Origin of the sequence: Candidatus Limnocylindrus sp. (genome assembly GCF_040397215.1) — a bacterium.
Lineage (GTDB): Bacteria > Chloroflexota > Limnocylindria > Limnocylindrales > Limnocylindraceae > Limnocylindrus.
This window is the reverse complement of sequence record NZ_JBBAWK010000007.1, coordinates 1-47,773: the sequence shown is the minus strand read 5'-3', so window position 1 is coordinate 47,773 and position 47,773 is coordinate 1. Positions and strand designations below refer to the sequence as shown.

The window sequence follows — 47,773 nt, the reverse complement described above, 5'->3', positions numbered from 1 at the left end:
TCGTTCTCAAGGAAGGCGCGCAGGTCAGGGATGCCGTGTCGCAACATCGCGATGCGCTCAACGCCGAGGCCGAAGGCAAAACCCTGATGAGTTTCTGGATCGATGCCGCCATTCTCCAAGACAATGGGGTGCACCATGCCAGCGCCAAGAATTGTCATCCAACCGTCTTTGCTGCCTGGCCACGAGACGTCAACGGCGACAGATGGCTCGGTGAATGGGTAATACCCTGGTCGGAACCTTGTGCGAGCGGCAGAACCGAAGAGACCCTTCGCCAACTCATCAAGGATTCCCTTCAAGTCGGCGAGTGTCGCGCTGCGATCAACAAGGAGTCCCTCCACCTGATGGAACTCAAATCCATGGCTCGCATCGACCGCCTCGTAGCGGAAGCAGCGCCCCGGAAGAATGACGCGAATCGGCGGGCCACCAGCCTGCATCGTGCGGATCTGTCCCGGCGACGTATGTGTGCGCAGTAGTCGTCCTGGCTCCTGCAGGTAGAGGGTGTCCCAAAGATCGCGCGACGGGTGATCCTCTGGAATGTTCAGCAACTGGAAGTTCGTGACATCGTCCTCAATCTCTTGCCCTTCGGAAACGACAAAGCCGAACGAGGCCATGATCTCGGCGATCGCCGCGATCGTCTCAGGGATTGGATGCAGTGAGCCGATGCGCGGGGCTGGGCCAGGTGTCGTCGCATCGACGCGCTCCCGCTCAATACGCTCCAGAAGCTCACCAGCCGAGAGCGCAACGCGTCGGGCCGTGACAGATGCATCAATCGCGGCGCGCACCTCATTGGCAACGACGCCGATCTTTGGGCGATCGTCGGCCGGAAGGGCGCCGATGCCACGCAGGATCTCGGTGATCGCACCACGCTTCCCTAGGAGCGATGAGCCAAGCTCATCGAGATCAGCGGTCGAAGCGGCGGCGGCAATTCGCGTTTCGGCGTCAGCCTGCAGAGTGCGGAGTTGTTGATCGAGAGCTGCGAGGTCCACTACCGCGGACCGGACAGACTAGGCGCGCTTCGCTGCGACCGCGACCGCCGTGAATGCCGCGGCATCGCGAACAGCGAGGTCGGCCAACATCTTGCGGTCAATCGCAATGTTGTTGCGCTTGAGGCCGGCGATGAACTGCGAATAGGAGATGCCGTTGAGGCGTGCGGCCGCGTTGACGCGGTGGATCCACAACTCACGCATCTGGCGCTTGCGCTGCTGTCGGTCTCGGGTTGCGTAGGCAAGGGCGTGAAGCAGGGCCTCGCGCGCCGGACGAATGAGCTTGTGGCGTGACCCACGTCGCCCCTCGGCAGCCTGAAGGAGGCGCTTATGGCGCTTGTGACCGGCAACTCCGCGCTTAACTCGTGCCATCTTCTACTCCTCTCGTTGTCGCTCAGCCGCCGTACGGCAGCAGGCGGGAAATCTGATTCTTGTGGGTGGTGCCGAGGACGGCCTTCCCCGCGTAGCGGCGGATGCGTCGGGACGACTTGATTTCAAGGTGGTGGCCACGCCACGACTTCACGCGGATCGGCTTCCCTGAGCCCGTGAACCCGATGCGCTTCTGCGCGCCCTTGTGTGTCTTCATCTTTGGCATAGTTACTCCCCTTCAAGGGCTGGTACGGCCGGCTCATCGGTGCCGGGTGCCGGGGCCGTCTGACCCTTCTGTCGGGGTAATGCTACCAGTTGGATGGAGAGGAAGCGTCCCTCGAGGAGTGAGGGGCGCTCGAGCTGGGCCACATCGGCCAATCCCTTCACAACCCGGTCCAAAATGGCCCGCCCAATCTCAGGGTGGGTCATCTCACGGCCACGGAACTTGACCGAGAATTTCACCCGGTCGCCCCCCGAGAGGAACTTATGAGCCTGGCGGATCTTGGTCTGCAGGTCGGCATCCCCGATCTTGGGGGTGCAGCGAAGCTCCTTCAGGTCGGCAACCTTCTGACGCTTGCGGGCGTCCTGCTCCTTCTTCTGGGCCTCGTACTTGAACTTGCCGTAGTCGAGGTATTTGCAGACAGGGGGGGCCGAGGTTGGGGCGATCTCTACGAGGTCAAGGCCGCGCTCCTGTGCCTGTCGCAGGGCTTCGGGGGTAGCGAGAACGCCAAGCTGGTTCCCCTCTTCATCCAGAACGCGCACCTGCGGGACGCGAATCTGGGTATTGATGCGTAGATCCTTAATCGGTCAGACCCTCACGATCATCAGCCTTGGACCCGAGGACAGAGTCCTTGCGGGGGTAGCGAGCGTAGCACCCTCACGCGGTGCGAGCGGCCGCGCGCGCCGCGAGGGTGGCTGCGAGAGCCTCCCAGCTGGTTGCAGGCTCCTGGGTGCCATCACGCCAACGTGGCGCGGCCCCACCAGCCTCAATCTCCTTATCGCCCACGACGAGCATCAGCGGCACCTTCTGCTCCTGGGCCAAACGGATCTTGTTCTGCATGCGGTTCGACGAGTCATCGATGCTGACGCGAATGCCAGCGGCGCGCAGCACTGCGGCACCTGCCGCAACGAATTCAAGGTGACGGTCAGCAATCGGGATGATGACGACCTGCTCAGGAGCCAGCCAGAACGGGAAGGCGCCAGCGTAGTGTTCCACCAGGATGCCGATGAAGCGCTCTAGTGAGCCGTAGATCGCGCGGTGAATGGCGATCGGGCGGACGCGCTCCCCCGCCTCATCGGTATACGTAAGATCGAATCGCTCCGGGAGCATCACAAGGTCAACCTGCACGGTTGCCGTCTGCCACTCGCGTCCAAGCGCGTCGCGCACGATGATGTCGATCTTTGGCGCATAGAAGGCACCGTCACCAGGCTTGAGCTGCCATTTAGCGCCAGAGTCGCGCAGCGCCTTTTCGATCATCGACTCCGCCTTCTCCCAGAGCTTGGGGTCGCCAAGTGCCTTTGCAGGCTTGGTTGAGAAGACAAACTCCACTGGGAGATCGAACCAGGCATACACCTCACGAACCTCTTCTAACAGCGCTGCGACTTCAGATTCAATCTGGTCTGGGCGTACGTAGATGTGGCCATCATCTTGGATGAAGTGCCGCACCCGGGTGAGTCCGCTCAGTGTTCCCGACAGTTCGTTGCGATGCAGTCGACCGTATTCAGAGAGTCGCAATGGCAGATCACGGTAGCTGCGCGTGCGCGTGCGATAGATCACGGTGCTCTCGGGGCAGTTCATCGGCTTGAGGCTGAACTCTTCACCCTCGGATTCGATGATGAACATGTTCTCGCGATAGAGATCCCAGTGGCCCGACTGCTCCCAGAGGTGCTTGCTGACGACGATCGGCGTAGAGATCTCCTGATAGCCGCGGCGATCCTGCATCTCACGCATCGCACCTTCCAGCGTGCGCCAGAGTCGTTGCCCCTTCGGGTGCCAGAAGGCACTCCCGGGCGAGACGTCGTGGAACGAGAAGAGGTCGAGTGCTACGCCGAGCTTGCGATGGTCGCGCTTGCGGGCCTCGTCACGGCGCCACAGGTACTGGTCAATCTGCTCTTGCGTCTCCCACGCGGTGCCATAGATGCGCTGCAGCATCGGTCGATCACTCTTCCCGCGCCAATATGCTCCAGCAATCGAGAGCAACTTGAACGGACCGATCTTCCCCGTGCTCTCAACGTGCGGACCGCGGCAGAGGTCTTGGAATTCGCCGTGCTGATAGGTCGTGACGCTCGGGGCAGGCTTCCCCTCCGCTGCGGCGGCCTTCGCGAGGTCGTCCATGATCTCAATCTTGAAGGGTTGATCCCCGCGCACCAGTGCGGCACGCTCATCGTCGAAGGTGTGCTCGGCGAGCGTGAACCTATGGTTCGCGGCGATGCTCTTCGACATCTCGGCCTCAATGGCGGCCAGATCGTCGGGGTTGAGGGCGCGCTCTAGTAGGAAGTCGTAGTAGAAACCATCGGTGATCGCTGGGCCGATGCCGAGCTTTGCGCCGGGGAAGAGGCGCGCGACCGCTTCGGCCATGACGTGAGCGGCGGAGTGCCGCATGCGGCTGAGATTGTCGCTCGCGCCGGCATCGAGAAGCTCCTCGGCAGAGCCGCGCGCGGGGGCTTCAAGGATCTCGTCGATCTCGACGATCTCTGCTGCCGCTGCCTCGTCTGCCATCCCTTGGACCCCTCTCCACGCCATTACGTTCTGGTGGGCGGTACAGGACTCGAACCTGTGACCTCAGCCATGTCAAGGCTGCGCTCTAACCAACTGAGCTAACCGCCCAAGGAGCCAGAGAATAGCCGATACACTCCCCCGCATGATCGACCGAGCGAACCGAGCGACCCCAACCCCACTGATCGTCTGCGTGGGCGACCTGATCGACGAGATCGCCGTGCGGCTTGTCGCACCCTGGCGGCGCGGCTCCGACGCCGCCGCCCAGATCACGCGACGGCGTGGTGGGAGTGCCGCCAACGTCGCGGTGGCGGCGGTGGCCGCTGGGGGCTCAGCGCGCTTCATAGGCGCTGTCGGTGACGACGCCACCGCCGAGGCTCTTGAGACGGCCCTCCGGCGAACTGGGGTGGAGCCGCTCCTGCAGCGCGGTGGCCGTAGCGCCAGCATCGTGGTGGTGGTTGAACCAGATGGTGAGCGGACCATGCTCCCCGACCGCGCCGCCGCCCTCTCCCTACGTGACCCGGGCCCTGCGGCCCTGACCGGCGGATCGTGGCTCCACGCCCCCGCCTACTCGCTTCTCGGCGAGCCACTCGGCGAGACCACACGTCGACTCTTCGCCCACGCACGTGACGCGGGGATCCCCACATCGCTCGATGCCTCCTCGGTTGGTGCCCTGAGCGCCTGGGGTCCCGAGGAGAGTCGTCGTCGCTTTGCCGAACTGGCCCCCACCCTTTTGTTTGCCAACGAAGAGGAGTGTGCCTATCTCGATCTACTTAATCGCCCACTCCCAGGGTCCATCCTCATCGCGAAACATGGTGCAGGGATCGCTGAGGTGCGCTCACCAGAGGGTGAGCACGTTGCCGCACTCCCCGCGCATCCACTCCCGCCGGGGATCGACAGCACGGGTGCAGGTGACGCATTCGCCGGCGGCCTCCTCGTTGCGCGAGCACGCGGCGAATCATGGGAGGATGCGCTTGCCGCTGGACACACAGCTGCGGCGGGTCATCTGCAGCGACAGGCGACCGAGAGCGAGCAGAGGGAGGCTTCGTGAACATTCGCCAGTCTGCCGAAGTAGCCGCTGCACTCGCCTCTGGTATGCCCGTCGTCGCCCTCGAGTCCACCATCACATCAAAGATGGGCCTCCCCGCCCCCTACAACCGCGAGTGTTTTAATCGAGTCAATGCGGCGATTCGCGCGGCTGGTGCAATCCCCGCCGTCACCGCCGTGATCGATGGCGAACTCTGGGCGGGCATCGAGCCACACCATGAAGCGCTCGTCCTCGCCGCCGACGAGAAGCTCGCCGAGCGCGATCTACCTGTTGCAATCGCGGCGAAGCGCACTGGCGTCACCACGGTCTCCGCAACGGTCACGATCGCTGGGCTCGCCGGCATTCGTGTCTTTGCAACTGGTGGCATCGGCGGTGTACATCGCGGCGCCGAGCTGAGCTTTGATGTGTCGTCGGATCTCGGTGCGATGTCGCGACATCCAGTCATCGTGGTGAGTGCCGGCGCAAAGGCATTCCTCGATCTACCGAAGACACTTGAGGTGCTAGAGACGCTGAGTGTTCCCGTGATCGGCTACCAGACGAGCACCTTCCCCGCCTTCTGGAGTCGCAGCAGTGGCCTTGCACTCAGCCATCGTGTTGAGAGTGCCAGAGAGATTGCCGCGATTGCGAAGGCGAATGCCGCGCTCGGTTGGCGTGGCGGCATACTGGTAGCAAACCCGATCCCGCTCGAAGCAGAGATCCCCGCAGCAGAGATCGCCGATGCGATTGCCGCTGGGCTCGCTGAGGCTGAGCGAGCTGGAGCAACCGGCCCGAAGGCCACGCCAAAGATATTGGCGGCGATCGCCGCGGCTACAGATTCGCGATCAATCCCCGCCAACCTCGCACTGGCGGAGTCCAACGCCCGTCTCGCGGGAGAGATCGCCGAGGCCCTACTGCGCGGTTAGCGAGCGCCGAACGTTAGGCGCGTGCCGTTCGCTTTGGTCCACGCACGCTTGAGGCAACTGCGACGAGGGCAATGACGACACCAACGCCCAGCAGGGTATTGGTTGCCCCAACAGCATCGGCGATCGGACCCACAGCGATGATCGGCACAAAGCTACCGAGGCTGACGAGCATGTTCAAGACGCCGAATACTCGTCCGCGCACCTCCTCTGGCAGCTCCTCTTGGAGCGCAGTTTGTGACGGAATCGCCACGAGCCCATATGAGACGCCGGCGAAATAGGCAACAAAGATCACCATCGCCAGCGTCGAAGCACCTGCATCGAGCGGCAGATCGCCCAAGAGCTGCGCACCATCAGAAATCGCGAGGCTGATCGGCACCGCTAGGGCAAGGAGCGCGAGGCCCGAACCGACGCCAATGAGCCCACCCTCGATCAGGCGGCGGCGTGAAAGGTTGGCACCCCAACTGTTGAGCGCCAGGATACCGGTCACAACACCGAGGCCAATGGGCAAGACAATCAACCAGAAATCGCGCGCATCAAGGCCAAGGGCGTCATGCACGTAGTCGGGGCCAAGAACCCCCATCACCCCGACGACGCTAGCAGCGATTGAGAGGTAGGCCAACGACCAGAGCACTGAGCTGTGTCCCCAGATAAACCGCAGGCCCTCGACCAGTTCGCTCGTCGTAGTGCGGGTGGCACGCGTCGTGTTGGAGCGCAGGTTGCCCTCAATCTTCAATGGTGGTGAGGCTGGGAGCCCAAAGCAGAGAAGTCCCGCGAGGAGGAAGAGCGCCGCAACTAGAATGATCGCCGCCTCCGGACCCGCGATTCGCACAACCGCAGGCCCCAGCAGCGCAAATCCCAAGGCGAATGCTGCATTTAGGGTGAAGGTGAAAAGCCCATTCGCTGAGGTGAGCTGCTCGCGGCGAACGAGAAGCGGGATCATGGCGAGCTCAGCGGGTGCGAAGAGGGTCGTCATGATGCTCGCCAAAATGTTCAGTAAGAGAACGATGCCCAGTGTATCGACACTGCCAAGCATCAGGAAGAATGCGCCGGCACGGGTCAGGTTGGCGATGATGAGGACCAGCCGCTTATCGAGTCGGTCGACCCAAACGCCAGCAATGGGCGAGAGAAGTACGGCTGGAACAAGGAAGCTTAGAAAGAGTGCACTGAGCGTTGAGGTGGAGCCACTTCGCTCGGCAACGAGCACCGTAAGCCCGTAGAGCACGACGTTGCCACCAATCTGGGTGAAGAGCTGGGCGATCCAAAGACGCAAGAACGCGCCATTACGCAGCACCCCAACATCGGGCGGCTGCTGGAAGTCAGGGATCTCTTTCTGCATCCGTGACGCTTCGCCCATCGTGACCTCCTCGCCTGTTCCCCTGCTCGCCTCGTGGTGCCCCCGGCCGGAATCGAACCGACGACGCCCGCCTTAGGACGGCGGCGCTCTATCCACTGAGCTACAGGGGCCCCCTGTAGGGTATCTGAACGCGGCGTGGGAGAATACCCGCATGGAGCAGCCCCTGATCACGCTCTACGGTCGCCCAGAGTGCGAACTCTGCGAGAGAACAGAGGAGATCGTGCGCACACTCATCGCCGAGGGGAGCTCGCACCTCACGCTCAGCGTGGTGAACATCGAGGAGGACCCAGCGATGCATTCGCGGCTATTTGAGCAGATCCCTGCACTTGAGGTTGCGGGGAAGCTTTTGCCGCTCGCCGTCAGCCCGATGCAGATCTCCGCATTTGTCCGAAATGCCGTAGGCCAGGCCGATGGAAAGCGTTAACGCCCTCACCGCACTCCTCGCGGGCGCGCTGAGTTTCCTCTCGCCCTGTGTCCTCCCAATCGTCCCCGCCTATCTCGGTCGACTCGCCGCGCTGAGCCCCGGCACCTCACGCATGCGTCACGCCCTCCTCTTCGCCGCTGGCTTTAGCGCGATCTTCATTGCCCTCGGCATTAGCGCCGGCTACGTTGGTGGCGCTGCTGGGCGGCTCTTGCCGATCCTGCAAATTCCAGTCGGCGTTGCGGTGACGGTTGGTGGCCTTCACCTTGCTGGCATCTTGCGCATTCCACAGCTCGACCGCATGCGCGCGCCCACGCCGATTCTGCGTGGTGGTTACCTTGGCAGCCTCCTGCTCGGTGCCGCCTTCGCGATCGCCTGGACACCCTGCATCGGTGTCGTCCTTGGTGCGATCCTCGGCATCGCAGCCGCCGGAAGCAACCCTGCTGGCGCGGCGCTGCTGCTGGCGCTCTACAGCCTAGGCCTCGCACTCCCCTTCTTGGTTCTCGCAGCCGTTGCGGACCGCAGCCCTGCAACGCTGCAACGACTCATGAGCCGGCTCCGTGGCGGTACCCGCGCCGCTGGGATCGTTGGCGGACTTCTCGTCGCAAGCATTGGGGTGCTGATCGCGACTGGCGGCCTCACAATGCTTTCACGACTCCTCCCAGGGCTCCCTGGCCTATGATCGGGCCATTTTCGCGCCGAAGCATCGGCGGTATCGGAGCAGCGGCGGCGCTGCTCGCGCTCCTGCTCCTGTTGTCGCGAACGAATATCCCAACGGGAACTGCCACACCGAGCGACCTCTACATCGTCGATCCGAGCGCCACGGGGATTGAGGTTGGTGCAACGTTCACGATCCCTGCAGGGCAACCCCTTGCTGGTGGAGGTGTCTTTGCGGATGCGCAGGTGGCGCTTCCCGCCCCACGCCTGGTGATCGTTGACCTCTTTGCCACCTGGTGCCCGCCCTGCCAGCAGGAGACACCAGTGCTGCGCTCGCTCGCTGCCACATACCGCGACCGCGGCCTGCAGGTCATCGGCATCTCGGTCGGCGAGCTCTCGTCCACCGTTGCGGCGTATGCCGAGCGCTACCAGCTCGGCTACCTGCTGCTGGTCGACGTCAACAGTGAACTCTTTCGCGCCGCTGGCGCTGGTGGCATTCCAACGAAACTGATTCTCGACGCCGATGGGCGTGTCCTACGCGTGGTTACAGGTCCACTCACGCGCGAAGCGGCAGCCGCACTGGTCGAGGAGCTGCTCCCTACTCGCTGACGAAACGGAAGCGATCGCGGTCAGCCACGATCCGGCCAACTGGTGCCTGCACCTCGTGACTCATGACGACCAGCCACTCGCCCGCCGCCGCCTCAGCAAAGATGGAAGACTTCGCGTCGACGGAGACCCACGCCTCGTCGTCGTACGCCGTTACCCATCGCGGGTTCGCCTGCCAGGGGCGCATGAAAAGATCACCCAAAAAGAGGAGCGTGCGCTCACGACCGCGCACGATGGTGGCCTGGGAGCCTGGCGTGTGCCCGCCAAGCCGACGCAGGGTGATCGTTGGAGTCAACTCCAGCGTGCCGTCAAATGAGCGGGGTGCCGTAGCGCCAAAGAGGCGCGTGAGGCCGGGGACGTCATAGGCGGCGCGGGCACGCAGTGAGCCGCTCGCCACAGCTGCGATCTCACGATCGGGGGCGACGATCTGGGCCTTGGGAAACGCAGCGTCGCCGTGCTGGTCAACGAGCCCGCCGGCATGATCGCGGTGCAGGTGGCTCGGCACAATGTTGGCGATGCGTTCCACATCAATCCCGGCGCCGGTCAGCGCTTCGCGGGCAGAGCGCGAATCCGTATCTGCGTTGCTGACTTGCGTTCCTGCAGGCACCGCGCCAGTCTCTAGAAGCACCCCGCCACTAGCATCGCTGATGTGCAAGATGTTGAGCGCCTGCAAGAGGCGAGATCGTGCATCGAGTTCGTCCGCAACCATCGGCGCCCAGATCTCCTGGGGGACTGGGCCGAAGATCGCCCCTGCATCGCTCCAGAAGGTTCCGATGCGGAGCAGGTCAACCGTGATCCCCCCGAGATCGATGCTGCGATGTTCAGTCACGAGGCTTGGTGATCCTCGCTCCGTCATTTGCCTGCTGTTCCGCATCGAATCCAACGTGCGCTGCAGACGCCGTTGGCTCCGTTTGGCCCTGATAGCGGCTGCGCAACTCACTACTCCCATACGGCCGCTCAACCTCGGACGACATGCGGTGGAACGAGATCTGGCCGATACGCATCCCTGGGTAGAGCGCAATTGGGAGACGGGCAACGTTGCCGAGCTCCAACGTGAGGTTACCCACCCAACCTGGATCAACGTATCCAGCTGTGGAATGAATCAGCAGCCCGAGTCGTCCGAGTGACGACTTCCCATCCAGTCGTCCGAGCAGCGAGTTCCCCAACGAAATTTTCTCGCGGGTTTGACCGAGCACGAACTCCCCTGGATGCAACATGAACTGAACGCCATCAGCGACGCGCTCAATTTCGGTGAGGTCCGGCTGCTCTACGCGCGGATCAATGAAGCCATACCGATTATTGCGAAAGACGCGGAACGTGCCGTCGAGGTGGAGGTCAACCGAAGCCGGCTGCACATCTACTGCGTCAAACGGTGTAATCGCGATTTCGCCCGCTGCGATCGCTATTAGGATGTCGCGGTCGGAGAGAACGCTCATGCCTCGGCCTCCACGGCGCGAACTCGACGCTTCCCCTTCCCAGCGCCCTTCTCGGTGAGCAGCTCGTCTACTTCCCGCTTGAGCGTTTCGAGGTCTTCAAACGACTGGTAGACGCTCGCAAATCGGATGTAGGCGATCTGATCAATCTCGCGAAGCGCCGCCATCGTCAACGCACCAATGCGCGCAGAGGAGAGCTCTGTTGCGCCGCTGGCTCGAATCTGTGCCTCAATCGCCTCAACGGCACGCTCGGGGGCGTCGACTGGCACGGGGCGACGTGTGAGTGCGCGGCGGAGCCCTTCGAGGAGCTTCTGGGAGTCGTACTCCTGACGTTCGCCAGAGCGCTTGATGACGTAGAGCTTGGCAAGTTCGGCACGTTCGTAGGTGGTGACCCGTGTGCCACAGATGCGACAGGCGCGACGGCGACGAATGACGGAGCCGTCATCAAGGTCGCGCGAATCAACAACGCGCGTATCGGGCTCCTTACACGATGGGCAACGCACCCTCGCTCCTCCTCACCTTCGCGCAGCTATGCGCGGAACCACCGCAGGTTGCGGTCACGGGAAGAGTCTACACACGATCTTGTGTGCGAAGCCGCGTGGCAAGGGCTAGGAGCGGTCGCGCTCTCCGATCGCGTCAACCGCGTGCTCAAGCACGGGAAGCAGGATTGCCAGCCCGTCGCGCACCGCACCACTCCCGCCGGGGAGGTTCACGATCAGCGTTCCCTTCGCTACGCCGGCAAGGCCGCGGGAGAGGATCGCAGCAGGCGTCTGGGAGCGCCCCAGCATGCGAATCGCATCAGGGATCCCTGGAATCACCCGCTCCAGAAGCGGCGCGGTTGCGTCTGGGGTCACATCGCGCGAGCTCAGCCCCGTTCCGCCAGCGGTCAAGATCACGTCGACGGTGCCGATGTGCTGCTCAAGAACTGCGCGGATAGCATCAATCTCGTCGGGGGCCTGTGCTCGCTGCACCTCCCAGCCGTGGGCGACAAGAGCGGCAGCGGCGAGGGTGCCCGCCTTATCTTCACGCTCGCCAGCATGAATCGAATCGCTGACCGTGAGCACCAGAATTGATCGCGGCGTATCACTCATCTGCGCATAGTAGTACTACGCAGCGCCAACGAGGCTGCGAATGATCAGCATCGCGGCTCCGGCACCGAGGAAGAGGTTGAGCAACATGAATCGACGCCATGCGGCACGCGCCGCTTGGTGCGTCGGGCGACCTGCAACTAGCGGCAGAAGCGAGAGGATGCTCGCCAGCGGCAAGAGCGCCGCAATGCGCTGCAACGGTTCGCCTTGAGCGAGCAGGAGGAGCCCCGCCACGGCGTAGAGCGAGATGGCGAACCACCCCCCGCCACGAACGCCAAGGAGCGTTCCGACCGTCGCAATCCGACTCCGTCGATCGGCATCTACGTCCTGTAGCGCTCCCACCACATGGCTCCCCATGTTCCAGAAGAAGAAGGCCGCCAGCGGCGCAACCCAGGACTGCTGAAACGCACCGCCGAGTGCGAGACCGGCAACCGCAGGGATCACGAAGTGCGTAGCAGAGATCGCCGCATCGAAGATCGGAATAGCACGAGCACGCACAAACCATGGAGCGCTGTACGCGGTTGCGAACACGATGGCAAGGAGGCACATGATTGAAACGGTGGCGTTTTCCGTTAGCAGGAAGAGCGCAGCTGTACTTGACGCAAAGAGGAGGAGGCGTCGCAGCGTTGGCAGATCGCCGCTCTGCAGCAGCGCACCCTCGGCACCACCCTTGCGCGGGTTCTTTCGATCGGTAGCCAAGTCGTAGAGATCATTGATGCCATAGAGATAGAGGTTATAGGCGACGCCCCACCAGATCACCAGCGGCAAGAACCATGCACCGACCGACTCTCCCGCTCCTGCTGCAAGCGCACCGCCGGCGAACGGCAGCGCGGTGTTGATCCACGAAACTGGGCGCGAAGCTAAGAGCAGCCGCCACCAGCGATCCTTCGTTATGCACGCTGATGCCGTCAGTTGCGCTGCGAACAGGGCAAACGCTGTCGCGTAAAGCAGATCTTCGATGGGTGCGAACCCGAGCATCACGCCCGAACGCGGCGCACTTGGATAATCAAACAAATCTGCGGCGCACATGGCGTTGTCAAAGATCAGCGTCAGCCCGAGGAATATGGCGACGCTCCAACGACTCGCCTGGCTGCGTGCAAGAAGTGGCGCAGCAAGGAGCAGCGCTCCAGACGCGAGTCCTGCAGTTGCCGCCGTGTATTCGCCACCAATACCCGCGAGGAGCGCTCCCCCTGATACGAAGAGCCCAAACAGGATTCCCACGACGATCCGACGTGCTGGAAGTCTCCTCTCCCGCCCTCCTCCGCGAAGCTGGCCGATGCTCATGAACACCACGACGAGCGCGGCTAGTGCCGCCAGAAGTGGAGCCTCCTCAATCGGCAGCCCTGCATCAAGCGCGCCGCGACCAGGAAGCATCAGCAACGTCACGGAGAGTTGCGTGGCAAACCAGCCGCGCCAAAGGCCAACGGCATCGACCAGCAGGAATGCCACCGTCGTAACGGCGACCACCGGGAGGAGCACCTGGCGTGTGACTGGTAGCTCGAAGCGCTTGACGAGGCCGCGCACTCCGATGGCTGAGAGCGCGATGAGGGCGAGGTAGGCGGCGCCTATCACCGTGTGCGCGCCGTGATCCGATACGAGATGAGCGAGAGCGCCGAGAGCGCAAGACAGAAGAGGAGGGCCGCGAGGATCCAGAACGATTCCGGATAGAGCTGCACAAGTCGATCTGTTGCGGGATTGAACGTCCATGTTCCACTGGCAAAGAAGAGTCCGTGGAAGAAGGTGAAGGTTGCATCAAAGGCGAGCGTGAAGGCGGCGGCGGCAAGCAGGGCACCGCAAACAATGAGTGCCGCTCCGTCGCGGATCGCCGCCCGTAGCCAGGTACGGCGGCGGAGGCGAGCGAGGGTGAGAACGATCAGACCACCCAGCCCGCCGCCGAGAACGGAGCGAAGGAGCCCGCCGACGTCAACAAGGTGGGAACGCTCTCCTGCGGAGAGGAGGGGGGCATCGCCATGGGGGGCATCGAAGGCACCGTCGGTCAGCAGGTCCCCCACTAGAGCGTCTGAGAGCGCGTCGGCCACGGCTGGCTCCACCCCGAGCACCGCTGGGGCGTCGCTCACCCGCAGCAAGAGGTGCACGACGGGGGGCGTGAGGAAGATCGCCGTCGTTGCGCCAATCGCCAGGGATGCGGCGGCGAGGGCGAGGAGCGCCCGCCGCAAGAGGCGGCGGAGGGGCTTCACGCGTCGGCGAGGACCTGCCCCTGCTCCCACCACGAGCGGAGGGAGAGCGGGTCAGGGATTGGGAGGCCAAACGTCTCTGCAGTCGTCATCACAACAGCCTGGAATTGCTCCCATGGGGCGGCCGCGAGGGTTTCAACGCCGCCATAACCCGCCTGGGCCAGGAGTTCGTGCTCAGCAGGCCCAAAGAAGGCGAGATTGAGCAGGAGCGCCTCATCACGCCATTCGGCGACGTCGGCGGTCGAGGCATCGGTCTGATCTGCCAGGGTCTGGCGACGAGTGGGGGTCTCGGTGCGCTCCAGCAGCAGGCCCGTGGTGAAGATCCCCTGCGCCTCGAGGCGCGCGAGGTGCACGGGCTCGATGCGCGTGAGCTCTGTGATGGCTGGCATGGCTCCCCCTTTCCCTCCCCGCAGCCTAGCGCCTCCCGCGGCGCAGCGGGGCGGCCCTTTTGTTACAGAAAGATGTAACAGTTGCGAAATATTGCGATTTCGCAACACCTTTTTCAAAATTTGGGATACTTCTCCACAGCGATCCGAAGAGGTCGCAGAAGCAATAAGGGAGGTCCATTGATGAGTCCGCAGGACGCCTATCAATTGGTCTATAACTTCATGTCCCTCGCCATTGCGGCGATGGGCGCAAGCTTCTTCTTCTTCGTCTCCGTACGCGGGAGTCTGAAGGAGGGGAACCGGATGGCGGTTACGCTTTCGGCCACAGTTGTGCTGATCGCGTTCTACCACTACATCCGAATTTTCGACTCGTGGGTTGCCTTTGGCACCTCGGGCGGAGCAGTTCCGTTCAACGAGGCATACCGATACGTAGACTGGCTCCTGACGGTGCCACTCCTCGTTGCGGAGTTGATCCTCGTGCTCAAGCTCGACAAGAAGCTTGAGAGCACCCTGATCAAGCGAAACGTGCTCTATGCGTTCTTGATGATCGCAACGGGCTATGTCGGCGAGATGACGAACATCACGTCGGTTGACTTGGCCTCACCGCGCACCATCTGGGGCGCGATCAGCTCAGTCTTCTTCGTCCTGATCCTCCGCGACCTGTTCGGCGGCATCGATGCCTCGATCAAGAAGCAGAGCAAGGACATCCAGGGGATCTTCAAGATCCTGCGTGTTGTGCTTATTGCGACGTGGGGCGTCTACCCAATCGCCTATCTGCTCCCAGCAATCGCCGGCAACCTGGGCCTTACCGCCCAGGACGGCCTTGTGATGAAGCAGATCGGATATACGGTTGCCGACATCCTGGCCAAGCCGGGCTACGGTCTCCTCATTTGGAAGATCGCAACCCTGAAGAACGGTTCTTCGAAGTAATCCCCTTCCGACGGGCAACCGTCGGGTTCGGATACAGGAAAAGGCCCGGGGGAAACCCCGGGCCTTTTTTATTGTTCATGAAGATAGTCGGGGCGACTGGATCCGAACCAGCGACCTCTTGCACCCCCTGCAAGCGCGCTGCCAAGATGCGCCACGCCCTGGGTGGGTCCGAAGTTTTGGCAGTCTACCAGGAGAGCTAGTGCCACTCCCCCGCTGGTGAGCGACCGAGCAGAGCGCGCGCGAGCACCTCTATGGTCGTCCCTCCGCCTGCAAGCGCGCTGCCAAGATGCGCCACGCCCTGGGTGGGTCCGAAGTTTTGGCAGTCTACCAGGAGAGCTAGTGCCACTCCCCCGCTGGTGAGCGACCGAGCAGAGCGCGCGCGAGCACCTCTATGGTCGTCCCTCCGCTGATCGCCGCAACGACCGCCGCCGTAATCGGCATCTCCAACTTGTGCGCAGCCGCAAGTTGCAGGGCACCGTGCGCCGTACCAATCCCCTCTACCGTTGCGCCGATCTTAGCGACCGCCGCCTGCACGCTCATGCCGCTCGCGAGGAGCGCGCCGAGCTTTGCATTGCGTGAACCAGTGTTCGATGAGGTGACAACGAGGTCACCAACGCCAGCAAGCCCGCAGGCGGTCTCCGTCCGCCCACCACACGCTTCAGCGAGGCGCGCCATCTCTGCGACGCCACGCGAGAGGAGCGCCGCTGCGGCATTCTCGCCATATCCCAGCGCGCGGACACCACTAACGGCAATGGCAATGACATTCTTGAGTGCTCCGCTGATCTCGACACCAACCACGTCGTCCGTAAGGTAGAGACGCAGGGTCGGTCGAACCAGCCGTGTGCGCAGTGACTCCACAAGATGGGTTGGCCCGGCGAGTACGGCCGCCGCAGGCCTCCCAGCGGCGATCTCGCTGGCGAGGTTGGGGCCAGACAAGACGGCGAGGCGCTCCGAGTCCGCACCCGCCGCGATCAGCAGCTCTGAGGGGCGAGCACCGTTCAGTGACAGTCCTTTCGAAGCGATCACCGTGGGCGCGCTTCCGGCAGCCTCCACGATTCGCCTGGTTGTCTCTGGATCGAGCTCCGTAGAAGGGATGGTGACCACGAAGGTGTCTTCGGCACTCAACGTGGCAAGCGCATCGGTAGTACTGAAGATGTTGATCGAGGCCGGCAGCGCAACGCCGGGGAGGCGTCGTGCATTGACGCGCGCTTTGCGCAGGAGTGCCGCTTCGTCAGTGGTTCGTGCGAGTAGTTCAATGGCGGGGGCTTGCCGACCCTCACCCTGCTCCTGGCTCCAGAGGAGCGCAAGGGCGGTCCCCCATGCTCCAGCGCCGAGAATGCGGATGGTGCTCATGCGCGCGAGGCTGGCTTCGCCTTTGCAGGTGCGCGCTTGGTTGAGCGCGAGGAGCGGCCACGCTCTCGCCCCTCTTCGGCCTCCCGCTCACGGACGACGATACGAATAGGCGTCCCCATCAGGGGGTACTTTTCACGGATCTGATTCTCCAGGAAGCGCTGCCAGGTGAAGTGCACCTGCGCGGCATTTCGTGCGAAGACCACGAACGTTGGGGGCGGAGTTGAGGCCTGGGCGGCGTAAAGGATCTTTGGGCGCTTGCTGCCGCTATGGGCCGGCTCCTGGCGGGCCACCGCCTCAGCGATCAGGCGGTTCAGCACGCCGGTGGGGATGCGCAAATTCCTGGCATCGGCGGCGGCAACCGCGGCGTCGAGCACCTTCGTCGCTCGCAGTCCAGTCACCGCTGAGATGGAGACGAGCGGAGCGAAATCAAGGAATGGCGCCTGGCGACGAAGCTTCCCCTCAATCTCGTCGAAGGTGAAGCCGTCCTTCTCGATCAAGTCCCACTTGTTCAACACCAACACGAGGCCCTTCCCGGCGTCGATAACTGAACCTGCAATATGCAGATCTTGCGCCTGGAGACCGGTCGATGCGTCAATGAGGAGCAGCGCGACATCGGCGCGGTCGAGCGCGCGCACAGAGCGCACGGTTGCCCACTTGTCTGCTGATGGGCCAGAAGCCACCTTGCCACGCTTGCGAATGCCCGCAGTGTCTACCAGGGTGATCTGGCGCCCCGCGTGAAGCAGTGTCTCGTCAATGGCGTCGCGCGTTGTGCCGGCCACTGCGCTCACTACCGTGCGCTCACTGCCAATCAGCTTATTGAGCAGACTAGACTTGCCGACATTCGGACGACCAACGATCGCGACGGTCACTTCGCCTTCCACGTAGACGGCACCCGCATCTTCTGGGAGTGCTTCAAGTCGCTCAACGATCACATCAAGAAGATCACCCGATCCGATCCCGTGCTGTGCGCTCACCGTATGCAGGCGATCAAACCCGAGTATTGAGAACTCTTGGGCTGCGCGATCGCGCTCAATGTTGTCCGCCTTGTTTGCCACAAGGATGATCGGCTTACCGCTGCGGCGTAGCAGCTGCGCCACCTCGGCGTCGCCAGGGTTCGGGCCAGTCGCTGCATCAACGAGCAACAGAATCAGGTCGGCCGCGTCTACGGCGATACGCGCTTGGTCTTGCACCCCAATCTCAATCGGATCACCGACGGCAGGCTGCATACCACCCGTGTCCACCACACGAAAGCGCATCCCATTCCACTCAACGATACCAATGAGCCGGTCACGGGTCGTACCCGCATGATCCTCAACGACCGCACGGCGCTCACCAACGAAGCGATTGAAAAGGGTGCTCTTCCCTACGTTCGGACGACCGACCAGCGCAACGAGCGGGAGCCGACGCGGTAACGCCTCAACTACAACCTCTGCTTCGAGCTCTTCCTCGCTCATGCTGGTGCGCCGTTCGTAATTGAGGTGGTGCGATATTGCGGAGTGGCGGCGGCCTCTAGGGCCGCTCGGGCGATGGAGGCCGCATTTGTGCGAACGTGATCGGTGCCTCCTAGCTCTGCAATCTTCAGCGCAACGCGCTCAAGATCCTCAATCGGGGTGCTCGTTCCGCCAGTGATGCCCACAGTATGGATGTTTGCAAACAACTGAGGGTCAGTTAACGCCTGCGCAGATTCAATCTGCACGGCGTGCGTGCCGCTGATTTCGCAAAGACGCGTGAGCTCCTTTGTGTTTGCGCTGCGCGTGCCGCCAACGACGATCATTAGTTGCACCTCGCGGGCGATCGCAATGGTGTCCTCTTGGCGACGAATCGTGACGGGGCAGACGGTATTGATCACCTTGAGTTCATGGCAACGCGACACAAGGAAGGCCGCCAAACGCTCAAACTTCCATGGTGGCTGGGTGGATTGGGTGATCAGAGCCATACGCTTGCGACGCGGAATGGTGGCCCAATCCTCCTCTTCGTCGACCAAGATGGCGTTCGGGGCAAAGCCAAGGAGGCCGACGACTTCCGGGTGATTCGGTGTGCCGAGGAGAACGATCTCGTACCCCTCTTCTACCAGTCGAGCGAGCTCGCGATGCTCTTGCGTCACCCAGGTACAGGTCCCGTCAATCACCTCGAGACCGCGCTCCGCTGCGCGCCCGAGCACCTCTGGGGTCACACCATGCGCGCGAATGACGACGGCAGTACCCGATGCGACCTCATCAAGTTGGTCAACGTTCTTAATACCGCGGGCACGCAGGTCGGCGATCAGCCCCTCGTTATGAACGACATGCCCCAGCGTATGGGTATCTTTTCCGGAGGCGCTGGCGATTTTGGCCTTATCTATAGCCTCGCGAACGCCATAGCAGACGCCGGTGCGCTTCGCGATAACAATGTTCTTAACACTTCCCACCAGGACATTATCGCCCACCCCGCCCCTAGGGCCGATTAGCCTCCGGAAGGAGGGCCGCGACAGCATCGTGAATGGCGCCGCTCACCGCGGCAAGCTCGGGCCGCGACCCCTCCGCGCGAGGAATTTGCACGGGTTCCCCAATGGTCAGAGTGACGCGAGGGACGCGACGAGGGATGAGAGAGCCCTTCCGCCAGAGACCGTCCGTGCCTGTGACCGCCACTGGCAGAACCTGAACGCCGCTCCGCAGGGCGAGAAGAGCGGCCCCATCGCGAAATGGGCGCAAGACGCCGTCAGGCGAGCGCGTCCCTTCTGGATAGATTCCGAGGATCCGCCCCTCGTTGAGGATGCGCTCAGCCAACCGGAATGCCTCAAGGTCCGCGGCGCCGCGTCGCACCCCAAAGACACCGTTCACCCGCAGGAACCAGCCGACCAGCGGCCAGCGCATCGCCTCCGCCTTCCCCATGTAGGTCATCGGGCGACCGGTCGCAGGGGTGAGCCAGCAGGCGAGTAAGACGGGATCAACCCATGAGATGTGATTTGAAGCCAACAACACCGCACCCGCTTTGGGGATTCGCTCGAGACCGCGCACAACGATCTCACCAGCCAGGCGCTGCATCGCCCAGCGACCGAATCGCTCCGAGAGACGCATGCCGAGGGGGATGCGCTCAGCGGTCATCGCACAACCTTACGAGCCTCAGCCACGACCTGCTCCACCACCTGGGCGAGCGCCATCTCATCGGTATGAATGATGGTGGCGTCAGCTGCCGCCACAAGTGGCGCAACAGGGCGAGCCCGATCCTCAGCATCGCGGGCGATAAGGCTGGCTAGAATCATCTGGTGCTCCAACGAGCCGACGGCAAAGCTGCGCTGCAGGGCACGTCGCTCTGCACGGGCCCCCGCGGTTGCATCCAGATAGATCTTGCACTCCGCATCGGGGAGCACCACCGTGCCAATGTCACGACCTGCCAAGACGGAACCGCCACGAGCTGCGACATTTCGCTGTACCGCTCGGAGGGCATCTCGAACACTCGCAATAGATGCAACAGCAGGAACGTAGAGCTCAACGTCCGCCGCCTCAAGCTGTGAATCTACAAGGGGGGTTCCACCAATGACCATGGTGAAAGTCAGCCCGCTCACCTGCGCGTCGGTCGCCCGTGCCAACTCTGTAAGGTCGCGCCGCACCTGTTCGTGGGTCGCACCGCTAACCTCCGCCGCCGTAATTGGAACGGTGAACCAGCCAAGATCAATTGCACGCCGGGTAATTGCCCGATAGAGCAAGCCCGTATCCAGAAATCCAAAATGGAGCTCCTCCGCGACGAGTCGGCCGACGCTGCTCTTCCCACTTGAGGCGGGGCCATCAATGGCGATGCGCATTACTTGCTCGCGGGTGCGACCGGTCGCGGCTTGCTCTTCGGCGCCGCAACGAGTGCGCGCGTGAGCTCCTGTCGTTCAGATTGGGTGATGAGGCGTAGTTCGCCGGACGTGAGACCACCGAGGCGGACTGGTCCATAGCCGACGCGGATCAAGCGCAGGACGGGGTGGCTGATGGCGCCGTAGAGACGGCGAACCTCGTGGTGTCGCCCTTCACCAATGGAGATGAAGCTCCACTGCCCCGGATCCATGTCGCCTCCGCGCACATCATCTGGAAGATCGTCATCTCGGTGAACGCCGCGTGCCTCAATGGCGTGCGCCCAGCCGTCGGTGAGTCGAATGCCTGCTCGCAAACGCTGAAACTCGGCCTCCGCGACCATGGCCTTTGTTGCCGCGGCATAGGCGCGGCGTAGACCTGTACGAGGGTGCGCGAGTGGCGAGACAACGCGACGCTCCTCTGTGAGGAGCAGGAGACCTTCGCTCTCGCGATCGAGTCGCCCGATAGAGAGCATGCGTGCGGCACGCTCGGCGCCCAGCGCAGGGGTTAACGCCTGTGGCAGGGTGATGGTGGCGTAGGGATCAGCATGCGTCGTTGTGACGCCCACCGGCTTGTACCAAGCGAATACCTCTGCGCCGCCCAGCTCATCGCCAGTGTCCGCAGAGGGCCGCGGCTTCGCTGCTAGTGCTTTGCCATCCAGCTCAAGAGGGGCTAACGCATCGAGGCGCTCCCCCAGTGCCACGGCGCGCCCCGCCGTAGTAACGCGATTTGCGGCGATGGCCGTGTCGGCACCGCGACGAGAGAGGCCAGAGCGTTCGGCAATGAGGACGTTGACCCGAATCAGATCAGTCAGTTGCGGCGTCCTCTTGCGCAGGGGTGCTCGGTGCTCCGGTATCTACGTACGCTCCGTTGCCACGCGCTGTTGCAGAGTCAAAGTCCTCACTGCGCAGATCAAGGTGACGGAGTGCCTCGGCATCGCCCTCAAGCGCCGGAAGATCGGCCAGCGAGCCGAGACCGAATCGGCGAAGGAACTCAAGCGTCGTTGCGTAGCGAATCGGCCGCCCGGCAGTCTCCAAACGTCCGGCCTCCTCAATGAGCCCGCGCTCAAGGAGCACGCGAAGGGCGTAGTCAGCATCAACGCCACGAATCTCTTCGATGCCGCCCTTGGTGACCAGTTGGCGATAGGCGATGACGGCGAGCGTCTCTAGCGGGGCGGCCGTAAGGTCAGAGCCGCCGGTGCCGACCCAGGCGAGCACCGCGCGGGCCCGCTCTGCGCCACTAGCCAGCTGCAGCTCGTCGCCGTGGGTAATTAGGGTGATGCCGCGCTGCGCAAGGTTTGCGGTGAGCGCCGCGACGAGACGGTCGAGATCGCCCTTAGAGGCTTCAAGGAGTTTCGCAGCCTCTCGCCGGGTGATGGGACGATCAACAACGAAGAGGAGGGCCTCAAGATCTTCGACCGTGGCCACCCACTGCGCTGCGGCTACGCTCTGTCCCTCGTCGCTCATTCGCTCACCCCCTGCAGAATTGTGATTGGCCCCCACAGAGCATCTTGACGCACCTCGACCTCTCGCCGCTTGGAGAGCTCCAGGAGCGCTAAGAATGTCACGGCGATGAACGATCGGTCCTGGCGATCGCCGAGCAGGGTCTCGAGGTCTACCCCCACCACACCGTTGAGGCGGACCGCCTCGCGAATAGCCGACAGGCGTTCGCCAATGGAGACCTTTATGCCGACAGGGGCGGAAGAGAGGGCGGCGAGCGGCTTGCGTCGCAGGGCGATGCGCACCATGGCGCGCAGGAGCCGCTTCGGGTCGGACTTCATTGGCGCCACGGGCTCTACTGGGGCCGCCTTCGGGCCGGGGAGTTGGCGCGTTGGGGGCTCGCGATACCAGAGAGGCTGCATCAGTCGATCGCCCAAGACGCGCGCCGCATCACGGAAGACCCGGTAGCGCAGCAGCCGAATACGCAGCGTGTCGGCCTCATCCTCGACGTCGAGATCATTCACCAGGTTTGGCGCAGCAGCAATCGGGCGTGGCAAGAGTGCGCGGCTCTTGAGCACAATGAGCTGCGCCGCCACTGAAACAAACGACGAGAGTGTCTCTAGGCGATCGTCCGGAATCTCAGCGAAATAGCGCAGGAACTCATCGGCAAAACCTGCGAGTGGAACTCGACGTACATCCAACTCATCGCGCTCAATCAGGGCGAGCAAGAGTCCGTACGGGCCGCTGAACTCCCCAAGCGCCACGTATGAGCGGGTTCGTCCGAAGAGCCCGCCCTGCTCTCTGCGGAAGATGACCCCCTCAATATCGGGTACCGATGGATCAGGGAGCTCAAAACCCTCTGCGATGCCGCGAACACTCATCGCGTCACCCCGCTATCAAGATCAAGGAGCAGACGAACGCGTGCATCAATTCCAGCGGCCCGCCCTCGGTGAGCGGCGCGCAACTCCTGGCGCGCCAGCTCCTGAAGGATCGTGATGGTGACCCTCGGAGCGCCAAGCTTGGCAGCAAGCGTCGGTGCGACCGATGCGTGGAGTCGCAACGTCTGTCGTGCACGTGCGAAGGGGCCACGTGCTCGCCCTGTGACCGGTGAGCCCTCGAGCACGTGCAGCACACGGGGCAGAAGAGCGACGTTTCCCTTGGGGAGGTCGTGAAGGAGTGCTGCGAGCTGGTCATCGCCTTTCGCGCCGAGGCGCCGAAGGCTGGCTGCGGTACGCGTCGCGGAGGCCTGGTCGGCGGGGTGCGCAGCGGCGAAGGCGCGGCGCGCTCGCGGTGTCGCTCGTAGGGCTCGAAGGTGCGTGTCGCCCTCTGCACCGACCGGCTTGACGAGGCCGAGGCGGGCCACCTGCTGACGGCCGACCGCCTGAACGTGCGAAAGCACCTGCTGGAGTCGGTGGGCACTAGTCACAGCATTCACACCTGAATCCTACCGCCTCGTGGGCTGCCTAGGCCCTCGGGTGGGCCTTCCGATACGAATCCCGCACGTGGCTCCCGAGGAGATGGGTGTAGAGCTGGGTCGTTGCGATGTCCGCATGGCCGAGGAGTTCCTGCACCACGCGGAGGTCTGCCCCGCCATCGAGGAGGTGCGTTGCAAATGAGTGGCGCAGCGTGTGGGGGTGGATCTCGCGTCCGAGACTTGCCGCCACGGCAGCAGTGCGAATCGCAGACCAGGCCGACTCCCGCCGCAGCCGCACGCCGCCGCGCGCCAAGAGGAGCGCCTTCGGCTCCGGGGTGGATCCGCTCGCACGGCTCGGCGCCTGCTGATGAATCGCACGCCAGTGGCCGAGGTAGGCCTGAATCGCATCCTGTGCCGGCTCACCGATGGGGACGATGCGCTCCCGTCGACCCTTACCGAAAAGCCTTACTGAACCGTCGTCTAGATCGAGGGAGTCCAGGTCCAGATCAACGATCTCACTGACGCGACCACCCGATCCGTAGAGGAGTTCGCCGAGTGCGCGGTTCCGCGCCGCATTCGCACGCGCGACGTCGCTCTCGTCGGTGGGAGTTCCAAGCGCGGCGAGTAGTCGCTCAACCTCTTCTACGCCCAACACCGCTGGAAGGGTACGTCGCGACCGCGGCAGATCGATCTCATCACTGATGGAGCGCGAAATGATCCCTTCGCCCTCAGCGAATCGATAGAGAACGCGCAGCGCTGCGGCTCGCCGCCGCATGGTGGAGAGCGCGTTGCCAGGCTGGGCGATCCACTCCTGCGCCGCTTTGGCTGAAGTCTTCCAGGCACCGCTCGCGCCGATGGATTCCGCAAACGATTGGTAGTCCCCACGGTAGGCGGCGAGGGTGCGCGGTGCAAGGTTGCGCTCTACCCCGAGATAGAGGATGCAGGAGTCAATCAGGCGATCAATCTCGCTCCGTGACGCTGTGGGCATCAACGACCGCGACGTGCGTTGGCCAAGAGCTCATTGGCGGCGGCGGTTGCGCCGCTGCCAGCCCCCTCGCCGGCCAACATGGCGGCAAGTTCTACAACCCGTTCGTCATCGGTGAGCCGCTGTACCTGTGTGAGAGTGCGACCATCGACCTCGCGCTTTGAGACGCGCAGATGAATATCGGCTTGTGCCGCCACCTGCGGTAGATGGGTAACGCAGAGAACCTGGTGCTGCGCGGAGATGCGGCGCAGGCTTCGACCGAGGGTCTCTCCCGCCCGTCCGCCGAGCCCAGCGTCAATCTCATCAAAGACCAGGGTGCGCCCCTCGCTGGCGTCGCTGAGCGCCTCTTCGATGGCAAGAGAGACGCGACTCAACTCGCCGCCAGAGGCGATCTTGGCAATTGGTCCGGCTGGCTCACCCGCATTTGGGGCAAACATGAACGAGACCTCGTCTCCGCCCCCCTGATCAACGGCGCAGGGCACCCCTTCAACAACTGGGTCGCCATCTGTACCGCTGCGAGGTACCAGTGGGATCGCAAACGTTGGGGGGAGATCGAGCGCCGTCAGTGCCGCATTTACCGCCGATGTCAGCGTGGCGGCACCTGCGCGTCGCACGGTTCGTAGCGCAGTGGCGGCTTCGCCAATGCGCGCGTTGAGCGTAGCGAGCTGCTGGGTAATCGCAGTCCGGCGCTCCTCGGCGCCATCGAGACGCTCTACCTCTTCGCGTGCACGCGTGAGCGCCACAAGGAGGCCCGCCTCGTCGGTGCGGAAGCGTCGCTGCAACGCCAATAGGAGCGCCAGGCGATCCTCAAGCTCACCCAGGCTGCGCGATCCTCCGGCGAAGGGTGTGAGTCCCGCAGCCTCGCGCCCAAGGTCGTCGATCTCAATGGAGAGTGCGCTGATCCGCTCTTGCAGCGTTGCGGCGTCGACATCGAGGCGCGCTAGTTCCCGCGCGATTCGCTCGGCACCCGCCGCACGCGCGCGCAAACCGCTGCGATCCTCGTTTAGTGCCTCCCGAAGTTCGTCTTGTAGAGCAGAGATGCGCTCGCTGTTTGACGCGCGACGCAACTCTTCTTTGAGCTCCGCCTCTTCACCCTCGCGAACCTCGGCGGCTTCAAGGTCGTCTCGCTCCGTACGTGCGACCTCTAAGAGAGCCAGGCGCCGCGCGTCATCACCACCGAGCCCTTGCAGTTCGTCGTGCAAGGCGCTGCGCTGCTGAATGAGGCTGGCGACCTCGGCACGATGCCCCTCGGCCTTCGCCCATCGGTCAAGCAACTCGCGCTGCCGCCCAGGGTCACCGAGACGTTGCTGGTCATGTTGGCCATGAATATCAATGAGTGGGCCGATCTCGACAGCGAGGCGACCGATTGTCACCAACTCGTCATCGATGCGGGCGACGGAACGCCCCTCGGCGTATACCTCGCGAACGGCGATCTGGTCGCGACCCTGCGCTGAAATTTGTAGATCGACACGGAGGCGGTCGGATCCGGCACGCACCGCTCCTGAATCCCCGCGACCACCGCGCGCGAGCGCGAGAGCGTCAACGAGGAGTGACTTCCCCGCCCCAGTCTCGCCGGTGAGCACGGTGAGGCCGAGCCCAAATTCCACACGAACCGCATCAATGATCGCGAGGCCCGCCACGCCAAGCTCGCGAATATGCGAACCCTTCGGCGCACTCACCGTGGGAGGAGGTCGACCTTCTGGCGGACCAGATCCCAGAATGGGGCGGCGCCCTGCAGTTCGACAAAGTTGATTGGCTGCTCTGCTTCAGTGACGGAGACGCGATCACCAATCTTGAGTGGCTGATCGATCCAACCATCAATGGAGACCACCGCATCTTCACCCTGCACCACCGTGCAGGTCACTGTTTGGGTCGCAGAGACGGTGACGGAGCGCAGCGTTGCAAGATAGGCGGCAATCGGCGTGACGATAAGATTGCGACTCGTCGGCTCAAGGATCGGACCGCCTGCCGAGAACGAATAGCCGGTTGAGCCTGTTGGCGAGGAGACGATGACGCCGTCAGCGATGTAGGTGGCCAGGTGGCTCTCACCTACGGCGACATCGAGCCGAAGGACGCGTGGAAGGCGACCGCGAGCGACGACCACGTCGTTCAGCGCGTCGAGCTGTTCGGTGCGCCCGTCGCCGTAGTGAATCGTTGCGCGAAGCGCCATGCGTGGCTGCGTCGTCCAGCGCTTGGCATGAAGCGCATCAAGAGTCGCCTCGACCTGGAACGCCTCAGCGCGCGCAAGAAATCCGATCTTTCCCAGGTTGACGCCGAGTAGCGGGGTGGTGGAACCGGCTACGGAAGAGGCGGCACGCAGGAAGGTGCCGTCGCCACCGAAGGAGATGAGGACCTCGGTGCCAGGGAGCGCCGACCGTACAGCGGCAACCTCTTCGGCCGCGTGCCCCCAGCACTCAACGCCGTTCGCGGCACACCAACCGGCGGCCTCATCCCACGCCTCTTGGGCAAGGTCGTTGGTCGGATTGTAGACAAAACCGAAGCGGCGCATGGCTACATCATCGCACATGGGAAACAGCGTTCGCGTTCCCTGCCGGGGGCTGCGGGGCACGGCGAGTGGTGGGGATTACTGGTTGCGCGCGCTCCAGGCGGCCCGGATACGGCGCTCAATCCCAGCCTCATCGAGGCCGATCAGCGTGCGGAGATCGGCAACGCTGCCGTGGTCAACGAAGCTGCCAGCCGGGATCCCGATCGTGGCGATAGAAGCCTTGACGCGGCGGCCGGTTGCCGCTTCGTGCGCTGCCAGCGATTCCACAACGGCACCACCGAATCCACCAGCCTCCACGCTCTCTTCAAGCGTCACAATCAAATCAGCGGTCTCGCCGTAGCGGCGCACCATTGCGTGATCAAGCGGGTTGGCCCAGATGGCGTTAATGAGCGCGACGGAGATTCCTTCGGCGCGCAGGCGGGCGGCAATCGGCGCGACGCGCTGAATGATTGGCCCAAAGGCCATGATCGCGATCTGGTTCCCCTCTTCAAGCACCTCCGAAACGCCGACGGGCAGGATGCTTGGAGTGGTCTCTGGGGCACCGACGACGCTATCGCGTGGGTAGTGCAGGGCGAATGGGTGATCTTGTGCCAGCGCGGTGCGGACAAGCGAGCGCAGCTGCTGCTCATCCTTCGGCGAGGCGACAATGAGCCGTGGAATCTGACGCTGGGCGGTCAGCATGAACATGCCCTGATGGCTTGTGCCATCTTCGCCAACCAGGCCCGCACGGTCCACCCCGATCAACACCGGCTGATCGTTCTGGCAGACATCATGCACGATCTGGTCCCACGCTCGCTGCAGGAAGGTTGAGTAGATCGCGACCACCGGACGGCCACCACCCATGGCAATACCGGTCGCCGCAGCAATGGCGTGCTGCTCGGCGATGCCCACGTCGTAGAAACGATCTGGATAGGCGGTAGCGAACTTGTCGAGCCCGGTCCCCGTCGGCATCCCCGCCGTAATAGCCACAATGCGCCGGTCGGTCGCAGCGGCGGCAATCACCTCGCTGGCGAAGAAGGCGGTGTAGTTCGGTACCTTGGCCGGCGTCGCGATTGGATCCGCACCCGCCTTCCCGTAGCTGTCGGTGGCGCCAACCGGAACCTTGGGGAGTGCTGCGCCGTGGAAGGTGATTGGGTCGACCTCCGCTGGGCGATAGCCGCGACCCTTCTGCGTGCGCACATGCACGATCACTGGGCCGTTCATGGTGAAGGCCTTCGCGAATGCCTCTTCGAGTTGCGCTCGGTTGTGCCCATCGAGCACGCCGACATAGGTAATGCCGAGGTCTTCAAAGAGGCGTCCTGGCTCTTGCACGAAGGAGACGACGGATCGGCGCAAGCTCTTCGACCATGCAGCAAGTTGCGTGCCAACGAGCGGCACGCGCGAGATGGTGCGGTCGTACCAGCCCTTGCTCTCGCGCCAGCGACCTGAAAGCTTCACCTTTGAGAGGTACGTGGAGATTGCGCCGACCGTCGGCGAGATGGACATCTCGTTGTCGTTGAGCACGATCAGCAGCGGTGTGCCGCGATCGCCAATATCGTTGAGTGCCTCCAGGCTGAGGCCGCTCATCAGTGCCGCGTCGCCAACGATGACCGCGACCTTCTCGTTGCTGCCGCGAACATCGCGCGCTAACGCCAGCCCCTGGCCGATCGAAATTCCGGTGCCGGCATGCCCGCCATCAAAGACGTCGTGCGGTGACTCGGTGCGTCGTGGGAAGCCGCCGATACCGCCGAGTTGGCGCAACGTACCGAACCGCGCAAGGCGGCCAGTCAGCAACTTGTGTGGGTACGCCTGGTGTCCGGTGTCAAAGACGATGCGGTCCACCGGCGAGTTCATTACTCGGTGAAGGGCGACCGTTAGCTCAACAACGCCAAGGCTTGGCCCGAGGTGTCCGCCCGTAACGGCGGTCGTAGCGATGATGGCGGTCCGGAGCTGCTCAGCGATCTGGTCAAGCTCAGCACTGGAGAGCGCCTTGAGGCCAGCGGGGCCGTCGAGGCGAGCGAGCAACGAGTCGGCGCCAACTGCGCGCAGTGCGACCCCTTCGTCAGGCATTCTCATCCTCCTCTTCGTCGTCGGTCAGCGCCGTTGATCCATCAGGGAGCAACTCTTCCACCCTCAGGCGTGCCGCCTGCAACTGCGCCTCAGCGTGCTTCTGGAGCGTGACGCCCCGTTCGTACTGTCCTACTGCGGCTTCAAGATCCGCGTCTTGCGTCTCGAGATCATCCACGATGGAACGGAGTTCCGCAACGGTCGCCTCGAAGGTTGCTGGAAGCGCCGCATCTGTCGCTGCATGGCGGGTGGCGCGCGCTGGGGTGACCTTACGCTTCGCCATCGGTCGCCTCCTTCGCTCGCTCTGTCACGGTTGCCCGAACGGCACCCTGCGCCAGGCGGATATGTAACGAAGCCCCAATGGGGGCATCTCGCCAAGAGCGTACCGCCCTTCCCCCATCCCCCGCCACAATCGCGTATCCGCGTGCGAGAACCCGCAGTGGTGAGAGGGCACCGAGAAGAAGGTTTAGCTGTCCCAAAGCGTTGGTGGCCCCCTGGAGGCTCGCGAGGGCCGCGCGGGTCAGGTCGTCGGAGAGCTGCGCGACGCGCTCTTGCGCTCGCTCGATCCGGTCGAGCTGACTGACATCATCAAGGGCTCGCGCCACCTCGTGCAGGCGACGCTCGGCACGGTCGACAGCAAACGCCAGCGCTCTACCGCCGCGATCGCGCAGCCGCGCGATGTCATGCCGCGACTGCAGTAGATCGCTCGACAGTGCGGCGGCGCCGATGCTCGGTGTGCCAGCGCGCAGGTCAGCCACCAGATCGGCAAGGGTGACATCCGACTCATGACCGACCGCAGAGATGATTGGGGTTGCAGCGGCGACGATGGCGCGCAGTACCCCCTCAACGTTGAATGCGCCGAGATCGTCACTCGATCCGCCGCCTCGTGCCAAGAGGAGCACGCTGATGGCATCGGGGCGACCGCTGCGTCGCTCCTTCACGGCACAGGCATCGATTCGTGCGATCGCCTTGGCGATCTCTTCGGGGGCGCCCGCACCTTGCACCGCGGTATGTACAACGACCAAACGTGCGAGCGGCGCCTCGCGGCGCAGCACTCGCAACACGTCGTGCAGCACGGCACCAGAGGTGGAGGTGATCAGACCAATGCCGCGTGGCGCATGCGGGATCGGCCGCTTACGTGCCACGTCAAAGAGGCCCTCCGCCTGCAGCGTGCGCTTCAGTGCCTCAAGCTCTCGCGAGAGGAGGCCCATGCCACCGGCCCGCTCCACGGATGTGGCAACGAGTTGATAGCGGCTCCGCGGGCTATAGAGATCGATGCGCCCACGGACAACAACAATCTCGCCGACCGCTGGCGTCTCTTCACCCGGGCGAATCGCTCCGCGGAAGCGAACTACATCGAGTGTTGACTCTTCATCTCGAAGGGTGAGGTACTCATGTCCAGCGGAGCTGCGCATGGCACTCTGCACCTCGCCAACGACAACACAATCGGTTAACGACGGGTCGGCGCTGATGCGCTCCTTAATGCGGGCGGCGACATCGGAGACGCTGAGCGCCTCGACGGGAGCGTCAAACTGGTTCAGACGCGCGTCTGGTACTCGCCCGTTCGTGTATCAACGCGAATGACGTCACCCACGCTAACGAAGAGCGGTACCTGGACGACCAGACCTGTCTCAAGGGTTGCCGGCTTTCGTGTGCCAGTCGCCGTGTCACCAGCGAATCCTGGGTCGGTCTCGGTCACGGTGAGATCAAGGTTGATCGGCAGCTCAACGCCGAGCGTCTCGCTCTCGTAACTGACGCGATCAAGCTGGAGGCCATCTTTGATGTAGTCCTTCGCATCTCCGAGCTGCGTAGCGGTGATCACGAACTGGTCGTAGGTCTCTGTGTCCATGAAGGTGTAGTCGTCGCCCTCGGAGAAGAGGAACTGCGCTGTACGGCGCTCCATCGTAGCGCGCGGGAACTTCTCGCCTGCCTGGAAGGTCTTCTCAACGATGGACTGCTTGCGGACGTTGCGGAACTTGATGCGAACCTGCGCAGAGCCGCGCCCCATCTTGATGTGGTGATAGTCAAGGATCTGCCAGAGGTCACCCTCAAGCTCAATGACGACACCCTTCTTCAGTTCACCGGTTGAGATCATGTCGAACTCTCCTCCACTGGGCCGAACGCTGCGGCGCCGTGTGCATCTTCTGCATTCTAGCCGTCAGCCGACGATTATGGGATCTGACGGGAAGCACGTCAGGAGTTGCAGCGTTCCCTTCGTGGCATCAACGGCAACAAGGTCTTCAATACGTATGCCGATCCGATCCTCGAGATAGATGCCAGGCTCAACGCTAAAGACCGTTGGCGACGGGAGCGGATCCGCGCTTGCGGCACGGTAGAGGCTGGGGGCCTCGTGCGTCTGCAGCCCAATGCCGTGGCCGAGACCGTGGTCGTAGATACCCACGCCAGCGCCCATGGCTCGCCGCGTCTCTTCGTCGCAACTGCGACCTGAAGGCATCGCGGCGCTGGGCCCAGCGATGGAGCGTCGCAAAAGGTCGAGGGTTGCCGCCTGCCCGCGATGCACCTGTTCGTAGAGTGCTAGATCCGCATCACTCGCAGCTTCCACAAAGAGGGTCCGGGTCATGTCGCTGCGGTAACCGGCAACCTGCGCGCCAAAATCGAAGAGGATTACTTCGCCGCGCACCAATGTACGTGCGCTTGGGCTCCCATGTGGCAGCGCGGCGTTGCCGCCAGCCAGGGCGGCCACATCGAAGGCGAGTGCCTCGGCGCCGTCCTCGCGCATGCCGCGCTCGAGCGACCACGCTAGCGCCACCTCGGTGACGCCAGGTCGAATCTGCGGCAAGAGGCGCGCAAGCGCACGGTCCGCAACGGCACAAGCCGCAGTAATGCGCTCGATCTCGGCTGGCTCTTTGCGGGCCCGTTGAACGCCGCCGAAGCTCTTCACCGCCACAAGCTCCACGCCAGACGCAGTCGCACCGATGCGCTCCCAGACGGCGTGGCGCACCGCCTGCGGGTCGAGCCCGCAGCGTCGTACGCCATGCGCCACCAACCAACGCCCGATCGTTTCGCCCGCGTCACTTCCATAGTCGAGTGCCGCAGCGAGTGGCGACTCGCGTCGCGCCTGCACCGTGTAGCGCGAGTCAACGAGCACGGCGAGATCGTCGCCGCTCACCAAGAGCCAGCCACTGGAACCGGCAACAGGCTCTTCGTTCGGTCCAAACTCCATTCCCGAGAAGTAGCGGGCATCGGCGTGCGAGGTCAGCAGCAGCGCATCGAGGCGCTCCTCTGCTGCACGAGCTCGGAGCGTGACAAGTCGGCCAGGTCGCGCCGCATGATCGGACGCGTGCCATCGTTCAAGATCGTGCGCTGTTGGGGCTAGAGCAAACTCTCCCGACAGTGGCAGCGCTGTGCGCGCGCGCATCACTTCCAGCCGTACTTTCGAGCCTTCGCTTCATGTTCGGCAAGCGTCTTACTGAAGTCGTGTCGGCCACCGCTGTTTGGGATCAGTACGAAGTACAGCTCCTTGCGACTCGAGTTCGGCTCGCGCGCGGCAATGATGGAGGCCAACGTTGGAGAGCAGAGCGGTGCTGGCGGAATGCCGCCACGCACGAAGGTGTTCCACGGCACGAGATCTGCTGGCACGCGAGGTGGGATCAGCCCCGAATACGGCTTCGCTGGAAACTTCCAGAATTCGTAGTTCGCCCACTTTGACAACTTCATTTTGCGCAGCGCCGCGGAGTCGGCAACCCAAATGATGGACGGGTCAGCAAAGAGTCCCTGCCCGAGTTGCAGCCTATACGTGTAGACGCCGGCCATCCGTGGCCGCTCATCATCCACGGCGGCCTCCTTCTCCACGATGGAGGCGAGCGTCAGGATCTGATTAAAGGAATATCCCCCAGAGCTGCCGCGATATTTCTCGGGCACCTGCTCTGCAAAGCGATCGAGCAGGACGCGCACGAACGTCTCCGCGGATGCCGAAACAGGGACGCTCAAGGAGCCTGAGCCGAGGCGGCCCTCCAGGGTTCCCCCCTTCGGTAGATCGAGCCACGGGTAATCGGCGATCAGTGCGGCGCTCGGCTTGCGCAGGATGGTCAAGACATCTGCTGGCTCAAACGGCAGTTCAAGCGTGGTGAGCTTGGCCACGATCTGCTCAATGCGAAGACCACCCCGAATATCGACGCCGAGCATTGGCTCACGATACGGATCAGTCAGCGCAGTTGCAACCTCGGCGGGTGTCATGGATGCTGCGACTTTGAATATGCCAGCCTGAAGTTTCCCGTCGAGACCAGCTACGCGCACCGCATAGATAAAGCCAATCTCGTCGGCGATCAGCCCAGCATCGTGCAACTGGCTGGCAATGGCAGCAGTACCTGTGCCTGCGGCAATTTCCACCGTTACCAGGGTGGTGTCGCTTCCGGCAGGTTCGGTTGTGCGCGTGCCGAGGCGCTCCTCAATGATGTCGCTAATGATCGGTAGCGTGGCGATCCCTGGTGAGCGCACACCGGCTGTCACGAGTGCGTCGCCTATCAGTGATGGGGCGACAACGCGGAATAGAACGAGAGTGAGCGCGAGCCCTACTGCTAACTTCACCAGGGCAGGGCGCTTCATGTCGCTGACTCTCTCAGGTCAACGGCCAGAGTGGTTGGATCGATGAGCAGCTCTGGATTGAGCGCATCTTCTAGTATCAGCCGTGCCGCTTCTTGATCGACGGCAGCGCGGCGCGCCTCGCGTCGGGCTGGACCCGGTGCGCCGCCGTTGCTCCCCCGTGCCGCGCGGCCGAGCGATGCCTCGGCGCGCTGCGACGAGTAGCGCTCATCAACGAAGGTGATTGGCAGTTGCAGAGCCTCGGCAACCTCGGTCGCCCAGTGCAGTGTGGCGGTGGCCTGGGGGCTCACGCTCCCATCGCTGTGCAGTGGAAGCCCCACCACAAGCTCCGTCACGCGCCCCTCTGCGACGATCGTGCGTAGTCGCTCGGCGTCAGCTGACGCGGTGGGGCGACGCATCATGGTTGGGATTCCACGCGGTACTGCGGAGTCTTCACGAATGGCGAGGCCGATTCGCCGTTCGCCGAGATCGATGCCGAGGGAGCGGCGTGGCGGCGTAGCGCTCACGAACGTGTCACCGCGACGCCGAGTGCCTGCGCGAGAGCTTTTACCGCCTCGTCAGCGCTGCTGCCAACGGCGCCGCGACCCTGCCCCATCACCGGTCGTCCCCCTCCACGCCCGCCGAGTGCGGTCGCCGCAGCGGCGGCGAGTGCGCCAGCGTCATGCGCGGCACTCCCTTCAACAGTGACGAAGATCTCTGGGCTTTCAGCGGGGCGTACGAGCGCAAGGACACCAGCGCCTATCTTCTTGCGGAGCTGCTTGGCGGCCTCCTTCAAGGCCTCGTCACCTTCAACATCAAGCATCGCGACAAGGATTGAGAGCGCGCCCTGCTTGGTCGCCTGCGTTGCGAGAGCGGCGAGGTCAATACGGGCTGAGCCGCCAGCCTTGGCGCGACGCTTCGCCTCTTTCAACTCCGCCTGCAGGGCGGCAATGCGCTGCGGCACCGTGTGGGCATCTTGGGCGCCCGCCGCCTCAGCGCTCGCCTCAAGGGTGCGCGACTGCTGCCGCAAGTATTCGTCGGCGGCAGCCCCAGTGAGCGCCTCAATACGGCGGAGGCCAGAGCCGATGCTTCGTTCGCTCGTGATCACGAAGCTCCCGATCTGGCCGGTGGCGCGACAGTGAGTGCCGCCACAGAGCTCGTGCGAGTACTCCTCCATGCGCACGGTGCGCACGACCTCGCCGTACCTCTCATCGAAGAAGGCGTCGGCGCCAGCCTTGACCGCCTCGCCCATGCTCATCTGCGCCACGACGACCGCCATATCCTCTCGGATGGCTCGTCGCACCTCGGCCTCCGTCTGATCGCACTCATCGCGCGTGAGTGAGCGCTCCAGGGGATAGTCGAAGCGCAGGTATTCGGGGTGCACGAGCGAGCCGCGCTGCTTCGCATCTGCCCCCGCAATTATGCGGATTGCTCGGTGTAGAACGTGTGTCGCTGTGTGGTTGCGCATCGTGGCGGCACGACGTACCGGCTCGACACGCATGCTGACGGCATCTCCCACCTTGAGTGGTGCCGCAGCGCGAATCGTATGCACGGTGAGCACGCCAACTGGGCGCTGCGTATCGCTGACCTCCGCGAGCAGCTTCCCGCGCGCGTCAAGGATTTGCCCCGCATCACCAACCTGTCCGCCGCGCTCCGAATAGAACGGGGTGCGACCAACAATCAGTTGCCCCTCGTCGCCTGCCGCCAACGAAGTGACCTCGGCGCCGTCACGAAGGAGAGCCATGATTGTGCTCTCAGCGTCAAGTTGTTCATAGCCGACGAACTCCGTTTCGCTCACACGTCGCAGGATCTCTTCATAGAGCGCGGTCGTGACGGCGATCTCCGCAAGGGCGGCCTTCTTGCCGCCGCGGCTGCGTTCACGCTGCTCGGCAAGGGCGCTCTCGAAACCGGCGCGATCAACAGCGACACCGCGCTCAGCGGCGAGTTCAACGGTGAGATCGATCGGGAAGCCGTAGGTGTCGTGCAGCTTGAAGGCAATCTCGCCGCCGAGCGTTGGACTTGCAGCGGGTAGATCATCGGCGCGACGGCCAACGACGCTCTCCCCTGCGCCGAGTTCGGCGAGCGCATCGCCGAGCAGGCTCGAACCGGCATCGAGCGTGCGTGCGAACTGCGCCTCTTCGCGCTCGATCCCTTCAAGGATCGCTGTCTCTCCATCGTGCAGGTACGGATACGAAGGCCCCATGATCGCCACGACTTCCCGGGCGATTGCGCCAAGGAATGGCTTAGTGATGCCGAGGAGTCGCGCATGGCGCACCGCGCGACGGATGATGCGGCGCAAGACGTAGCCACGCCCCTCATTCCCTGGTCGCACGCCGTCGGCGAGCAAGAAGGTCACGGCGCGCGAGTGATCGGCAATCACCTGATAGCTGAAGCGCTGCGCGTCAAACTCGGCCATCGAGTGCTTCGTGATCTTGCGCATCGCCGCGTGGATCGGCAGGAAGAGGTCGGTGTCGTAGTTGGAGAGCACCTGCTGCGAAACGCTGGCAAGTCGCTCAAGGCCCATACCAGTATCGACGCTCTTGAACGGGAGTTCGGTGCGTCGGCCATCAGGGTGCTGCTCGTACTGCATGAAGACGAGATTCCACACCTCAAGCCAACGCGGGCAGTGCTCGGAGTGATCTGGGAGACAGTCGGCACCGCACGAGAGATCTGCACCACGATCGAAGTGGATCTCTGAGCAGGGGCCGCATGGACCCGTTTCTGCCATGCGCCAGAAGTTGGCGTCGTTCCCCCTGTCGACGTCGCCCCATCGTGCGAGTCGATCGGCGGGCACGCCAACCTCCTTCAACCAGATGTCGGCCGACTCGTCGTCATCGCTATACACCGTGACCGCGAGGCGATCGGCAGGGATCCCCGCCTCGACGGTGAGGAACTCCCAGGCCCAGAGGATCGCGTCGCGTTTGAAGTAGTCGCCGAACGACCATGAGCCGAGCATCTCAAAGAGGGTGTGGTGTCGTGGCGTTCGGCCGACCTCTTCGAAGTCGTTGTGCTTCCCCGCTACACGGAGGCAGCGCTGGTAGTCGACGGCGCGGCGATACGAGCGGGTCTCAGCACCACTGAAGAGCTCTTTGAACTGCACCATCCCCGAGTTCGTGAAGAGGAGGGTGGCGTCGCCAGCGGGAACGAGAGAGGCGCTCGGCACCTGGGTGTGCCCACGCGCCTCAAAGAACGCCACGAACCGAGACCGAAGTTCGGCGGCGCTCTGCGTTGGGATTCGGGGATCGCGTTCCACGCTCGGAGTGTACCCGAGGGGATCGCCGCCTTAGGGTCGCTGTCCTCGCTCCCAATCGGTCGCAATCCGTGCGGTCAGCCGCTCACCAAGCAGCGCACCAATGAGCGGGGCTGGCCACGCCGTGCCGCCCACGGGGTAGAGCCCGCCCAACAGGCGCTCTGCCGCCACCTGAAAGAGGAGGGCGCCGACGACTGCACCGAGGAGCCCAACAGGGAGGGCTGCGCGCGCGGAAAGGAGCCACCCAGCCAGCAACGCGACACCAACCGAGAGGGCAATAAGGAGCGGCGCCGGCTCAATCATGCGGAGCGTTGTAGGCGGGCGATTCGCGCGCCGGCCACAAGCGTCTCCCCGTCGTAGAGCACCACCGTCTGCCCTGGCGACGGCGCCCAGAGCGGATCGTTCAACGCAAGTGTTGCGGCACCGCCACCAAGGCCCGTCACTGTGCCCTGCGCAAGCGCACCGCGATGTCGAATACGCGCCAGGCCCTGCACCTGCGCACCGCTGGCAATGAGCCCCTCTGGTGTTGCGGCCTCGACAAGTGGAATGCTGCGCACGTCGAGCGCTGCACGTGGCGCAACGGTGATCCGATTCGTCACTGGATCTACAGAGCTGACATAGCGCGCCGAGACACCGCTCCCGGGGAGGCCCCTGCGCTGCCCAATGGTGAACCCTTCGCTTCCGGCATGCGTTCCAACAACAGCGCCAGATTCGTCAACGACCTCACCCTCGCCGCGTGCAGCGCCGCGTTCACTCAGAAGGCTGCGGTAATCACCATCTGGAACGAAGCAGATCTCTTGGCTCTCCGGCTTCTCTGCGGTGACGAGACCACGTGACCGGGCTACCTCGCGCACTTCGGGCTTCGTCATGCCGCCGAGCGGGAAACGCGCGCGCGCGATTGCAGCACTGTCGAGTCCGTGCAAGAAGTATGTCTGGTCCTTCTCGGCATCAACAGCGGCACGCAGTCGCCAGGAGCGCCCGTCATCGGAGACGGCGCGACGTGCATAGTGCCCGGTGGCAACAGCATCACAGCCGAAGAGGGCGCTCCCCTTGCCAACGAGTGCACCGAACTTCACCGCCGTATTGCAGCCAACGCAGGGGCTTGGCGTCTCACCGCTCTGATACGCCGCAACAAATGGCTCCAAGACGGCATCGGCGAACTCTTGTTCAAGGTTTTGAATGTGGAACGGGATGCCGAGATGGTCGGCAACGCGACGCGCATCATCGGCGGCATCAAGGGTGCAACAGCTCTTGCGATGTCCATCACGCTGATCGGCGACGCTGTGCAGTCGCATCCACACGCCCACCACTTCGTGGCCCGCCTCAACTAAGAGAGCAGCAGCCACTGATGAGTCGACCCCACCTGAGAGTGCAACGAGTACGCGCTCCGGTGCGACTGCCTCTGGTGCCGCCTGCCAACCTGCAGGGAGCGCGCCGAGCGGTGATGTTGTGAGCGTCATGCTGGCACCGCCGTGCGCACACGCTCTAGCACGGAGCGCACCACCGTTGCCGCGTGGCGTGCCTCCTCCACTGTGCAGGCGCGCCCAATGGTGAGGCGTAGGCCACCACGTGATTCACCCTCGCTATGCCCCATTGCGCGGAGTGCCTCAGAGGGCTCGCGGGATCCGCTAATGCACGCTGACCCTGTCGAAGCGGCAATTCCCGCATGATCGAGTGCAGCGACGAGATCGTCGCCGAGCGCCCAGCCCGCCGCATATGAACGATGGCCAGTGAGGCGCGTCTCAGATCTAAATGGTGCGCCGGTCGGCACCAGCCCGAGCGAAGCAAGTGGGCCGAGCGCATCATCAAAAGCGTTGGTGAGCGCAGTGAGGTGCTGGCGTGTCTGTACGGAGTGGAGACGGTGCGCGCGATACGCGGCGGCGAATCCCGCGGCGAGCACAACGGCCTCGGTACCACCGCGACGCCCGCGCTCCTGACCGCCGCCAACGACGAGTGGCCGCACCTTAGCATCTGCCGCACTGATCAACGCGGCGATGCCGAACGGCCCGCCGACCTTGGCGGAGCCAACAACAAGATGCGCAGCTCCGGTCGATTGGGCGTCAAGCGCGTGGTGGTAGGCAGCCTGTACCGCATCAACCACGAGAGCTCTGCCGCCGGATGCACGCCATCCAGTGACGAACGTTGCCCATGGCTGGATGGTGCCGACCTCACCTGAGGCGAGCGCGAAGAGCCCCACGGCTTCAGCGCGATCGGCGCGTAGCGCTGCAACCTGCATCACACCGTGCGGGTCGAGGGCGAGCAGCTCCACAGCGCCGCCCGCGGCAGCATGCTGGGCCGCCAGGGCGCGAGATCCGCGGTGCTCCCCCGCCGTCGTGACGAGGGTGAGGGCCGGCGTCAAGGCGGAGTGGAGGCCGAGGGCGAGCGCCTCCGAGGCGGTAGCCGTAAAGGTGATCTGTCGCGGCTCCACGCTGAAATCTTGGGCGAGGCTGGCCCGCGCGTCATCAAGGATTGCTCGTGCCCGTCGAGCCTCGGTGTGGCCGCCGTTTGGATTGCCGATGCCAGCACGCTGCAGGTCCGCCATCAAGTCAACAACCTCTGGGAGCGTCGGCGATCCCGCCGCGTGGTCCAGGAAGAGTCGGATTGGCGTCATCGAACGAAGGCTACTGTGACTCCCGCATTTCGGCGCGGCGGCCCGCGTCACGGCGCCGGTCGTTCTCGTTCAACAGGCGCTTGCGCAGGCGCAGCGCTGAAGGGGTCACCTCAATGAGCTCGTCTGGGCCGATGAACTCGAGGGCGTTCTCTAGCGCCATACGGCGCGGCGGGGTCAAGCGAATCGCCTCATCGTGCGAGTGAGTGCGCATATTGGTGAGCTTCTTCTCACGGACCGCGTTCACATCCATGTCGCCAGGCTTCGCGCTCTCGCCAATGATCTGCCCCTCATAGGTCTGCTCGCCCTCATTGACGAAGAGTTCGCCGCGCTCCTGAATGCCGTAGAGCGCATAGCCAGTGGTCATACCTGTGCGGTCGGAGATGAGGCAGCCGTTCGTGCGATGTGGGATCTCGCCAACCCACGGCTTGTAGCCAGCGGAGAGCTGATGGATCAGTGCGGTGCCGCGCGTCTCGGTCAGGATGCGACCGCGTACGCCGATCAGGCCGCGCGTTGGAATCAAGAAGTCAACGCGGGCGCGACCGTCTGCACCGTGCGAAATGTTCTCCATGCGCGCACGACGCTCAGCCATGATGCCGGTGATGACACCAACGAAGTCGACTGGCACGTCGATCGTGAGCTGCTCAAATGGCTCCTCAATGCCGTTCTCGGTTCGATGAAGCAGCACCTCCGGTCGTGAGACCTCAACCTCAAATCCTTCGCGACGCATCTGCTCAACGAGGATCGCGAGCTGCAGCTCGCCGCGGCCGCGCACCTGGAATGCTTCGCCTGAGTCGGTAGGGCTGACCTCAATCGCAGGGTTGCCGAGCACCTCTTTTTCGAGTCGGGCCTTCAACTGTCGTGAGGTGAGGAACTTTCCGTCCTTGCCACCGATCGGGCTCGTGTTGACGCCGAAGGTCATCTGCAGCGTTGGCGGATCAACATGGAGTCGCTCAAGTGGGCGCGGATCAGCTGGGTCGGTGATCGTCTCACCAATCTCAACGTCGGCGAGCCCAGCAATGCCAACGATTTCGCCAGGGCCGGCCTCAGCAACTTCGACGCGCTCGATCCCCTGCGGCAGGGTGAGGCTGGTGACGGTTCCGCTGACGGCGCTCCCCTCGCGAATGATGGTGATCTTGGCACCCTTGCGGACAATACCGTTGCGAATGCGACCGACAGCGATACGGCCGACGAAGTCGTTCGCGGCGAGGTTCGTGATCAGCACCTGCAGTGGGTGGCCTGGCTCGTGCATCGGTGCGGGGGCGGTAACGAGAACGCAGTCGAGGAGTGGGATCAGGTCGGTGCCAGGCTGCTCCATGTCACGCGTGGCGGTACCGGCACGGGCATTCGTATAGACGATTGGGAAGTCGATCTGCTGCTCGTTCGCACCGAGGTCAAGGAAGAGCTCGTAGACCTCGTCGATCACCTCCTTGATGCGCGCATCGGGGCGGTCGATCTTGTTGATGACGAGGATGACGGGGAGCGATCGAGCCAGTGCCTTCGAGAGGACGTAGCGCGTCTGTGGGAGTGGCCCCTCGGAGGCATCCACCAAGAGGAGGACTGCATCTACGGCGAGGAGGCTTCGCTCCACCTCTCCGCCGAAGTCGGCGTGCCCTGGGGTGTCGACAATGACGACGCGGACCCCCTTGAAGTCGATGGCGGTCTCCTTGGCGAGGATCGTGATCCCCTTCTCGCGCTCAAGGTCACCGCTATCCATGACGCGCTCAACAAGCTCTGCATTGGCTCGGAAGGCGCCATTCTGGCGGAGGAGGCTATCGACCAGGGTGGTCTTGCCATGGTCAACGTGCGCGACGATACCGACCGTGCGGATGCCGGTTTGCGCGACGAGACCTGCGGGTGGATTAACTGTGGTCATCGGGAGATTCTCGCACGCTTCGCCGACCCGTATACTTCTCGGCATGACCGTTGCTGCGCACATCATCATTTCAGGCCCTCCGATAGCCCCTGGGGTCGCCCGCCCAGAGCTCTCGCGACTGGTTGAGGCCGCCTGGTCTGGCGGTGCACATCCGATCCTTATTTCGGGCCTCACGACGGGCGAAGTCGCGCCCACCTTGAGCCGCGCCACCCTCTCGGGCGAGCACGCCGCTGTGGCCGCAGATGCGTTCGGTGAGGTCGCAGGGACGACGGCGGTGATCACCCTGCCGTTGAGCCATGCGGGCGTTGATCCGGAGACGATTACGGCGCTGATTTCAGGGCATGGCCGACAGGGCGAGCAGGTACTCGTCGCAGCGCGAAATGGAGAGAGTGGCCCGATTCGTCTCACACCCATCGAGCACGCCGGTTTGCCCGAGATGCAGTTGGAGTGCGGCGATGAGGGTGCGGTCAGCCCCTCTGATGGCCGCGCTGCGCTGGCCTACGAAGCGCCACCTGCGGATACCAACGCCGTTGACCCTTGGGAGCGGCGCGGCGCCCAGGCCGAGGAGCGCTAGCTCTTAACTGAACGCACCGAGAGGCCGAGTTCGGCCCACTGCTTCGCGTCTGGCTCAGATGGCGCTTCGAGCATCAGGTCGCTTCCCGACTGCGTCTTCGGGAAGGCCATCACTTCGCGAATGTTGATCTGGCCGGCGAGCAGCGCCGCCCATCGCTCAACGCCGATGGCGATGCCGCCGTGTGGCGGTGCGCCGTATTCGAAGGCATCGAGCAGCGCACCAAATTTTGCTCGTGCATCCTCAAGTGAGTGACCCATCAGTGCGAAGGAACGCTCGAGGAGTGCGCGGTCGTGGATGCGAATCGAGCCCCCACCAAGCTCCCAGCCGTTGAGCACAATGTCGTACTGCTGCGCAAGTGCTCCGGAAGCGGGATCGCTCTCGCTGCGCTTCGCAGGATCGCCCGACGTGGTGGCGAGCAGGTTGAGATGCTCGGGAACAGGCGCGGAGAATGGATTGTGCGTTGCATCCCATCGACCCGACTCGGACTCCCACTGATACATCGGGAAGCGGTGCACCCAACAGAAGGCGAGCACATCGGGATCGGCGAGTCCCATCTCGAGCGCAACCTCGACGCGCAGACGACCAAGTACTTCGGCCGAGAGGATGCGCGGACCAGCGACGATCAGGAGCAGGTCACCCTCGGCATGCGTTGCTTTGCCGCCCGTTTCCGACCAGAGTGCGGCGGTTGCTTCTGGGGAGAGGAACTTGGCAATCGGCGAACGAACCTCGCCATCCGGCTGTAACGCAATCCAGACGAGGCCGTTCGCGCCGTAGCGCTTGGCGCGCTCGGTAAGGTCATCAACATCGGAACGAGTGATCGCACCGCGGCCGGCAACGCGAATGGCGCGGATGCGTCCACCGCTGGCGCGTGTCTCATCGAACACCTTGAATCCGGTGCTCTCAGGGAGCACTGCACCGAGATTGATCAACTCCATCGCAAAGCGAATGTCGGGTTTGTCGGAGCCGTAGCGCTCCATCGCCTCGTCGTAGGTGAAGGTTGGCAGGGGCAGCTGCTGAATTGGGCGATCGGGTCGGATGCGCTTCGTCACCTGGATCACCATCGCTTCGACGTAGGCGCGCACGCTCGCCTCGTCCACAAAGCTCATCTCGATGTCAAGCTGGGTGAACTCTGGCTGACGATCGCCGCGCAGGTCCTCGTCGCGGAAGCAGCGGGCGATCTGGAAGTAGCGGTCAAAGCCCGCGACCATCAAGAGCTGCTTCATCTGCTGCGGCGACTGCGGCAGCGCATAGACACTCCCCTGCTGCAGCCGTGATGGCACGATAAAGTCCCGCGCCCCTTCAGGGGTCGACTTGATCAGGATTGGCGTCTCTACCTCAACAAAGCCGTGCTCGTGATGCACTTCGCGAATGGCCTGCACCATCGCGCTGCGCAGGAGGATCCGGTCGCGCAGTGGCTCACGGCGCAGGTCGAGGTAGCGGTACTTCAGCCGCAGGCTCTCGTCGACGGGGGTGTCGGTGTCATTGATATAGAAGGGTGGGGTCTTGGCCTGTGAGAGCACGGTCACGCTCTCACCCGCGACCTCAATGCCGCCGGTGGCGAGCTTCTCGTTCTCGGTACCCGCACGTCGTGCTGCGACGGTCCCCTCAACGGCGATCACCCACTCGCTCCGCGCGTCGGTGAGGGCGGCGTGCGCTTCGGGGGCGACGGCGGCGTCAACGACCACCTGAACGATGCCATAGCGATCGCGAAGGTCAATGAAGAGGAGGCTGCCGTGGTCACGTCGGCGGTGGACCCAACCGGCGAGCCGTACGCGTCGACCAACGTCGCTTGGGCGCAGTGCGCCGCAGACGTCGCTCCGTAGGCCCGTGGTCAGCTTTGCCGCGTCGGTCATGCTACCCCTCGTTCTGCACCAGGCGAAGTGCCGCGGCGATCACGCCGCCACGCTCCGCTGGCTCCGCCTGACTCGCCTTGACGAGATCTCGCAAGGTGAGGCGCCCATCTGGCTCGACGATGATGACCGCCAACGCGCCATCGCGCACGGCGCCCTCCAGCTGCTTGCCGATCTTGCGTGTGCTGACGTCGGCACGTGCGCTCGCCCCCGCAGCTCGCAGTTCGCCGGCGATCGCCACGCGGCTCGCCACCGAATCGGGCTCAATGCCCGCGACCACAAGTGCGGGGCCGCTCGCGGCTGCGGGTAGAAGTCCGCGCGCCGCAAGCGCGAGCACAACACGGTCGATGCCGATGGCAAAACCGATCGCAGGGGTTGGCGTGCCCCCGAGTAGTTCGACGAGTCCGTCATAGCGACCGCCACCGCCGAGCGCCCCCTGCTGACCCTGCTCTCCCGGGAGGAGGTACTCCCACGCGGTGCGGGTGTAGTAGTCGAGGCCGCGAACCAGTCGCGGCGCTGGGAGAACAGTGGTGCCAATCGTCGCCAGTCCCGCGGTGACCGCCGTGTAATGCGCCGCACACTCGGCGCAGAGGTGATCGGTAATCACAGGTGCGCTCGCTGCACGCCGGACCACCGCAGGCTCTTTCGAGTCGAGAAGGCGCAGCGGGTTCGTGGCGAGTCGTGACTGATCCACCTCGGTCAGCTCCTGCGACACCGGCGTGAAGTGAGCGCGCAACCTCGCAACGTAGTCAGGGCGGCAGGCTGGGCATCCGACAGAGTTTAGATGCACTTCAACATCAGTAAGGCCCAATTCGCGCAGGTAGGCGGCGCCGAGCTCGATCACCTCGAGGTCAATTCCTGGTCCACCGTCGCCGATTGCCTCAATATCAAATTGCGTGAACTGTCGATAGCGCCCCTTCTGCGGACGGTCGTAGCGGAAGAGCTGCGCAACAGTTGCAATGCGCACGGGCTGCGGCTGTGAGCGCATGCCGTGTTCGATGTAGGCCCTAACGGCGCCCGCGGTTGCCTCAGGCCGGAGCGCCAAGGTGATCGCATCGTCACCACGCGGCTCTAGGCGATAGAGCTCTTTCGCAACGATGTCTGAGGTGCCACCAACGGCGCGTTCGAAGAGTGCGCTCTCCTCCGCGATAGGCAACTCGATGCGTGCGTACCCGGCGGCGTCTGCGGCGGCCCAGGCGCGATCCGTGGCCCAGCCGTGCGCTGACGCAAATGGCTCAAGCAGGTCGCGAAGTCCGCGAGGAGACTGGAAGCCGCTCACTGGTGCTGCTCCCGCGAGACGCTCCGAACGCCACGAACGCGCTCAAGTCGGGCCATCAGCCTGGCAAGTTCGCTAATCGAGCCGACAGCAAGGGTCATCAACATCTCCGCATTCGTTTGGCCTGTCGTCTGCACAGTAGCGGACAGGATGTTCACCTTCTGCTCTGCTACCACCTGGGTGATCTCTGAGAAGAGGCCGGTGCGGTCGAGTCCCTCCACGCGAATCGTCACTCGGTAGCTCTCCGTGGTGGCTGGCGTCATCTCCCACTCCACATCAATGAGGCGCGACGCCTCTCGGGCGGAGGTTGCGGCGTCGCAGCTGGCGAGGTGCACTGTAACCCCCTTGCCACGCGTAATGAAGCCAACGATGGGGTCACCTGGGAGTGGACGGCAGCAGCGGCCAAATCGCGTCAACAGGTCGGGCACACCCTTTACGCGGATTCCGCCGGTTCGCTCAGCTGGGGCGATCGCCGCTGCACTCGTGCTCAGCGGCAACAGTAACTTCGCGTCGTCGGAGGCAACGCCGAGCCGCGAGACGACCTGCTGTGGACCAACGGCACCGTAGCCGATCCCCGCGTAGAGATCATCAACGCTCCCCTGGTTCAACTGCTTGGCGACCTCCTCAAGGCGATCTCGGCCGATCGACTCAAGGGTGGTGCGGGCGAGGCGGCGTAGTTCACGCTCCAGAGACTCACGACCGTGCAGGACATTCTCGTCCCGCTCCTGGTGTTTAAACCACTGGCGAATTTTGTTGCGGGCCTGTCGCGTAGTGGCCACATTAAGCCAGTCGCGACTCGGCCCATGCTTCCCGCGCGCCGTTACCACCTCGATGATGTCGCCCGACTTCAATCGATACTCCAGCGGCACCAGGCGATTGTTGACCTTCGCACCAATGCAACGGTGACCGATATCGGTATGCACGAGATAGGCGAAGTCGAGCGGCGTTGCGCCGGCCGGAAGCTCTTTCACATCACCCTTCGGCGTGAAGACGTAGACCTGATCCTGGAAGACATCAAGCCGAACGCCCTCAAGGAACTCTGAGGCGTCGGTGACGTCACGCTGCCACTCAAGAAGTTGGCGTAACCAAGCGAGTTTTGCGTCATAAGCGGCGTCTGGTTGCGTTCCGTCCTTATAACGCCAGTGCGCGGCGATCCCAACTTCGGCAACCTCGTGCATTGACCTGGTGCGGATCTGCACCTCGAGTGGGCGACCGTCGAGCGCCACGACCGCAGTGTGGAGACTTTGATAGAGGTTGTTCTTCGGCACGGCGATGTAGTCGTCGAATTGATTCGGAATCGGTCGCCACACGCTATGGACCGCACCGAGTGCGGCGTAGCAATCGCGAAGGTTCTCGACAATCACGCGAATGGCGTAGACGTCGTAGATCTCCGAGAAGTCGCTCGATCGCCGCGCCATCTTCTTGTGGATTGAGTAGAGGTGCTTCGCGCGGCCGGAGAACTCCGCCTCGATCCCAGCCCGCTCGAGTTCAGGCTTGAGGATGGCGATGGCACGATCAACGTAGTCAGCACGCAAGTCCCGTCGAAGCTCAACCAAGCTCGCCAGTTCGTGATACCGCTCGGGTTCGAGCGCCTTGAAGGCGAGATCCTCGAGCTCCCACTTCATCTGCCAGATACCGAGACGCTCTGCGAGTGGCGCGTAGATCTCAAGCGTCTGCCGGGCAATGCGGCGCTGCTTCTCTGCGGGGAGTGCGGCGAGGGTGCGCATATTGTGCAGCCGATCACCAAGCTTGATCAGCACCACGCGAATGTCTTGCGACATGGCAAGGAACATCTTCCGAATGTTCTCGGCGTGCTGTTCTTCTGCGCTCATTGCAGAGAACTTGCTCAATTTGGTGACGCCATCGACGAGGGTGCCGACCTCATCGCCGAAGCGCTCTGCGATCTCGGCGGTAGTTACCAACGTGTCCTCTGGAACGTCATGGAGCAGTGCGGCGACGAGGGTGGCTGCATCAAGCCCGAGATCGGCAAGGATCAGCGCCGCCTCAGCGGGGTGGGTTACATACGGCTCACCCGAGGCACGCACCTGTGTGCCGTGTGCCTCTACGGCGAAGAGGAAGGCATCATCAACAAGGCGTGCCGCCTCCGCCGTACCGATGCCCGCGGCCACCTTGTCACGCAGCGCCTCGCGGAGTGACTCGACCGGTCGGGCAAGTGCGCGGACCTTGGCGATAGGATCCGCGGCGGGGCGCTTGGCCCGAGGCGTCTTCTCTACTGGCTGCGGCTCAATGCTCATAGTTTCGGAGAATAGCCGAGCGACGCGAGCGCGCTACGCGCCGCCGCCGCCTCATCCCAGGCCTCGTCAACGCCGCGGCGTTCAATCGTTCGCTCATGCCCCTTCCCTGCCAGAAGCACGACGTCACCTGGTTGGGCGGCGCCGATCGCCGCACGAATAGCGGCGGCACGGTCATGAAGGATCTCGAGGCTGCTGCCTGGGAGCGGAGAGGCGGCAAGAAATGCAAACCGAATGGCTTCCGCGATGCGATCAGGATCCTCGCCCCGCGGGTCCTCATCGGCGATCCATACCAAGTCAGCACCCGTTGCGGCTTGCCCGACCGCCGAACGTCGGCCAGGATCGCGCTCACCTGCAGCACCGGTAACGAGCAGCAGGCGCCCCTCGGGGCTGCACAGCTCGCGCGCCACCGCCACCGACGCCGTCAGTGATGGACCTGTGTGCGCAAAGTCGACAATCACACGGAACGGCTGCGTGCCCTCGATCAGCTGACTTCGGCCGGGAGGGCCAACCTCAGCCTCAACCGCGGCGATTGCTGCGGGGAGTGGCAGGCCCCATGCGGCGACGAGCGTAAGCGCTGCGGCCGCGTTCGCGGCATTGATGCGTCCGGGCATCGTGAGGTGCAACTCCGCCATCACGCCGTTGATCAGCACCTCGTGATCCGAGTAAGCATCAAAGCGAGCCACCTGCAACCCGGCAGCCGCAGCCACATCGGCGAACGGCTGCACGGCAGGGTCACTCGCATGCACCACCACCACGCGCGGCAGTTGGCGTGCGTGACTCGCGGCGCTGCCCACTGTTCTCGCCACGAGCTTCGCCTTGGCGGCCCGATACGCATCGAGGCTCGCATGGAAGTCAAGATGGTCTGGCGAGAAGGTCGTGTAGATTGCCGCGGCAAA

48 protein-coding genes and 3 tRNA genes are annotated in these 47,773 nt (G+C 63.7%); 7 read left to right on the top strand and 44 right to left on the bottom strand.

The genetic code is table 11. The annotated features are described in order from the left end of the window. From pheS to AC3LCN_RS03350, 6 genes are all read right to left on the bottom strand, one after another. The coding region (gene pheS, locus AC3LCN_RS03375; RefSeq protein WP_488648675.1) for a phenylalanine--tRNA ligase subunit alpha at window positions 1-986 on the bottom strand (986 nt) is incomplete at its 3' end. A gap of 18 nt (window positions 987-1,004) precedes the next feature. Next, window positions 1,005-1,355, bottom strand: a complete 351-nt coding sequence (gene rplT / locus AC3LCN_RS03370; RefSeq protein ID WP_445844528.1) for a 50S ribosomal protein L20 — start codon at window positions 1,353-1,355, stop codon at window positions 1,005-1,007. Between the two features lie 22 nt (window positions 1,356-1,377). Then, window positions 1,378-1,578 carry a 50S ribosomal protein L35 gene (gene rpmI / locus AC3LCN_RS03365; protein ID WP_488648674.1) on the bottom strand — a complete coding sequence of 67 codons (201 nt, stop codon included), beginning with the start codon at window positions 1,576-1,578 and terminating at the stop codon, window positions 1,378-1,380. A 2-nt stretch (window positions 1,579-1,580) separates the two neighbouring features. After that, window positions 1,581-2,141: a translation initiation factor IF-3 gene (infC, locus tag AC3LCN_RS03360; protein WP_488648677.1), complete on the bottom strand. Its 561-nt coding sequence runs from the start codon at window positions 2,139-2,141 to the stop codon at window positions 1,581-1,583. Between the two features lie 88 nt (window positions 2,142-2,229). Further along, window positions 2,230-4,071, bottom strand: coding sequence for a threonine--tRNA ligase (gene thrS / locus AC3LCN_RS03355; protein WP_488648673.1), 1,842 nt, complete (start codon window positions 4,069-4,071; stop codon window positions 2,230-2,232). A 31-nt stretch (window positions 4,072-4,102) separates the two neighbouring features. After that, window positions 4,103-4,179: transfer RNA gene (locus AC3LCN_RS03350), tRNA-Val, on the bottom strand. 34 nt (window positions 4,180-4,213) lie between these two features. Here AC3LCN_RS03350 and AC3LCN_RS03345 point away from each other — a divergent pair. After that, the gene (locus tag AC3LCN_RS03345; RefSeq protein WP_488648672.1) at window positions 4,214-5,119 is read left to right on the top strand and encodes a carbohydrate kinase family protein; all 906 of its coding nucleotides are present in this window, start codon (window positions 4,214-4,216) and stop codon (window positions 5,117-5,119) included. Continuing rightward, window positions 5,116-6,018: a pseudouridine-5'-phosphate glycosidase gene (locus tag AC3LCN_RS03340; RefSeq protein WP_488648671.1), complete on the top strand. Its 903-nt coding sequence runs from the start codon at window positions 5,116-5,118 to the stop codon at window positions 6,016-6,018. The genes AC3LCN_RS03345 and AC3LCN_RS03340 overlap by 4 nt, the downstream gene beginning before the upstream one ends. Before the next feature lie 13 nt (window positions 6,019-6,031). Here the strand turns inward: AC3LCN_RS03340 and AC3LCN_RS03335 are convergent, their stop codons facing one another. Together AC3LCN_RS03335 and AC3LCN_RS03330 are read right to left on the bottom strand one after the other, a co-directional pair. Next, window positions 6,032-7,372, bottom strand: a complete 1,341-nt coding sequence (locus AC3LCN_RS03335) for an MFS transporter (protein ID WP_488648670.1) — start codon at window positions 7,370-7,372, stop codon at window positions 6,032-6,034. Between the two features lie 34 nt (window positions 7,373-7,406). Beyond that, window positions 7,407-7,482 (bottom strand) — tRNA-Arg (locus tag AC3LCN_RS03330). A gap of 41 nt (window positions 7,483-7,523) precedes the next feature. Here AC3LCN_RS03330 and AC3LCN_RS03325 point away from each other — a divergent pair. Genes AC3LCN_RS03325 through AC3LCN_RS03315 form a run of 3 tightly spaced genes read left to right on the top strand, consistent with a single transcriptional unit; the run spans window position 7,524 to window position 9,059 of the window. Then, the gene (locus AC3LCN_RS03325) at window positions 7,524-7,796 is read left to right on the top strand and encodes a glutaredoxin family protein (protein ID WP_488648669.1); all 273 of its coding nucleotides are present in this window, start codon (window positions 7,524-7,526) and stop codon (window positions 7,794-7,796) included. After that, the gene (locus AC3LCN_RS03320; protein ID WP_488648668.1) at window positions 7,783-8,475 is read left to right on the top strand and encodes a cytochrome c biogenesis CcdA family protein; all 693 of its coding nucleotides are present in this window, start codon (window positions 7,783-7,785) and stop codon (window positions 8,473-8,475) included. The genes AC3LCN_RS03325 and AC3LCN_RS03320 overlap by 14 nt, the downstream gene beginning before the upstream one ends. After that, window positions 8,472-9,059 (top strand): TlpA family protein disulfide reductase, encoded by a 588-nt coding sequence (locus AC3LCN_RS03315; RefSeq protein WP_488648667.1) that lies wholly within the window; start codon window positions 8,472-8,474, stop codon window positions 9,057-9,059. The genes AC3LCN_RS03320 and AC3LCN_RS03315 overlap by 4 nt, the downstream gene beginning before the upstream one ends. Here the strand turns inward: AC3LCN_RS03315 and AC3LCN_RS03310 are convergent. The 7 genes from AC3LCN_RS03310 to AC3LCN_RS03280 form a co-directional block, all read right to left on the bottom strand. Beyond that, entirely contained in the window at window positions 9,049-9,885 is an 837-nt protein-coding gene (locus tag AC3LCN_RS03310; protein WP_488648666.1) for an MBL fold metallo-hydrolase, read from the bottom strand. The two genes, AC3LCN_RS03315 and AC3LCN_RS03310, sit on opposite strands and share 11 nt — an antisense overlap. Beyond that, window positions 9,878-10,492, bottom strand: coding sequence for a dCTP deaminase (gene dcd, locus AC3LCN_RS03305; RefSeq protein WP_488648665.1), 615 nt, complete (start codon window positions 10,490-10,492; stop codon window positions 9,878-9,880). Before dcd ends, AC3LCN_RS03310 begins: the two co-directional genes overlap by 8 nt. Further along, window positions 10,489-10,992 (bottom strand): transcriptional regulator NrdR, encoded by a 504-nt coding sequence (gene nrdR / locus AC3LCN_RS03300; protein ID WP_488648664.1) that lies wholly within the window; start codon window positions 10,990-10,992, stop codon window positions 10,489-10,491. Before nrdR ends, dcd begins: the two co-directional genes overlap by 4 nt. Window positions 10,993-11,097: 105 nt before the next feature. Beyond that, a complete protein-coding gene (locus AC3LCN_RS03295) occupies window positions 11,098-11,580 on the bottom strand; it encodes a MogA/MoaB family molybdenum cofactor biosynthesis protein (RefSeq protein WP_488648663.1) in 483 nt (160 codons plus the stop codon). 15 nt (window positions 11,581-11,595) lie between these two features. Next, entirely contained in the window at window positions 11,596-13,149 is a 1,554-nt protein-coding gene (locus tag AC3LCN_RS03290; protein WP_488648662.1) for a prenyltransferase, read from the bottom strand. After that, window positions 13,146-13,775 (bottom strand): lipoprotein intramolecular transacylase Lit, encoded by a 630-nt coding sequence (locus AC3LCN_RS03285; RefSeq protein WP_488648661.1) that lies wholly within the window; start codon window positions 13,773-13,775, stop codon window positions 13,146-13,148. The genes AC3LCN_RS03290 and AC3LCN_RS03285 overlap by 4 nt, the downstream gene beginning before the upstream one ends. After that, a complete protein-coding gene (locus AC3LCN_RS03280; protein WP_488648660.1) occupies window positions 13,772-14,161 on the bottom strand; it encodes a DUF4332 domain-containing protein in 390 nt (129 codons plus the stop codon). The genes AC3LCN_RS03285 and AC3LCN_RS03280 overlap by 4 nt, the downstream gene beginning before the upstream one ends. A 180-nt stretch (window positions 14,162-14,341) precedes the next feature. On the opposite strand from AC3LCN_RS03280, the gene AC3LCN_RS03275 reads away from it, so the two are divergent. Beyond that, window positions 14,342-15,088, top strand: a complete 747-nt coding sequence (locus AC3LCN_RS03275; protein WP_488648659.1) for a bacteriorhodopsin — start codon at window positions 14,342-14,344, stop codon at window positions 15,086-15,088. 87 nt (window positions 15,089-15,175) lie between these two features. On the opposite strand, the gene AC3LCN_RS03270 is transcribed toward AC3LCN_RS03275, so the two are convergent. The 25 genes from AC3LCN_RS03270 to typA all read right to left on the bottom strand — a co-directional run bounded on the left by AC3LCN_RS03270 (window position 15,176) and on the right by typA (window position 40,922). Further along, window positions 15,176-15,249 (bottom strand) — tRNA-Pro (locus AC3LCN_RS03270). 175 nt (window positions 15,250-15,424) lie between these two features. Then, entirely contained in the window at window positions 15,425-16,441 is a 1,017-nt protein-coding gene (locus AC3LCN_RS03265) for an NAD(P)H-dependent glycerol-3-phosphate dehydrogenase (protein ID WP_488648658.1), read from the bottom strand. Next, window positions 16,438-17,895 carry a ribosome biogenesis GTPase Der gene (gene der, locus AC3LCN_RS03260; RefSeq protein WP_488648657.1) on the bottom strand — a complete coding sequence of 486 codons (1,458 nt, stop codon included), beginning with the start codon at window positions 17,893-17,895 and terminating at the stop codon, window positions 16,438-16,440. Before der ends, AC3LCN_RS03265 begins: the two co-directional genes overlap by 4 nt. Continuing rightward, window positions 17,892-18,848 (bottom strand): 4-hydroxy-3-methylbut-2-enyl diphosphate reductase, encoded by a 957-nt coding sequence (gene ispH / locus AC3LCN_RS03255; protein ID WP_488648656.1) that lies wholly within the window; start codon window positions 18,846-18,848, stop codon window positions 17,892-17,894. The genes der and ispH overlap by 4 nt, the downstream gene beginning before the upstream one ends. Window positions 18,849-18,873: 25 nt before the next feature. Beyond that, a complete protein-coding gene (locus tag AC3LCN_RS03250) occupies window positions 18,874-19,524 on the bottom strand; it encodes a lysophospholipid acyltransferase family protein (RefSeq protein WP_488648655.1) in 651 nt (216 codons plus the stop codon). Further along, on the bottom strand, window positions 19,521-20,222 hold the full coding sequence (cmk, locus tag AC3LCN_RS03245; protein ID WP_488648654.1) for a (d)CMP kinase: 702 nt from the start codon (window positions 20,220-20,222) through the stop codon (window positions 19,521-19,523). The genes AC3LCN_RS03250 and cmk overlap by 4 nt, the downstream gene beginning before the upstream one ends. After that, complete coding sequence (locus AC3LCN_RS03240) at window positions 20,222-20,959, bottom strand: pseudouridine synthase (RefSeq protein WP_488648653.1); 738 nt, start codon at window positions 20,957-20,959, stop codon at window positions 20,222-20,224. The genes cmk and AC3LCN_RS03240 overlap by 1 nt, the downstream gene beginning before the upstream one ends. A gap of 103 nt (window positions 20,960-21,062) precedes the next feature. Then, on the bottom strand, window positions 21,063-21,722 hold the full coding sequence (gene scpB, locus AC3LCN_RS03235) for an SMC-Scp complex subunit ScpB (protein ID WP_488648652.1): 660 nt from the start codon (window positions 21,720-21,722) through the stop codon (window positions 21,063-21,065). Beyond that, window positions 21,719-22,576: a segregation and condensation protein A gene (locus tag AC3LCN_RS03230; protein WP_488648651.1), complete on the bottom strand. Its 858-nt coding sequence runs from the start codon at window positions 22,574-22,576 to the stop codon at window positions 21,719-21,721. Before AC3LCN_RS03230 ends, scpB begins: the two co-directional genes overlap by 4 nt. Further along, the gene (locus tag AC3LCN_RS03225) at window positions 22,573-23,130 is read right to left on the bottom strand and encodes a hypothetical protein (RefSeq protein ID WP_488648650.1); all 558 of its coding nucleotides are present in this window, start codon (window positions 23,128-23,130) and stop codon (window positions 22,573-22,575) included. The genes AC3LCN_RS03230 and AC3LCN_RS03225 overlap by 4 nt, the downstream gene beginning before the upstream one ends. A 28-nt stretch (window positions 23,131-23,158) precedes the next feature. After that, window positions 23,159-24,097 carry a tyrosine-type recombinase/integrase gene (locus AC3LCN_RS03220; RefSeq protein ID WP_488648649.1) on the bottom strand — a complete coding sequence of 313 codons (939 nt, stop codon included), beginning with the start codon at window positions 24,095-24,097 and terminating at the stop codon, window positions 23,159-23,161. Next, complete coding sequence (locus tag AC3LCN_RS03215; RefSeq protein WP_488648648.1) at window positions 24,097-25,773, bottom strand: DNA repair protein RecN; 1,677 nt, start codon at window positions 25,771-25,773, stop codon at window positions 24,097-24,099. Before AC3LCN_RS03215 ends, AC3LCN_RS03220 begins: the two co-directional genes overlap by 1 nt. Beyond that, the gene (locus AC3LCN_RS03210; protein ID WP_488648647.1) at window positions 25,770-26,621 is read right to left on the bottom strand and encodes an NAD(+)/NADH kinase; all 852 of its coding nucleotides are present in this window, start codon (window positions 26,619-26,621) and stop codon (window positions 25,770-25,772) included. Before AC3LCN_RS03210 ends, AC3LCN_RS03215 begins: the two co-directional genes overlap by 4 nt. A 57-nt stretch (window positions 26,622-26,678) precedes the next feature. Further along, complete coding sequence (gene dxs / locus AC3LCN_RS03205) at window positions 26,679-28,649, bottom strand: 1-deoxy-D-xylulose-5-phosphate synthase (protein WP_488648646.1); 1,971 nt, start codon at window positions 28,647-28,649, stop codon at window positions 26,679-26,681. Continuing rightward, on the bottom strand, window positions 28,642-28,929 hold the full coding sequence (xseB, locus tag AC3LCN_RS03200; RefSeq protein WP_488648645.1) for an exodeoxyribonuclease VII small subunit: 288 nt from the start codon (window positions 28,927-28,929) through the stop codon (window positions 28,642-28,644). Before xseB ends, dxs begins: the two co-directional genes overlap by 8 nt. Continuing rightward, complete coding sequence (gene xseA / locus AC3LCN_RS03195) at window positions 28,916-30,187, bottom strand: exodeoxyribonuclease VII large subunit (RefSeq protein ID WP_488648676.1); 1,272 nt, start codon at window positions 30,185-30,187, stop codon at window positions 28,916-28,918. Before xseA ends, xseB begins: the two co-directional genes overlap by 14 nt. Beyond that, window positions 30,184-30,741, bottom strand: coding sequence for an elongation factor P (efp, locus tag AC3LCN_RS03190; protein WP_488648644.1), 558 nt, complete (start codon window positions 30,739-30,741; stop codon window positions 30,184-30,186). The genes xseA and efp overlap by 4 nt, the downstream gene beginning before the upstream one ends. A gap of 63 nt (window positions 30,742-30,804) precedes the next feature. Then, window positions 30,805-32,025 carry a M24 family metallopeptidase gene (locus AC3LCN_RS03185; protein ID WP_488648643.1) on the bottom strand — a complete coding sequence of 407 codons (1,221 nt, stop codon included), beginning with the start codon at window positions 32,023-32,025 and terminating at the stop codon, window positions 30,805-30,807. Beyond that, a complete protein-coding gene (gene mltG, locus AC3LCN_RS03180) occupies window positions 32,025-33,212 on the bottom strand; it encodes an endolytic transglycosylase MltG (protein ID WP_488648642.1) in 1,188 nt (395 codons plus the stop codon). Before mltG ends, AC3LCN_RS03185 begins: the two co-directional genes overlap by 1 nt. Continuing rightward, window positions 33,209-33,715, bottom strand: coding sequence for a Holliday junction resolvase RuvX (gene ruvX, locus AC3LCN_RS03175; RefSeq protein WP_488648641.1), 507 nt, complete (start codon window positions 33,713-33,715; stop codon window positions 33,209-33,211). The genes mltG and ruvX overlap by 4 nt, the downstream gene beginning before the upstream one ends. After that, complete coding sequence (alaS, locus tag AC3LCN_RS03170; protein ID WP_488648640.1) at window positions 33,712-36,441, bottom strand: alanine--tRNA ligase; 2,730 nt, start codon at window positions 36,439-36,441, stop codon at window positions 33,712-33,714. Before alaS ends, ruvX begins: the two co-directional genes overlap by 4 nt. 30 nt (window positions 36,442-36,471) lie before the next feature. Continuing rightward, the gene (locus AC3LCN_RS03165; RefSeq protein WP_488648639.1) at window positions 36,472-36,741 is read right to left on the bottom strand and encodes a hypothetical protein; all 270 of its coding nucleotides are present in this window, start codon (window positions 36,739-36,741) and stop codon (window positions 36,472-36,474) included. Further along, window positions 36,738-37,898, bottom strand: coding sequence for a tRNA 2-thiouridine(34) synthase MnmA (mnmA, locus tag AC3LCN_RS03160; RefSeq protein WP_488648638.1), 1,161 nt, complete (start codon window positions 37,896-37,898; stop codon window positions 36,738-36,740). The genes AC3LCN_RS03165 and mnmA overlap by 4 nt, the downstream gene beginning before the upstream one ends. Beyond that, entirely contained in the window at window positions 37,895-39,049 is a 1,155-nt protein-coding gene (locus AC3LCN_RS03155) for an aminotransferase class V-fold PLP-dependent enzyme (RefSeq protein WP_488648637.1), read from the bottom strand. Before AC3LCN_RS03155 ends, mnmA begins: the two co-directional genes overlap by 4 nt. A gap of 10 nt (window positions 39,050-39,059) precedes the next feature. Beyond that, the gene (typA, locus tag AC3LCN_RS03150; RefSeq protein WP_488648636.1) at window positions 39,060-40,922 is read right to left on the bottom strand and encodes a translational GTPase TypA; all 1,863 of its coding nucleotides are present in this window, start codon (window positions 40,920-40,922) and stop codon (window positions 39,060-39,062) included. A gap of 43 nt (window positions 40,923-40,965) precedes the next feature. Between typA and AC3LCN_RS03145 the strand changes: the two genes are divergently transcribed. Continuing rightward, window positions 40,966-41,496 (top strand): hypothetical protein, encoded by a 531-nt coding sequence (locus AC3LCN_RS03145; protein ID WP_488648635.1) that lies wholly within the window; start codon window positions 40,966-40,968, stop codon window positions 41,494-41,496. On the opposite strand, the gene aspS is transcribed toward AC3LCN_RS03145, so the two are convergent. The 4 genes from aspS to AC3LCN_RS03125 all read right to left on the bottom strand — a co-directional run. After that, complete coding sequence (aspS, locus tag AC3LCN_RS03140; RefSeq protein ID WP_488648634.1) at window positions 41,493-43,349, bottom strand: aspartate--tRNA ligase; 1,857 nt, start codon at window positions 43,347-43,349, stop codon at window positions 41,493-41,495. The two genes, AC3LCN_RS03145 and aspS, sit on opposite strands and share 4 nt — an antisense overlap. 1 nt (window position 43,350) lies before the next feature. Continuing rightward, window positions 43,351-44,625, bottom strand: coding sequence for a histidine--tRNA ligase (gene hisS, locus AC3LCN_RS03135; RefSeq protein WP_488648633.1), 1,275 nt, complete (start codon window positions 44,623-44,625; stop codon window positions 43,351-43,353). Further along, on the bottom strand, window positions 44,622-46,877 hold the full coding sequence (locus AC3LCN_RS03130; RefSeq protein WP_488648632.1) for a RelA/SpoT family protein: 2,256 nt from the start codon (window positions 46,875-46,877) through the stop codon (window positions 44,622-44,624). The genes hisS and AC3LCN_RS03130 overlap by 4 nt, the downstream gene beginning before the upstream one ends. Continuing rightward, window positions 46,874-47,773, bottom strand: a 900-nt coding sequence (locus tag AC3LCN_RS03125; protein ID WP_488648631.1) for a glutamate ligase domain-containing protein, incomplete at its 5' end; no start/stop codon positions are given. The genes AC3LCN_RS03125 and AC3LCN_RS03130, both read right to left, overlap by 4 nt.

Coding starts and splice junctions, on each gene's coding strand:
- rplT (WP_445844528.1), bottom strand. CDS start 1,355: ATGGCACGAGTTAAGCGCGGAGTTGCCGGTCACAAGCGCCATAAGCGC.
- rpmI (WP_488648674.1), bottom strand. CDS start 1,578: ATGCCAAAGATGAAGACACACAAGGGCGCGCAGAAGCGCATCGGGTTC.
- thrS (WP_488648673.1), bottom strand. CDS start 4,071: ATGGCAGACGAGGCAGCGGCAGCAGAGATCGTCGAGATCGACGAGATC.
- AC3LCN_RS03345 (WP_488648672.1), top strand. CDS start 4,214: ATGATCGACCGAGCGAACCGAGCGACCCCAACCCCACTGATCGTCTGC.
- AC3LCN_RS03335 (WP_488648670.1), bottom strand. CDS start 7,372: ATGGGCGAAGCGTCACGGATGCAGAAAGAGATCCCTGACTTCCAGCAG.
- AC3LCN_RS03325 (WP_488648669.1), top strand. CDS start 7,524: ATGGAGCAGCCCCTGATCACGCTCTACGGTCGCCCAGAGTGCGAACTC.
- AC3LCN_RS03320 (WP_488648668.1), top strand. CDS start 7,783: ATGGAAAGCGTTAACGCCCTCACCGCACTCCTCGCGGGCGCGCTGAGT.
- AC3LCN_RS03315 (WP_488648667.1), top strand. CDS start 8,472: ATGATCGGGCCATTTTCGCGCCGAAGCATCGGCGGTATCGGAGCAGCG.
- dcd (WP_488648665.1), bottom strand. CDS start 10,492: ATGAGCGTTCTCTCCGACCGCGACATCCTAATAGCGATCGCAGCGGGC.
- AC3LCN_RS03295 (WP_488648663.1), bottom strand. CDS start 11,580: ATGAGTGATACGCCGCGATCAATTCTGGTGCTCACGGTCAGCGATTCG.
- AC3LCN_RS03280 (WP_488648660.1), bottom strand. CDS start 14,161: ATGCCAGCCATCACAGAGCTCACGCGCATCGAGCCCGTGCACCTCGCG.
- AC3LCN_RS03275 (WP_488648659.1), top strand. CDS start 14,342: ATGAGTCCGCAGGACGCCTATCAATTGGTCTATAACTTCATGTCCCTC.
- AC3LCN_RS03265 (WP_488648658.1), bottom strand. CDS start 16,441: ATGAGCACCATCCGCATTCTCGGCGCTGGAGCATGGGGGACCGCCCTT.
- der (WP_488648657.1), bottom strand. CDS start 17,895: ATGAGCGAGGAAGAGCTCGAAGCAGAGGTTGTAGTTGAGGCGTTACCG.
- AC3LCN_RS03250 (WP_488648655.1), bottom strand. CDS start 19,524: ATGACCGCTGAGCGCATCCCCCTCGGCATGCGTCTCTCGGAGCGATTC.
- cmk (WP_488648654.1), bottom strand. CDS start 20,222: ATGCGCATCGCCATTGATGGCCCCGCCTCAAGTGGGAAGAGCAGCGTC.
- scpB (WP_488648652.1), bottom strand. CDS start 21,722: ATGAGCGACGAGGGACAGAGCGTAGCCGCAGCGCAGTGGGTGGCCACG.
- AC3LCN_RS03230 (WP_488648651.1), bottom strand. CDS start 22,576: ATGAGTGTTCGCGGCATCGCAGAGGGTTTTGAGCTCCCTGATCCATCG.
- AC3LCN_RS03220 (WP_488648649.1), bottom strand. CDS start 24,097: ATGCCCACAGCGTCACGGAGCGAGATTGATCGCCTGATTGACTCCTGC.
- AC3LCN_RS03210 (WP_488648647.1), bottom strand. CDS start 26,621: ATGTGCGATGATGTAGCCATGCGCCGCTTCGGTTTTGTCTACAATCCG.
- dxs (WP_488648646.1), bottom strand. CDS start 28,649: ATGCCTGACGAAGGGGTCGCACTGCGCGCAGTTGGCGCCGACTCGTTG.
- xseB (WP_488648645.1), bottom strand. CDS start 28,929: ATGGCGAAGCGTAAGGTCACCCCAGCGCGCGCCACCCGCCATGCAGCG.
- efp (WP_488648644.1), bottom strand. CDS start 30,741: ATGATCTCAACCGGTGAACTGAAGAAGGGTGTCGTCATTGAGCTTGAG.
- AC3LCN_RS03185 (WP_488648643.1), bottom strand. CDS start 32,025: ATGCGCGCGCGCACAGCGCTGCCACTGTCGGGAGAGTTTGCTCTAGCC.
- mltG (WP_488648642.1), bottom strand. CDS start 33,212: ATGAAGCGCCCTGCCCTGGTGAAGTTAGCAGTAGGGCTCGCGCTCACT.
- AC3LCN_RS03165 (WP_488648639.1), bottom strand. CDS start 36,741: ATGATTGAGCCGGCGCCGCTCCTTATTGCCCTCTCGGTTGGTGTCGCG.
- mnmA (WP_488648638.1), bottom strand. CDS start 37,898: ATGACGCTCACAACATCACCGCTCGGCGCGCTCCCTGCAGGTTGGCAG.
- AC3LCN_RS03155 (WP_488648637.1), bottom strand. CDS start 39,049: ATGACGCCAATCCGACTCTTCCTGGACCACGCGGCGGGATCGCCGACG.
- typA (WP_488648636.1), bottom strand. CDS start 40,922: ATGACCACAGTTAATCCACCCGCAGGTCTCGTCGCGCAAACCGGCATC.
- AC3LCN_RS03145 (WP_488648635.1), top strand. CDS start 40,966: ATGACCGTTGCTGCGCACATCATCATTTCAGGCCCTCCGATAGCCCCT.
- aspS (WP_488648634.1), bottom strand. CDS start 43,349: ATGACCGACGCGGCAAAGCTGACCACGGGCCTACGGAGCGACGTCTGC.
- AC3LCN_RS03130 (WP_488648632.1), bottom strand. CDS start 46,877: ATGAGCATTGAGCCGCAGCCAGTAGAGAAGACGCCTCGGGCCAAGCGC.